Genomic DNA, 57,671 nt, shown 5'->3' on the forward strand with positions numbered 1-57,671 from the left:
CGGGCCGTGCTGACGGCCACAAAAAAAAAAACCCGCTCTTTATCATACGGGGCCCCACGGCACTAGTCCGTGCGACCGATTCTGATCTCTATCAAAGGCAAAAATGATGACAAGAATGGATGATGTGGGACGCGGCGAACAGAGACTAACCGGCGGACACGAAACCGACATGCGTGACTATACGGGGAAAGTGCCACCCTTCCTGTTTTTGTCACTTGGCGTGCTCAGTATGGTGGCCCCATTCGCGTCAGACATGTACTTATCGGCGTTTCCCGAGATGGCGAGTGCTTTTAGGACAAGCCCGGGGTTGATTCAGCTCACGCTCGTGTCATTCATGGTGGGAGGGGCCGTGGGCCCCTTGATCATCGGTCCGCTTTCTGACCGCTATGGACGGCGCACCCCGCTCATTATCTTTGCTGCCATCGCGTTCCTGGCTTCCGTGGCTGCGGTATTGACCAACGATATTGTCATCCTCATTCTCCTACGCTTCATTCAGGGGTTCGCAGGCATTGCTGGTTCGGTGATTGGAAGAGCCGTTGTCGCAGATCTCGTTTCAGGCGCGGTCGCAGCCCGCGCATTCGGGATTCTCATGATGGTGCTAGGGATTGCTCCCGTGGTGGCACCCCTACTTGGCGGGCCGATTACCGAACACTTCGGGTGGCGAGCGACGCTAGGAGCCGTAGCGATCGTACAGGGGCTCATGCTGGTGTTCTCGTTTACCGTGCCTGAGACACTGCCTCGATCAGCGAGGAGTCGGGGGAGCGGTGTCGAAATGCTGCGCTCATTTGTCGTCTTAGCAAAAGATATCCGCTTCAGCTCGTATGTGCTCGCCGTTGGCGTGAGCTTCTCTTTGCTGTTTGTTTGGATCTCAGCATCCTCATTCATGCTGCAATCGCAATATGGGGTTTCACCGACCGAGTTCTCACTGCTGTTCGCGCTCAATGCGACCGGATTTCTTCTGGCCGGAACACTCAATTCGGTATTCGTCACAAAAATCGGTCCCGAGCGCATGCTCATGTCGATGTCCGCGACGGTCCTCGTACTGGTGAGTGCTCTCGCGATCCTAAGCGTCGCCGGGGTGCACAATCTGACTGTCGTGCTGACATTGGTATTCATCGCATCCGCGGCTACGGCACCAATCATGGCGAACGGCACGGCGTTGGCACTCGGTCGAGTGTCGAGCCGGCACGTTGGAGTAGCCTCTGCGCTCATCGGCTCGGTCGAGAATTTACTTGCCGCCGCCATTGCACCACTCCTGGCCCTCTGGGGTAGCGACTCTCGTGGCGGGATGGTGGCACTAATGGTGGTTACGGGCATCGTAACGTTCGTTCTCGCCGTGATTGGTCGCGGCAAGGTGCGTAAGACACACTGAACCAACAAAAGGAGAGTGCGTGATGTCCTGAATCTCTCAGGGCATCACGCACTCTCTGCTTCAATGGTGCTGATATGTGGTGGAGCTAGTAATGCAGCTCCTTCGGATAGTCGTCGGGCACCACACCGCCGATGATCTTGGAGAGATCGGATGCTGCGCACACAGCTCCGCGAGTTATCTCAGCAAACCGCTCTTGGGAGAGATCTGATCCCAAACCCGAAACGAACAGTTCCAGCATCGCATTACCGTCAGGCCCGAATACCGGGACCTGAATCGCATGGACATGCTTGTGAATTACGTCTGCCGCTGTCAGCGTGCGATAGTCATCGTTGATTGATGACCACAGGCGCGAGTAGTCCTCTAGCTTTGATTCGGGATTGCTGACGATGGCATCAAACGGCACCTCGATAGCCTCCCCGATAGACACCGCATAGCCACGAAGCCGGACCCGTTCCAGCAATTCGGCTAAGAACGGTCGATCGATGACTCCTAATAAGTGTCGTGCTGACTCTTCCCATACTTTGAGTCGTTCCGGAGTCGACCAGGCGGCCAGTACCGAGGCCATAGGAGCAGCAAATGGGAACGCTTGCCCTACGAGCTCATGCTCGGGATCTTCGTTCGAGGAAGCGAGCACCATAACGGAATCTTTGGCGACGGTCGCGACATAGCAGGTGACGTCCAAAGTTTCCGCCAGAGCTTCGACTGACGCTCGGATCTGATTGACCGTACGAACATTGGCACCGAGCCCCTGCGGGTTGAACTCAAGAGTCGGCACTGAGAACGACCCATAGCCGCCCTTTAGGAATAGCAGCGGCAGGCCCGCATTGCCATTTCCGACACCGAAATCTCGCACATCACCGAGCACCAAAGTGTGATCACCAAGTGGAACCACATTGCTAATGTCCGCTTCAAACCACGAGACAGCGTCTTCCAGCCTCAGGATGCCACCGTCCGTCGCCGTCCATTCCCCCTCGGTGAAACGAGTCTCATGGTTCTTGGCAAATGACCGCGATAGCGCCTCGTGCCCGGCAGCAAGGACCGACACACAGAAACGGCCACTCTCGATGATTCGCTTGGCGGTGTAGGAGCCTGTTGCGGGCATGAACCCCACAACAGGTGGATCCTCGGACACAGCACTGAACGTGCCGACTATCATGCCAATAGGCTGCTTGGTCTCGGGGTCAACGCTGGAAATGATGCACACACCTGTCGGATACTCACCGAGTACGGCACGCCACCAAGACGACTTATTCGTTTTGGCATCGAGTGCGTTCACCGGGTCCTTCCCTGTTGAGCCAGTCACGGTCCCTAAATTGGGATTCGATGACATAGAAAACCTCCTTTGGTTCGGTTTCGACGCTATGTGAACCGCCACGGAAAGCGGACGGTTCGAAGCACTGAACTTCGTGGCGCTACCGTGCGTGGCGCACAATGCACTAGTGGCTGAGCGACTCGCTCGGAACGGTGGACCGAACCGGAGGGAGGGCGGACACTGACCCGGGATTGTGTAGCTTCGGGTCTTTGAAACCGTTGAGGTCGTAGCTGTCGAGGAACGACTGCGTGTAGTCACGGATGTCATTAAGTGATCCGGTTGTCTGGTGGTGCGTGAGGATATCGAGGTAGGTCTTCTCCGGCTGCCCCCAGTAATTGAGCTCATACAGCTCGTGCCGCGCTCCGAATTCACTGCCGATTGAATCCCACAGCGCCTTCATCACCTTTGATCGGTCGAGTGCGGTCAGGCCGTTCGAGCCGCGAAGGTATCGGTCAAGATCGCGTTTGATTTCCGGGTTTTGGAAGTCTCGAACGTTTGAGTTCAGGTAGATCAAACCGGAGGCAATAATGGTCTCGATGATCTGTCGCATACGGCTGTAATAGCCCGGTGCCATTGCCGCGTAGCTGAATGCAGTGTGCGAATTCGGAAGCAAGCTGTCTCCGAATCCTGTGGTAGCGCCTTCAATCATTCCGTCGCGCAGTCCCGTGACGAGCCCCTTGAACGCGAGCAGTTCGCCCAGTTGTGCTTGGACTCCACGGAACTGGCCAGCACCGGTGACATCGAGGGCATGGGATACGAGGCCGATGATGAACTCGAGTTTCGCTTCCATGCGAGTGGACGCCTGGAACGCGGCGCGAGGTCCCCAACTAAAGTCGCCATTCGTGAACTCAAAGACGGTTTCTGGGTCGTAAGCGATGACGTTTTCCCAGGGGATAAGCGCGTTGTCGAAAACGAGGATTGAATCGTTCTCGTCGAAACGGCTCGAGAGCGGATAATCGAAGGGGCTTGCGGCTGCCGCCGCAGCAAATTCGTAGGATTGGCGTGAATAGAGCTTCACACCCGGAGCGTTAACCGGTGCCATGAAGATGAGCGCGAACTCTTTCGATGCTCGCGGGCCAATGTGCGATACGTAGACATACTGCGTGAGTGGGGACCCGGTCGCGACTACCTTTGCACCGCTAATGATCAGGCCATTGTCTGTCTCTTTCTCGACGTGAACGAAGACGTCCCGAGCATCCTCCATACCTTTGGCGCGGTCTACCGGTGGGTGAACGATCGCGTGCCCGACATGGAGCACTTCTTCTTGAATACGGCGGTACCAATAGGATGCGTTTGAAGCGTACTCCCCGAAAAATGACGGATCGGCGCCAAACATCGCGGTGAGCGAAGCCTTGTAATCGGGTGTCCGTCCCATCCAGCCATAAACCTGCCGCTGCCAATCCTTGATCGCCAACTTTGACGCGACTAGGTCTTCACGGGTACGTGGTGCTTTGAAAAACGCGTGCGTGTGACCACCGTTACCGGTGTCAGTGGGAGACGCCGCCGGTGAATTTGGATCTTGGATTGAGTCAAAAAGCGCCGCGACTGATTGTGCGGAGTTTCGGTAAGCGGGATGTTCGGTGACATCTGCAATGCGCTCACCGTAGATGTACACTTCTCGATCGTCTTTGAGGCTCTCAAGATATTCCGCTCCGGTCTGGGGTCGGTTGGAAGCGCCGGAAACTAGTGGTTGGCTCTGGTCCGCCATGGCCTGTCCTTTCGTCGTTGAACGCAGGTGAGATGAGCGCTCGGCACTGAGCTGCTGAATTGCTGAGCTGCTGAGCTCTGCGAACGATATGTACGGTAGTACATATCCGTTTGCGGCGAAATGGATCGGTTCATGCCCTTGAAAAGACTGTCCTAAGGGACGAAAGCGAGCGAGAAATGCGCTCGAACACGTGTACGTATGGTGCAGCATGCACAGTCGCGTGCTCGTGACCGTGGGCTATCCGGTCCGAATGATTACTTGGGCTCCGTTGCGGGTGAACCGCGCAATATGAGCGCAATCTGCGGCTCGATGTCGTCTGCGAAGAACAGTAAGTCAAGCAGCGCGGACTGCATACCGACTCCGTCGAATAGGTAGCCGAGGGCTGAAGCTGTGGTTGCGTCGGTGTAATTCGAGATGAGATCGACGAAGTCTTGCGACCATGTGAGACTTTCCTCACGGAGGTCAGGCTTGTGCAAAGAGAAGAAATATAGTTCATGCTCAAGCACGAGGAGACGGTGTCTGCGGACCGTAAGGTTTTCGATTAATTGGGCAAGTCCGCGACTGAGTCCAACTTCCGACACTGCTTTTTCGAGAGCTTCCCTCGCGTAATTGCGACTCCGGATCCGGGTTGTGCGCAGCATTTCTTGGACAAGTTCGATCTTATCGGTGAAGTGATACGTGGTTGAGCCGAGGGGGACATTCGCCTTTTCGGCGACGGCGCGGAATGTCAGTCCATCCATGCCTCGATCTTCAACCACGAGTAGCGCGGCTTCGATGAGTCGCTCTCGACGTCCCGGGTCAAACCGCCGTGTCGACTTACCCTTTCCTGTATCCGCCATGCGAATACTGTACGTCGGTACGCATTGAAACGAGCGAGTGGGTTGAGCTGTGCCGGGGCTCTGTCTCAGAGTTCGCGGGAATCATAACGCCGCGCCGCCTCCGCACCCGCCTCTTCAAGCCACCGCCCTGTGCCCTTCATCGCTTCCTTGGCGCCTCCCGCAAGATCAGCCAGCGCGAGCGAGTCTGAAGGGCCATATTTCACGTCGCGGCCCTTGAACTCTTCCGCCACGCGCCCCGCAATAATGACCACAGGAACGTCACTTTCACTCGCGAAGTTGAGCACCGCCGAGGGCACTTTGCCCGCGAGCGACTGCGTGTCGAAGCTACCTTCGCCCGTAATAGCGAGGTCGGCGGCTGCAATTTTTTCGGGCAGGGCAATGGCATCCGCAATGGTCAACGCGCCTGCTTGCACGGTCGCGCCGATGGCAAGCAAACCGTAGGCAGTGCCGCCCGCGGCGCCGGCGCCGGGAACCGAACCATCCACACCGAGCAACTGCGCAACGTGTGCGAGACCCGCCTCGAGCTCGACCACATCCGCATCCGATGCACCCTTCTGCGGGCCGAATACCGCAGCCGCACCCTCCGGCCCGAGAAGTGGATTCGTGACGTCGGTGAGCGCAACAATCCCCTCGGGCGGCAGCGCGGGGATCACCGCGAGGTCAATGGTGGCCACCGCGTGGAGTCCGCGATTGCCGAGCTCAATGTCCTGACCCTCAGCATCCTGAAACTTCGCGCCGAGCGCCATCAGCGCCCCGACACCGGCATCGGTGGATGCGCTGCTTCCGAGACCGGCGAGCACGCGCCTCGCACCTTGCTCGGTTGCATGGCGGATCGCTTCGCCGAGCCCGTAGGAGGTCGCGAGGCGGGCAGTGTCGGGGGAGACCGCATCCAACAGTGCGATGCCGCTGGTCTCGGCGAGCTCGACCACCCAAGTCCCGTCACTGAGGGCCAAGAGGTCTGCCTCGGTGGGCTCGCCAAGTGGTCCGTGCACGGTGTGCGTGACGCGAGTCGAGCCCGGATCGGATGACTCGAGCGCATCCATAGTGCCCTCGCCGCCGTCTGCCATGGGCAGCAGATCCAGTAGATCCTCGGGGCGAACTGAATGCCACCCTTTCGCGATCGCTTTGGCGACCTCGGTTGCGGTGGCGGTGCCTTTGAATGAGTCTGGTGCGATAACGATGCGGCGCTGCATAACGACAACCTATCCTGTCTGTCTCTCTTGGGAAAGCCGTTTCCCGATAGGATCAATGTGGACGCAACGAAGCGTAAACCAGATATTTGGGAAGGAGCCAGCGATGGGTTCGAAGAGTCAGCCAGTCACACTCGGCGAAGTGGCGAAGGCTGCTGGAGTGTCAATCGCCACGGCCTCGCGCGCGATTAATGGCAGCACCAGGCGCGTGAGCGAGGACATCCGGCAGCGGGTGCAGGAGACCGCAGACAGGCTTGGCTACCTCCCGAATCTCTCCGCACAGGCGGTCGCAAAGGGTGCATCCTCGACCGTTGCGGTCGTGGTGAGCGATATCGCCGACCCCTATTTCAGCGCGATTGCCGCTGGAATCATGCGGGGCGCAAACGAGGCGAACCTGGTCGTCAATCTCGCCGCTGCGGAGCATTCACCACAAAACGAACTCGATATTGTCCGCACGTTCCGCGGCCAGCGTCCCCGTGCAATCATCCTGAGCGGTTCAAGAACGGACGGCGACCCGAACCAAGCACTACTCGATGAGCAACTCGAAGCCTTTGCCTCGACCGGTGGCAAAGTGGTGCTGATCTCGCAATCTCCCTCCCCGTTCGATGTCGTTGAATTAGCGAACTACGACGGCGCGAAGGAGCTTGCGAGGGTGCTCGCGAATCGGGGCGGGGCCCGCTTCGGCGTGATAACCGGACCACAGCGACTCCTCACCAACCGAGATCGAGTCGCGGGGTTCCGCGATGGGCTTATTGAATCGGGCAAGACCCTCGATCCGGATGCGGTGGTCGAGACAGAATTTACCCGTGACGGGGGATATTCGGGGTTGCGGACCTTGCTGTCGCGAGTTCCTGAAGTGGACACAATTTTCGCGACGAGCGATGTCATGGCTATCGGCGCGATGACGGCCATGCGTGACCTTGGGAAAACTCCCGGAAAAGATATTTCCATCGCGGGCTTTGATGACATCGAGACCGTGCGGGATGTCACACCCACGCTGACTACCGTCGTGGCGCCGCTGAATGACATGGGGTATCGCGCATTGAAGCTCGCAATCGAGCCCAACAAAACGCGTGATCCCTTGGTTCTCAAGGTGAATACATCGGTGATTGTTCGAGAGAGTGCTCCGGTTCGGGAGCCTGCCATCGCGTAGCTGAGTGTCAAAGATTGCCCTCGAAAGGATCGCTTCGAGGGCAATTTTTTATTCCCACTTGCCTTGGTAAGCGCTTTCCCATAGTGTGGCAGCAACCTCAACGATGAGAAGCCTGACGAAGGGACGGACATGGCCAAGGAAACACTCGGAATCATCGTCAACGGAGCAACCGGACGAATGGGCTACCGCCAGCACCTCGTTCGCTCGCTGCTTGCACTGCGTGACGAAGGCGGCGTGCCACTCTCAGACGGTTCGCGCCAGCCAATCGAGCTCTATCTCGTAGCTCGAAACGAAGAAAAACTTCGCGAACTTGCCACAAAACACGGCATTGAGAAGTACACCACTGACCTCGACGAAGCCCTTGCGGCTCCCGGTTTCCCCGTCTACTTTGACGCGCTCGTCACCAAACTGCGCGTGCCCGCAATCCGCAAGGCCATCGCCGCCGGAAAGTCGATCTACACCGAGAAGCCCACCGCCGAAAGCTATGCGGAAGCCGTCGCGCTCGCCGATGAAGCTGAGGCAGCAGGCGTCAAGAACGGGGTCGTGCACGACAAGCTCTACCTGCCGGGGCTCCTGAAGCTCAAGCGACTGATCGACAGCGGCTTCTTCGGCGAAATCCTTTCGGTCCGTGGCGAGTTCGGCTACTGGGTCTTCGAAGGTGACTGGCAGGATGCGCAGCGTCCCAGCTGGAACTATCGCTCGGAAGACGGCGGCGGCATTGTCGTCGACATGTTCCCGCACTGGAACTACGTGATCGAGAACCTCTTCGGCAAGATCGCCTCCGTCTACACCGAAACCCGCACGCACATCCCGCAGCGAGTCGACGAGCGAGGTGACACCTACAAGGCCACCGCTGACGACGCCGCCTACGCGATCTTCGATCTCGAGAACGGCCCCATCGTGCAGTTCAACTCGAGCTGGACAGTGCGTGTCAACCGCGACGAGCTCGTCGAACTTCACGTTGACGGTACCCAAGGCAGCGCAGTGGTGGGTCTGTTCGGCGCGAAGATTCAGCCGCGAAACGCCACACCGAAGCCCACGTGGAACCCCGACCTCCTCGACAGCCACGACTACCAGCAGGACTGGATCGAGGTGCCGCAGAACGATCCCACCGAAAATGGCTTCAAGCTGCAGTGGATCGAATTCCTCCGCTACGTGCTCGACGACGGGCAGCACAACTACGACTTCCGTTCGGGAGCCGACGGCATGCTGCTCGCCGAAGCGGCACTCGCTTCGCAGGAAGAGGGTCGCCGCATCCAACTCGCCGACCGCGCGATCGCACAGGGCTCGCAGCCCGAGCCAGCAGCATCCAACAGCGAGGCAAGCCTCGCGGAACCGGCAGGTGCACGATGACGGCCACACACGCCACCGCGAACGTCGCCACCGCAGGCACGCTCGACGCCTACGACCGCAGCGAACTAGGCACGCAACTGCAGCTCCTTGGCGGTGACGGTAGCCGTCACCGCGCGGCACTCCTCAGCGCACCCGCATTCGCACGCCCCACCGGTCCACTGCAGTCACGCGAACTATTTGCCGCTGCCCACGTCATCCCCAAAGTGACTAGTGAGACAGTGCCGGGTGCCCCAGCCGACATCGATTGGGATGCGACGCTGAACTATCGTCGTCAGCTTTGGTCCTGGGGGCTCGGGGTCGCGGATGCGATGGACACCGCGCAGCGCAATATGGGTCTTGATGCGGCAGCGACTCGAGAACTCATTGCGCGGACCGCCGAGGCCGCACGTGAAGACGGTGGCCGGGTCGCGGTCGGTGTCAACACCGATGGACGCACCGAAGACACGCTCTCACTTGACGAGATTGAAGCGGCCTTCCTCGACCAGCTGCATTTCGCCGAAGAGCAGGGCGTCACCCCGGTGATCATGTCGAGCCGACACCTCGCTCGCGCCGCTCAGTCGCCTGCCGACTATTTGCGCGTGTACGATCGCGTGCTCGGCGAGGTCTCCACGAAGGCCGTTATTCACTGGCTCGGTACCGCGTTCGATCCGATCCTTGAGGGGTATTTCGGTGACTCACGGTGGCAAACGGCAGCAGACACGCTCATCGAGATCGTCACGAAGCACGCCGATCGCGTCCGCGGCATCAAGATGAGCTTGCTGGATGCAGATGCGGAGCGAGCCGTGCGCGCGCGGCTTCCCGAGGACGTCACGATGTATACCGGCGACGACTTCAACTACGTCGAACTCATCCGTGAGGATACGGACGGCAGCTACTCGGATGCCCTCCTTGGGGCGTTCAGCGTGCTGGCTCCCAATGCTTCCGCAGCGGTGCAGGCCCTCGACCGAGGGGACGAAGCCGAGTTTTCGCGCATCCTGACTCCGACTCAGGAGCTGTCGCGACAGGTCTTCGCCGCACCGACGTTCTATTACAAAACCGGGGTCGCTTTTATGAGTTGGCTCAACGGTCACCAGGATGCATTCCGGATGGTCGGTGGGCTGCACTCGGCGCGGAGTCTGCCGCACCTTTCGCGAATTGTAGAGCTCGCGAACGCATCCGGTGCGCTCGAGCAGCCAGAGCTTGCGCTCGAACGCTGGCACGGGATGCTCCGACTCGACGGACTACTCGAAGGGGGACAGGCATGAGCGCACACTCGCGACTCTCGCTGAATCAGGGGACGATCAAATACGCATCGCTCGCGGAAGCACTGGAGGTCAGTCAGCGCCAGGGCCTGCAGAGTATTGGCCTGTGGCGTGAGCCTGTCGCGGAGGTTGGCCTCGAGCGTGCGGCGCAAATGCTCCGCGATTCTGGCCTGCGATTCTCGAGTCACTGTCGTGCGGGCTTCCTCACGGAACCGGGCGAAACCGCTCGCCGGCAGGCGCTCGAGGAGAACCGTCGCGCGATCGAAGAGACGCGCGTGCTCGCCGAAGCGGGTGCGCCAGGATCTTCAGCAACGCTGGTAATGGTTGCCGGTGGCATCCCCGAAGGCGGCACGATTGAGGATGCGCGGGCCAGGTTCGAGGAAGGCATCGCCACGCTTGCGCCCGAGGCAGAAGCCGCTGGCGTGACGCTCGCGCTTGAGCCACTGCATCCTATGTATGCCTCGGACCGTGCGGTGCTCTCGACGCTTGGCCAAGCGCTCGACATTGCTGATCGGGTCGGTAGCCCTGCGGTGGGTGCAGTTGTGGATGCATTCCACGTCTGGTGGGATCCGGATGTGGCTGCCCAGGTCGAACGTGCGGGCCGCGACGGCCGCATTGCCTCGTATCAGGTGTGCGACTGGAAGACTCCGCTGCCAGCGGATGTGCTGCTGTCACGACACCTTCCGGGTGATGGTGTCGTTGACTTCGCACACCTGACCGCGCTCGTCAACGAAGCGGGCTATCAGGGCGACGTGGAGGTCGAGGTCTTCAACGCCGACCTGTGGGCGAAGTCTTATGACGATGCCGTCGCTGAAATGGTGACAAAGTTCGGCGCCAGCGTCGGTGTGCATCTTGCGGAGTTCGCGATTGCATAATCCCTTCTCAGCTGATCAAAATGCCCGCCTCTTCGGAGGCGGGCATTTTGTGTTGGTCAAGGTAAACTCGCCATCTATGCCCTCCTATCAACGTTAGGCAACTTGGTCCGGAACTTGCTGTCCTGAGAGGATTGAGCGGACGCGCGCCACGGCCCCAGTTTGTAACGCCGCCAACGATGAACGTGATTTCCATGCTGAGTGGGGTGTGAGGATTACATTGGGCGCGTTCCTAAGCTCACTGTTTAGCGCCAATGGCTCCGCTGTAAATACGTCCAGTCCTGCTCCCCCCAACTTCTCACGACGTAAAGCGTCCGCGAGGGCAGTCTCATCGATGAGACCACCACGAGACACGTTGATGAGCAGCGCGCGATCACGCATCGCGTCAATGACGGACGCCGAAATCATATTCTGCGTTCTGTCGTTGAGGGGCACGTGTAGAGAGATCAGGTCGGAACCCGTGATGAGTTCATCAAGTTCGCAGGAAGCCACTTCTGTGAATTCAACAATTGGGTCGAATGCTCGAACGCGCGCACCCACCGCTGACCATAAATTTGCGACCATCCTTCCAATTCTGCCCATGCCGACAATGCCGACTTCGAGATCGCTCAGTTTTGGCAAATCAGCAGGCACACTGGATGCCCATTGACCTGCCTCGACAGCAACTTGCCCAGCTGGAATCCTCCGCGATAGTGCGAGCCCGAGAGCAAAAGCATGGGACGCAACCTCTTCAGTGGACGCATCGGGAACGATCGACACCGGAATTCTAGCTCTTGCCGCGGCATCCACATCAATATTGTCGTACCCGATGCCGTAGCGCACAATGCCTTGGCACCGCCCCATCGCCCCGATCATGGTTTCGGTCACTTTGCCGTACGGGCTTACCAAGACGAACGCTGCCGAATTTGACAACTCCGCGAACTCTTCTTGATCGTTAGCAACATGGATAGTCATTCCGTATTCGGAAGCGAGCGCATTCTCGCGATCGAGATCGGCAAATTGATGAGGTGAAATTAGAATCATTGCAATCGCTTTCAGAATTATGGATCGTATTGAGGTGGACGGGTGGAGCTAGACAGAACGTCAGTCCAGACTTCAACTGTCTAGTCGATAGCGCGCCCAATTCGTTGATAGGCAGGCGAGCCCCTACGTTTCAAAGCCAGTGCATATATGAATCCACCGACGACGAACGCCCACACTAATAGAATCAGGGTTATTAGTAGCCAAGTGGGAACCTCCATAAGAAGATGCATATTCATTGTTGCTACCACCAATGCAAATCCGATACCGAGAAGTGCGATTAATGGAAAGACAAATGTCTTCACTCTAGAAGTAGATTTTTCGGGATTGCGTCGGAAATAAACGATTACCGAGACGCCCGTGAGGAATAGCAAGAGAATCATCCCGTAGAAAGCGACACCTCCGGCGGCGGCATAGGGGGGATCCCCGGCCCCAGCCGTGATGCTCAATACCGCGAGAACCGCAATAAGAACAACAGCAACGAAGGTTGCCGAGCGATGTGGCGAACCGTGGACTTTATGAACCTTGGCTAGTCCGCGCGGGAAGATCCCGTCGACCGCCAAAGAATGTGTGTAGCGAGTGATGATGTTCTGCAGTGCAAGGATCGACGCGAAAAAGCTCGTAACCGTAAGAATCGCGCCAAGCTGGCTCATGAAGAGCGGTAGATGCTCTAACACGATCGCGGGCATCATCGCGTCAGGACCCTCACTTGCTGCCTGAACAGCGCTAGAAACACCGTGGCCAGTGATAAGCGTAAATGCAGTGATTGCATAGAAAATACCTAAGAATGCAATTGCCAGGTATGTCGCTCGCGGAATTGTTTTCGACGGTTCCTTTACCTCATCTCGATAGATGGCAGTCGCCTCAAAGCCGTTGAATACACCAATTGAGAAGAGCAACACGACACCGAGTGCAGGGGTGAATATGTTCGCTGGATTCCATGGTTCGGGCGACAAGCCCTCAGGCCCACCGTTGCTAAGCACAACAATATCGACAATCACGACGAACAACACTTCGACAACGAGTACTATCGATAACACCTTAGCCGAAAGCTCTACATTGAAATAACTCAAGACACCGGTGGCAACCATGACGACCGCGCTATAAACCCACCAAGGCAGTACGCTTTCAAAACCGAAAGACATTTCCAAGCTCTTTACTGAGATGCCAACAACTAGCATTGCCGATGTGACATTGAAGCCGTAGGTCCCGAGTGCCAAGAAAGATGCTCCGAGGCCCAATGGGCGGCCAAGGCCTTCACGAATGTACGTGTAGAACGCTCCCGGGCGGGGCACTGCGCGCGACATGGCCATAAATCCCACGGCAAATAGCATCATCAGTATCGCAACGAGCACATAAATTAATGGTGCTCCAATTCCGAACGAAATATTGACAGGTGTAAAGCCGTACACGACGCCCATGGGTGCCGTAAATGCGAGAACCGTGAACAAAAGCCCGACAGTTCCCATCCGTCCTCGAAGTGCATATCTACCGGTTTCTTGTGAAGCAGACTCTTCCACCGCGGTAGATTGCTTGTTATTTGTCATCCCTATCTCCATTGATTAGACATACTGATAATTGGCTCCCATCCAATCGGCAGCCTGACGCACTGGGGTGATATGCGGGTCAGGTCCTTCGAGGTGGATGGAGGTTTGATTGATTCTGCTATCTGCTGGGTCCCCCTTAATGTGCCATTTTGAACCAGCAGGTAGTCGTCGATTAATTCAGCTCCAGGTTGAACCCACGGCCTTCGTACGCTTCAATTTTGCGATAGAGCGTCGACCGGCCGATACCGAGAAGTGCTGCGGCGCGGGCACGATTGCCTTCTACTTCAACGAGTGCAGACCGGATTTGGTGCAGCTCGGCTTCTTCGAGACGCGTGAGTCGAGCTGTGGTCAAAGCACGCAGGTGAATCTCCGGCAAATCAGAGAGGCGTACTTCCCCAACTACCGAGTCGCTCTGGACCGAGGACATAACGTCTCGGAGTTGAGCGAGATTTCCAGGCCAATCTGCTGCGACTAGAGTGTCGCGCAGTTTTGCGGAGAGCATCGATGTAGTTCCGAGTGCCTCCCGCAGAAAACTCACTGCGAGATCCGGAATATCTTCCCGTCGAGACCGCAGCGGCGGCATCGACACTTCGATTCCGCGTAACGCCGCAAGCAGCGGCAATAGTTCATCAGTAACCGCAGTTGTAGTCACGATGAGTTGCGGTTGTTCGAGAATGTTAAGCAAGGACGCGAGCTCGTCCCTGCACTCCGCCGTCGCGTGCTCGATCCGATGCAGCAGTACCGATCCACCTTCTGCAAGGAACTTGTCGACCCGTTCTACAAGGCAGGAATCAGACTTCGTGCGTGAACAGTCAAAGAAGAGTGTGTCTGAAGCCAGCATTGACGCCATTGCACGAGCGAGTCTACGTTTACCGGTCCCCGGCTCGCCGACTATATAGGCAGGCATCTTTCGGCTTACGGCTGTGGACGCAGCGTTGAGAGCTCGTTGAAGTGTCCAGCTTGAACCGACAAAGTCACTAAATTTCACGCCTCGTTCACGACTAAGACTAATGCCTCCAGTCATAGCAGGATGCGAGGGGACATTCACACGCATGACCGTCGCGTGAGCCGAATCAAGCGCGGTGAGGTTCATTGGACGCGCATGGACCAAAACCTCCTGGCCAGTGCTCACGCTGATCCGTCGCTGCAAGGCCCATTGTTCCTTTTCTGCCTCTTTCGCAATTGCGGCCAATACCGAAAAATCACTTTGATCAAGGATGCTGAGTGCACGACGGCTAGCGATCGTTGTTCGCTCGTCCATCGCGACTACTGCATCAGCACCGCGCTTTCGCACTTCACGCATATATTCAGACATAAGAGCCTGTTCACGAGCAGCAAGCCGCTCCGCGAGCCGCCGAGTGATGTCCGCGGCTGCGCCTGTCACGGTCAACATGATCGATCTGGGGTCGACGTCTTTAGCGACTCGTTCCGGAAGCATCACTCCAAGGACGCCACGGATAGAGCGCCGAATCGGGTCGCGAATCGGCACCGAAGTGCAGTAGCCGTCCTGAAGGCCTTCATTGAAATGTTCAGCGCCCCAGACTTGGATCGCTTCGCCTTCTTCGATGGCAGTTCCATCGGAATTCGTGCCGATGAGTTCTTCACTCATTTGCGCCCCGACTAGCGGGTATAAGAGTTCTGCGCGCTTTCGCGCGACAGTATCCCCACGGAACACCGCAAGGGTGCCATCCGCATCGGTTAATACGACCGCACCGCCGACGTCGAGGCAGAGTCGCTCAAGATCTGTAAGGACAGGCTCAGCGGCCAGTAGAAGCTGTTCATCCGTCCGTGGGTCGGAAGACCGCAGAAATAGCCTGTCCGAATTCACATTGCCAGCGAGGCTGCGCTGCCAGGAACGCGCAATCACTGGGCGGAGTGCGCTGAGATCCGTTTCTTCCGGCGCGGCCAAAAACTCTTCACGCAATGCGAGGATCGAAGAGTTCGACAGTTCCCCAATGCGCGCAGGGGGGCGCTCATGCCGTTCTGGAAAAGTCATTGACACGATGCGCCTCCCTCCGTGCGGCGTTTACTAGTGTGTCAGTAGATTATTGAAGTGAGATGGTACGGTTCGCGCCTGTTGACGGCCGAATTGCGCCGCGTACCACTTGCCGAGCGTGTGCTTTCCTGTACTGCCGCTGCCCTTCCAGCCGCCGAATGTCTGGGGTCCAGGCCACCAACCCGTCGTAGCATGTCCAGGTACGTTTACGTCAGCGCAACCAGCTTCGATCCGGTCAAGAAACTCTTCGGCAATGCGCACGTCACCCGTGTAAATACCAGCCGTGAGACCCATGTCAGTCGCGTTGGCAACGGTGATGGCCTCCTCGAAGTCTTCAACCTTGCTGATCGTAAGGAATGGGAGGAAATGCTCAATCGTAGCCAAGTCGTGGGTAAAGGGGACATCCGAGACAACGGTTGCGGGAACCGCATAGCCGCCTTCCGCCGCCCTACCTTGAGCAACGCGGAATCCATCAGCATCCACTACCTTCATGAGTGCGTGGTAGCGCTCCACCGCTTCCGTCGAAACAACCGGGCCCGCGTACGAAGCCCCATCGATCGGATCCCCGAGGAATAATTTGCGTACCTTGTTTTCCACGAGGTCGACGAGTTGATCGTGGACGCCGGGCATGACTAGGACGCGAGACAACGCGCTGCATTTCTGTCCGGTGAGGTCAAAGGCAGAGAACACGATGCCGTCGGCAGCTTGGTCGAGATCGGCGTCGTCTGTCACGATGACGGGGTTCTTGCCACCCATTTCCGCGATGACCGGACGTGGGTACGCGCCCGAACCGAACTGTGTCATAATCGACCGGCCAACTTCAACGGAGCCGGTGAAGCTGACGCCGTCAATGTCCGACGCTGCGAGCGCCCTGCCACCACCGTGAACGATATTCACGAGGCCTTCGGGCAGGTCCATCGCTGCGCAGAATTCGTACACAGCCTGGCCCGACCAGGGCGCGTGCTGGGATGTCTTCACCACGACACCATTGCCCGCAATCAGCGCGCCAATGGCTGGACCCGCGCCCTGAACGATCGGGTAATTGAACGGAACGATCACACCGAAAACCCCGTATGGCTTCAGCACGGAATCATTATTCATCCCAGAGGGATCCGCTGCACGCTCATCCTTGAAAGCGCCTGGAACTTCGGCGTACTCAAGCAAATGCTTGAGCATGTCGTAAATCTCTGCACCTTCGCCGCGTGCACCCTCGTAGGGCTTGCCGATTTCAAGAGCGACACGCACTGCCCACTCTTCGGTATTGCTTTCAATAGAGGCAAGTGCAGGGCGCATGCGCTCCAATCGTTCAGCGAGAGGAACCTTTGCCCAAATACGCTGTGCCTTACGGCTAGCGGCCACGGCTTCGTTGACGGCTTCATCAGTCGCATCGTGCGATGCACTAACCACAATGTCAGGGTAACTGGGATCCACTCGTTCGCGACGGGGGCCGTCAAACCGTTCTTTGCCACCAATAATGTGCGGCACGACTGGAGGCGTCGCTGCTCGCTGTGCTTTCACTGCTGCTGCAAATGCTTGTTTTGCGTTAGTGGCCATTTCCTGTGGCTCTCCTTCATTATTTCTTGTATCGCTTGCGCATCAAATTTTTGGACGCTCAGGATTGGATAACCGTCCAGAAAGCGTAGGAGCGCAGTGCGCCCCCGACTGTCCCAAATTGGGAAACGTCGCCTCACCCTTCGGCGGCGACAGTGTTCTTCAGCACCCCTACCTGTTCAACCTCGACTTCAACTACGTCACCTGCCGTCAACCAAACCGGCGGATTGCGCTTCGCGCCGATCCCCTCGGGGGTACCAGTCGCAATGATGTCGCCGGGTGCCAGCGTGATGGTCCTGCTGAGATAGGTGATGATTTCTGCAACGGGGAAGATCATGTGCCGGGTGTTCGAGTGTTGCATTTCGACCCCGTTCACCCTCGTGGAAATCTCAAGCTGCTGAATATCGGAAATCTCGTCGAGGGTTACAAGGTCACGTCCGGTAGGGGTCGAGTCATCAACCGACTTGCCAATGAGCCACTGGGTTCCTCGATACTGTAGATCGCGGGCGGTAATGTCATTCAGCACCATGAGCCCGGCGACGACGTCCAGCGCATCCTCTTGTTGTACATTTCTGCATTCCTGAGAAATCACCACGGCGAGTTCGCCCTCAAAGTCGAGATTGTCCGTGATCGCAAGACCACGAATCTCATCCTGTGGCCCAATCAGAGACCTACTGAATTTTGAGAATATATCTGGGTACCTAGGAAGTGCGCGGCCCGTTTCAGCGACATGATCCTTGTAATTCAGCCCGACGCAAAGCACTTTTTCCGGCTCGCGGATGGGCGCCCCGAGTTGGAGCGAATCCACCGCACCCTTGGAAGTCCCCAATTTCCTTCCGTGCACCTCAACTGCAACCGAAACTTCATTAAGGCTCTCGCCATATTGCTTCACTAATTGCAGTACGGTCGCCTCCCGCTCCAAACTGTGTTTTCCCGCGGATAGAAGTGCCTCTTCCACATCAATGACTTGACCATGGATGACGGCACCAGCACGCCAATTGCCGTCACTTTGATACGAGACTAGGCGCATTATTCTGCTCCTTCGGCGGTTTTGATGACTGCGCCAACGAGTCGATCCGTGAAGTCATGAACGACCTGTTCGCCCATCGGCGTGGATAAGGCGGCAAGATTCGCGGAAGAGAGGACGACGCCGTTCTCGTATGCGGCCCACCACAGTCGACGCTGTGTTTCCCCATCGAGCTGGCGCGCATCCAGCGGGAATGGTCGGAGCAGCGATCCCAAACCGCGCATCTCCCAGCCATGCGCATTGAGAACGGCATTTGCCTCGGCGCGCGCGTTGTCGCCGAGAGAATTCAACCGCTCGATCTCGGCTGGCGTTAGTAACTGCAGCGCGACAACCCCTGCTGCCATGCTGACTGGATTCCCCGAGAATGTGCCAGAGTGCGAAATACTTTCTGGTGACCACGGGTCGAGGATCGACATGTATTCCTGACGGCCCGCGATAGCGCCAATTGCAAAGCCACCACCGATTACTTTCCCCGCCGTCAACAGGTCTGGAAGGACACCCATCCTGCCACCTAAACCGTTTGGTCCCAGACGAAAGCTGACCACCTCGTCGAAGATCAACAGAGCGCCATGTGCTGTGGCAAGGGCCCGGGCCTCTTCCACAAACTCCTTACTCAGCGGAAGCAAGCCCGCTTTGTTAGGAAGTAGGTCGAGGATAATTGCGGCGTATTTGGTGGGGTTGTTTTGAAACACTTCGCGCAATTCGTCAATATCACCCAGCGGCACGAGCGTCACGTCACTTTCGGCAGACCTCGCCACGCCCTTCGTAGGCCCACTTGCGAGAAGGGCGAAATCCGACGTGCCGTGAAAGCCATCTTTCGTCATGACGATTCCGTCACGTCCAGTGACTGCACGGGCAATCCGGAATGCTGACATGACAGCTTCGGTTCCGGAGTTCGCAAACCTGATCTGGTCAAGTCCGGGCAGCCTGTCCAGCATCGTCTCGGCGAGGTCCCACTCACTCAAGTTTGGAATGCCCCAGGAAGCACCTGTTCGAATTGCTTGTTCAGCGGCTTCGACGATTTCCGGGTGGGCATTGCCGTGAATCAGAGTCGTGAAATTGCCGTTTGCGTCAATGAGCTCCCGACCATTGTCGTCCCACATCCGCCATCCCTCTCCGTGTACGGCGTAGGGTGGTTCCTTGCCGACGTGGTAGGCGGACCGACCGTAACCACCAGGCAGCAAGGGCATGCCCTTGCGGTTTCGACGTAAGTGGGGATCCCGTATGTTGTCGGGTGAAGGCATCATCGTTGAAATCATGAAAGTGAATTTAGAGACGTAGAGCACTCACAAATGTCCCAGAATGGAACATGCTCTAGAGTGCGGTATACCCACCGTCCACAACGACAGATGTACCCGTCATTTTTCTCGAGTCCTCGGACACCAGGAATACTGCGACGCTTGCCACTTCCTCCGGACTTATAAGCCCTAGTGGTTGATATTGACGCTGCGCCTCTTCGCTCGCCAAGAGTTCATCATCAAAGAACTTCTCTACCATTGGTGTCTTCACACCACCGGGGCACAAGCAATTCGCACGAATATTGTCTTTTGCGTACTCAATGGCCACGGATTTGGTAAGCATCAATACGGCCCCCTTCGTCGCTGAGTACACTGAAATATCCGGCTCAGCCACGGTTGAGTTAATCGATCCCCAATTGACGATCGACCCTCCCCCTGCCCGTTGGAGTGCGGGAATCGCATACTTGCAGCCGTAGAAGACACCCTTCAAGTTAATATCGACAATCCGATTTAGCATTTCTTCCGTGGTGTCGACCACCGATGCTGCACGGAGGTAACCCGCACAGTTGAGCATGGCGTGCACCGCTCCAAATCGTGCTTCTGCCGCCTCTACGAGCGCCTCAACATCGGCAGAATTGCTGACATCGCACGTTTGTGTCGCAACGGCAGCACTCTCTTCCTGCAGACGAGACAGGCCATCATCATCGATATCGGCCGCCATCACTTGCGCTCCATGGCTCACCAGTGCCCTCACTGTAGCCAGTCCCTGGCCTGACGCAGCTCCCGTCACAATCGCAGTCTTTCCCTGCAAACGAATACTCATTTCCTTCACGTTCTCCTTTGGACACAGTGACGATTTCCTTTGCTTGCCACTATCCCGGCATGTCGTGTCCCGAACTGTCCCTGTCTGACACAGTGCCGCACGCAGCGGGCGTCTAGCATTGCGCATCCAGGCACAATGTCCGTGTCTGCAGATCGACACACATAGGAGAAGGACCATGGGTCGCGTTCAAGACAAGGTGACAATCATCACGGGCGGCGCTCGAGGTCAGGGGGAGTCACACGCAAGATTGCTCGCCAGTGAAGGAGCAGCAGTACTCATTACTGATGTACTCGACGAGCTGGGCGAAGCACTGGCTACAGAGCTCCGTGACGTTGGCGCTGACGTGCATTACATGCACCTCAACGTTTCTTCCGAAGACGAGTGGAACGCGGTCATTGAAGCTGCGGAACAGCGTTGGGGTCGCGTAGACGTGCTCGTCAACAATGCCGGCATCGTGGGATCCATGAAATCAGTTGCTGACGAAGAACTCGATGCGTGGGCGAAAATGACTGCGATCAACCAACAGGGCGTCTTCCTCGGGCTAAAGCATGGTGCACCAGCAATTGAGCGTAGCGGTGGTGGCGCTATCGTGAACACCTGCTCAATCAACGGGACTGTTGGCAACCCTGGCGGATTCTCCTACCAGGCTTCGAAGGGCTCAGTGAAAATGATGACTCGAGCCGCAGCTATGGAATATGCAAACCGTGGCGTACGAGTGAATTCCGTCTCCCCCGGGCTTGTGATGACCGCAATGGCCGACGCAGAAGGCGAAGAGTCCAATAAGGAATTCAGTGAGGCCACGCCAATGAAACGAGCCGCTCAGCCGATCGAAGTAAGCTACGGCGTTCTATTCCTCGCTAGTGACGAGGCGAGCTACGTCACTGGTACCGATCTCTTTATTGATGGCGGATACACCGCTCAGTAGTCGCATAATCGCCGAGTACAGCGGTGTCTCAAAGTGGTACGGTGCGAAACCTTGACGGAGACGATGCTGGAAGTCGTTCGCCGGAAGAATAATGGTTTTCTTTGCTGGCGACGACTTTCAAATTCGCAAGTCCGAAGGAATTCGTCCCATGACTGACACCGCTGTACAGCACCAATCAGGCACGCAGAGCCGCGTACCAGATGACACCATCACGTTCGATGCCTGGCTAGAGGCACTCAAATCAGCAATTGCTGCAAACGATTTGCATGGCGCATCCGGACTCTTCCAGGCTGATGCCGTAGTTCGAGACCTGCTGGCACTCTCTTGGGATTTTCGAAACGGTGTGAACCGCGAGGAAGCTGCAGAACTGCTAACTAAAGGCACGACTACCCCGCCTACCCGCCTCTCAATCAAGGACAGTCGTGTTCCTACACGGGGCGAAGAATCAGGACACGCAACCCTTGAAACGTTTATCGAGTTCGAGAACGAAAAGGGAACCGGCGTTGGTTTCGCCAAACTAGTAGAGGAAACCGACGGTGTCTGGCGAGCCGCGGCGCTCGCGCTCGCGCTCGACGAACTCAAGAGCCACCCAAAGAACCATGGTCCTGCTCGCCCGATGGGACGGGTCAAGGGCCCGGTCGCGGACAGAGTTTCTTGGGCCGAAGACTGCGATCGCGAGTTCGAGAAAGAAGATCCGACTGTCGTAATTCTGGGTGCAGGTCACAACGGCCTGATGCTCGCTGTTCGCTTGCAGGTCATGGGGATCCCCACTCTGATTATTGAGAAGAATGAACGAGTGGGCGACACCTGGCGCAAGCGCTACAACTCGCTCGCGCTCCACACTCCTCTCACGTCGGATAGCTTGCCCTATCTGCCGTTCCCAGAAACTTGGACTCAGTTCACGCCGAAAGACAAATTGGCCGATTTCCTCGAGGCATACTCCACGATCATGGACCTGCGCGTATGGACGGGATCTGAAGCGAAGAACGTCGAATACGACGACCAGGTCAAGGAATGGAACCTTGATGTAATCCGCAAGGACGGCACGGTACGTTCGCTGAAGCCCAAGCACCTAGTTTTCGCGACTGGACTCCTCGCTGAACCCTTGCGTCCACAGTTTTCTGGCCAGGACAAGTTCCACGGGGAGGTGATGCACACGGCTGATTACCGCGGGTTTGACGAGTGGGTTGGCAAGCGAGCTGTTGTCGTTGGGTCCGGCGTAAGCGGGCACGACATTGCTCAAGACCTCGCCGAACACGGTGTCAACGTCACCATGATCCAGCGGTCAGAAACTGTTGTCTTGAACACGTCGACTTTCCATAGTGTGATGCACACGAATCACACCAGTGGCGCCTACGCCATCGATGAGGCCGACCTCGTGAATGCTGCGACACCGTTCGGGGAACTCCCCCGCTATGGTGCCGCACAGCTCGCCAAGGCCAACGAACTCGACCGCGGGCTCCTCAAGGGGCTCTCAGATGCAGGCTTCAAGCTCGGCTCGGGCCCGGACGGTACTGGCGTACTTGGGCTCATTTACGCCAAGAACACGACAGGTTACTACTACAACGCCGGTGCTTCTGAACTCATCGCCGACGGAACCATCAAACTGGCTCACGGCAATGTGGTCGGTTTCACTGAGTCGGAGATCTGCCTCGAAGACGGATCGACTCTCGAGGCAGACCTAGTTGTCTTTGCCACTGGCTACCGAGGACCGGAATGGGTCGTTGAGAAGGTACTTGGGGAAGAGGTAGCCGAACGCTTGAGCAATTTTGCAGAAGTTGGCCCCGATCGCGAGTACGGGCGTCTCTGGCGACAGTCGGGAATTGACAAGCTGTGGTTTATGATCGCTCTGGCAATCGGAGACGGCCGATTCTACTCAAACTTGCTCGCGCTGCAAATTGCCGACAGTGAAGCAGAAACGGCTTCTATCGACTGACAACCCGCCAGGTCAGGTGCACAAGTGGGCCACGCTCGCGCTTGAGCCACTGCATCCTATGTATGCCTCGGATCGTGCCGTGCTCTCCACGCTTGGTCAAGCGCTCGATATTGCGGATCGGGTCGGTGGCCCTGCGGTGGGTGCAGTTGTGGATGCATTCCACGTCTGGTGGGATCCGGATGTGGCTGCCCAGGTCGAACGTGCGGGCCGCGACGGCCGCATTGCCTCGTATCAGGTGTGCGACTGGAAGACTCCGCTGCCAGCGGATGTGCTGCTGTCACGACACCTGCCCGGTGACGGCGTCGTTGATTTTGCGCACCTGACCGCGCTGGTGAATGACGCGGGCTATCAGGGCGACGTTGAGGTCGAGGTCTTTAATGCCGACCTGTGGGCGAAGTCTTACGACGATGCCGTCGCTGAAATGGTGACGAAATTCGGCGCCAGCGTTGGTGTGCACCTTGCGGAGTTCGCGATTGCATAAGACCTTTTCTAGCTGATCGAAATGCCCGCCTCTTCGGATGTGGGCATTTTGTGTTGGTTAAGGTAAACGGCTCGGTTTGACCACGACGTTGAACAGGAAGGCCAGCAATGTGTCTGTGGTCGGGCCTGGACTACGACAAGAAAGTGCACTAAAAGATGTACCAGTATTAGGTCAATATCATGTACGCTATCAGTATGTCATTCCCCGAAATCCTGCCAAGTAGTGCTGCCCGTGCCGAACTTCCTAAGGCACTCAAGCGTTTTCGTGCTGAGGGCGCGAGTGCTGAACCGCTAGTCTTCGGCTCTCACAGGCGGGCCGAAGGTGTCGTAATTCCGTTTGATCTCTATTGGCAACTTCTCCCCGCAATCGAGGAGCTAGAAATTGCCCAGATTGTGCGCGAAAGGTCAGAAGCAGGCGAACCCAGCCCCTTGAGCGAGATCGCGGAATCCATCGGTCTGGACCCTGACAACTACCGCTGATGGCACAATCAAAGCTTGCGCTGACAGCACTCCCGGGCGTCCAAGAGGACTTCGACAAACTGCCGAGTATGGCGGTTAAGAAAATGGCCCTCGATATGTTGGTGCTCATCCGTGACGGCGAGGTATCGGGCGAGCAACTTGGCCAGCATGTCGATACGGGCGATCTGTCGGATTGCTACAAGTTCTATTTCGATCCTGACGGCCGTAATAAGCCTCGGTTTCGCATCGTCTACCGTTACACGCCGAACGAGTTGCAGGCCGTTGCTGTTGAGGCCGTCGCGGTGGGGCGACGCCGTGAGAACGAGGTGTACCTCTCCGCCGCTCGGCGACTTCGACGCACATGAAGACGCTGCGGCAATAGCGGGGACAAGATTGTGGCCCGGTTCCCAAACAGGAACCGGGCCACAATTGACTTTCCGTGAGTTACTGGGTGATTAGTCCCCACCCATCGGGCTGCCGAGTAGCTCGCGCACGCGGCCGGCGACCGTGTGGAAGCGCGGGTCTTCCAGCGTGGGCTCGTACTCTCGCTCGTGCGGCAGGTCGACGTCGAACTCTTCGACCACGCGACCGGGACGCGGGCCCATCACAACGACTCGGCTTGCCAGGTAAACCGCCTCCGGTACCGAGTGCGTCACGAGCAGAATCGTCTTATTCGTCTGCGCCCAAACACGCTGCAGCTCAACGTTGAGGTGCTCGCGAGTCAGCGCATCCAGGGCACCGAATGGTTCGTCCATGAGCAGGACATCGGGGTCGTGCAGCAGTGCGCGACACAGCGAAACACGCTGCTGCATCCCGCCGGAGAGCTCATGTGGCAATGCCTTCGTGAAGTCCGTGAGACTTGTGAGCTCAAGCAACTCATCGCAGCGCCGCGTCGCCTGCTTCTTGTCGAGCCCGCGCATTTCCGCTTGCAGCATGATATTGCCGCGAACGTCTCGCCAGGGCAGCAGCGCCGGACGCTGGAAGACGAAGCCCACATCCTGTCGCGGTGCCGTAACCTCTGATCCGCGCAGCTGGATGCTGCCGGAAGTTGGGAGCGTCAAACCAGCGACTGCGCGCAGCAGCGTCGACTTACCGCATCCAGACGGGCCAACGATCGAGATGAACTCACCCTGCTGAACGGTGAGGTCAACGTGCTCGAGTGCCTGGACGCTGCGGCGCTTCGTTTCGAACTTGATTCCAACATCGTCGACGTCGAGCAGGAGCTTTTTGCCGTTGGAATCCATCTGGGTGCCTACTTTGTCGTCTGCGATTATGGTGCTCATTCTGCGCCGCCTGCAGGTGCGAAGTCAGCGTTGAAGTATGTGTCCACCGAGTTTTCGCCCTCAATGAGGCCGGCTTCGGCAAGCACCGAAATGGTTGCCTCCCAGTCTTCAGTCGAGTTCGTTCCGGGCACTACTTCGCCACTCGTGGGGGAGTCGAGGAGGATGATCGTCTCGGTCCACTGCTCGAGAAGGACTTCCGCGACGGGCATCTGCGGGTCCTTGCCATCCATCGCGGCGACCGCGGCTTCAGGGTCGGCCTTAGCAGCTTCGAAGGATTCCGAGGTTGCGTCAACCATGGCCTGAACGAGTTCCGGGTTGTCCGAGATCATCGAGTTGCTTGCGATGAGGCCGTTGCTGAAGAAGTTGAGGCCAACCTCCGAGTACTTCAGGTAGATGACGTCCCTACCGCTTTCATTAGCGATGGTTGGGCCCTGGTCGTGGGCGAAGCCAATGAGCCCGTCGACCTGTCCATTCATCATTGCGGCCATCTTGCCGGCGGCATCGAGATTCTGCTGCGTGACGTCAGCCGGGTCAATGCCGGCAGCCTCGAGGTACATCGGGAACGTCGTGGTGGGAGCGTCACCCGCGGAAGTCGCGATCGTCGCGCCGACGAGATCCTCAGGAGTGGTGATGCCAGAGTCGGCAAACACCTGCACCGCAGACGGCGTGGTCTGCAGGAAGACGCCAACGCTCTGTACACCCACACCCTTGTCAATATTCGACATCACCGCCGGAGTGTCAGCCCAACCGAAGTCGACCTGATCCTGTCCGGTTGCTTGGACCGTCTTGGTTGAACCCTGACCAGCCTGGATCGTGAGGTTGATGCCGTGCTCTTCGAAGATGCCCTGTTCGACGCCGTAGTAGAACGGTGCGTGTTCGCCATAGGGGTACCAGTTGAGCATGATGGTGACATCGGTCATGCCTCCCTCTTCGCCTTCGGCAGTCGGGCCATCGCCGCCCGCACCTGCGCCGGCGCACGAGGTCAGCAGGAGTGCTGAGGCTGCCGCCGCGGCGACGAGAGTGGAGCGAAGTGTCTTCTTTGACATTGGGTTGCCTCTCAATTGATTGATATTTGGTTTATAAGTCGGATGCGGGCAGTCGTTACTGCTCGAGGTTGCGTCGCGAGGAGTGCCAAGGCACCAGGATGCGCTCTGCGATAAGGATGAGGGCGAAGAGCAGGATGCCGAGGACTGACATGATGATCAGTGCGGCGAAGAGCATCGCGGTGTCGACATTGCCATTGGCCTGCAGGATTACGTAGCCGAGGCCCTCGTTCGCGCCCACGAACTCACCAACCACCGCACCGGTAACCGCGAGGGTTGCTGCGATCTTCATGCCGGAGAGCAGTTCGGGTAGGGCCGCGGGGAAACGAACCTTCATGAAGGTCTTCCACCGCGAGGCGCCCATGGTGCTGGTGAGTTCGAGGATCTCGGGGTCGATCGTGCGTAGACCGCTAATACCTGCGATCACGATCGGGAAGAACGCCATCAAGACTGCGACGAGGATCTTCGGTTCGGGACCAAAGCCCATCCACACGATGAACAGCGGCGCGATCGCAATCTTGGGGATCACCTGCGCGAAGAGGATGAGCGGGTAGAAGGTTCGTTCCAGAGTCCGGGAGTACACCATCACGATGGCGACGGCGATACCGACCACGACTGAGATCACGAAACCGAGGAGGGTCTCCCAAGTGGTGACAAGCGTGTGGCCCCAGAGGTACGCGACGTTGTCGGTAAAGGCAGCAAGTGTGTCTGCCGGTGATGGCAGGATGTACGCTGCCATGAGGCCTGCTTCGGTGACAATCCACCACGCAACGAAGGCGATGGCGACAAAAATCGTCGGATAGAGGTATCCACTCATTGACTGTAGCCATGAGCCGCTCTTCTTCTTTGGTGCGCGGCGGTTGTTCTGCGGTGAATCAATCACCGGGGTTGCTGTTGTCGCACTGGTCATGCGGAGGTCTCCTTACGTCCTTGTAAGTGGTCAAGTGGGTAACCGCTTTCCCAATGTGGCAAATATAGCGGATGGCGGTGCTGGCAAGCAACTATTTACCAGGACGAATGTGTGAGCGCACGTTCTGCCTGTGCTGTAGAAGCGTTTTTCCAGAATTTTCCCATGGTGGTGAATCCGCACGCGGGGAACACTTGCACCTTTACCTAAAAGGCATATCCTGTGCACTGGCACCTACAAGGTAAGCCGATAGGGTCACAAGCAAAGCCGAGAAGGTTCGATGAGTCAACGAGCGTCAATGCAATGGTTTCTCCCCACGACGGGAGACTCGCGAAGCAGTCTCCTCACCGGGAGCGCGACCTACAACCTTGCGGACGCGGTGTCCTCGAACGAACGCGACGCGAGCCTCGACTACCTCGTCCAAATTGCTCGCGCCGCCGAGCAAATGGAGTTCGACTCCCTTCTCATTCCGACCGGCAGTTGGTGCCTCGACGCCTGGACGGTGGCGACGGCCGTGGCGACCCAAACATCCACGATCGACATGCTCGTGGCGATGCGTCCGGGGCTCATCTCGCCGACCGTGCAGTCGCAGATGATCCGTTCCTTCGAGCGGCTCGTCGGCGACCGACTGCGGCTCAATGTCGTCGCTGGCGGCGAGAACGCAGAACAGCGACGGTTCGGCGATCGCGTTGACCACGACCAGCGCTACGCCCGGGCCGCCGAATACGTGTCAATCATGCGCGAGCTCGCGACGGGCAAGTCGGTCGACTTCACCGGCAACCACTTCGACATCGAGGATGCGTTCCTCCCCACCGCCTCGAAGATGCCTCCCGTATACCTCGGCGGCTCCTCCAACGCGGCGATCGAAATGGCAGCCGAGCACGCGGATGTGTTCCTCTCATGGGGAGAGCCGCTCGAGCAAGCTGCGCAAAAGCGAGAGCGCGTGGTCGAAGCCGCGGCCAAACACCACCGCGAACTCGACTACGGCATCCGCTTTCACGTCATCACCCGGCCCACGTCAGAGGCAGCCTGGCAGGTCGCCGACGATCTCGTGGCGAGCATCCCGAAACAGCAGATCGACGAAGCGACGAAGGAGTTTGCGAATAGCGGCTCCGAAGGTCAGCGCCGCATGGCCGCGCTTCGTCCCGAGACCTATGACCGCGAGGCACTCACACTCGAACCGAACCTGTGGGCGGGGCTCGGTCTCGTGCGCGGTGGCGCCGGAACGGCACTGGTCGGCAGCCACGTCGAAGTGGCGGATGCGATCGAGCGCTATCTCGACCGCGGCTACAGCCAATTCATCCTTTCGGGCACGCCGCACCTCGAAGAGGCCTATTGGTTCGGCGAAGGCGTGACTCCGATCCTGAAGCAACGTGGAGTACTCAGCTGAGCCCGCGCATCCGTACCCAGCCCGGACCCGCGAATCGCTGACCCGACACGATGCTTCGAAACCGCTTCACAAAACTCCGCCGTGTCGCAATCGCCGCGAGTGTCGCCCTGCTGGTCGGCACACTCGCCGGCTGCGCACCGAACTCCGGCCAGCTCACCGAACTCAATATTGACTACGCGACCTACAGCGTGCTCAGTCTCGTGATCAAAGACCAGGGGTGGCTCGAGGAAGAACTCGCGGCGGAGAACGTCGAGGTGAACTGGGTATTCTCCTCCGGCTCGAATAAGGCAAATGAGTATCTGCGCTCGCACACGGTGGATATTGCCACGACCGGAGGCGCTCCCGCGGTGCAGTCCCGGGCGAATGGCACGCCCATCAAGACGATCCTGCTCACGCACGCCACGGAGGGGTTCGCGTTTGCGGTCGACGAGGACTCTTCGATCGAGTCGGTGTCGGAGCTTGCTGGTCAGACGATCGCGGCCACGCGCGGCACCGACGCCTACTACTTCGCCCTGCAGGCGCTCGAGTTGCACGGTCTTTCGCCCGAGGACCTCACTTTCGAGAACCTGCAGCACGCCGAGGGGCGCAGCTTGCTCGAAACCGGAGTGATCGACGCCTGGGCCGGGATCGACCCGATCCTCGCTGCTGCGGAGCTCAGCGGCGCGCAACTCATTTACGAGAATCCAAATCTGATCAGCCCTATCTTCCTCAATGCGAACGAGTCATTCATTGAGGCGCATCCCGAGACCGTGCAGCTCGTCGTCGATACCTATGAGCGCGCTCGCGAATGGACGCTTGAGCATCCCGTGGAAGCGACGGCGATCTACGCTGAGGCCTCGGGGATCGAGATGGATGTGGCCGAGCTCGCCTTCGAGCGACTCCAGTTCGACATCGATCCTGCGCCGAACGCTGCCGAACTCGAGCCGGTGCTCGCGACCATCGGCGGCTACATGGTCGACAGTGGCGATGTCATTAATCAGGAGTCCTATGACGAAGCGCTCGCCACCATGTACGACCTGCAATTCGTGCAGGCAGCGACTGCGGAGTAGCGGCTTCCGCTCTCGTGGACACCGATCCTCCTTGAATTCCCCGACAGGTGTTGTACGGTTCGCCATACGGGCCGGGTTTTGGCCGGGCTCGTGCGTCAACGATGACGTGATTTCTGCGCTGAGGCAGGTTCAACGAGGACGCAGCCGGAACAACGACGAAACAACAGCAGGCCAGTGCGCCAACGACGGCGCGGCCCGAACGGAGCGAAGCCATGGACCAAGATTTACTCTACGAAGCGTATCGGCGGATGTCGCGCATCCGTCAGTTTGAAGAAACCACGAAGGGCCTTCTGCTCAACGGAGAGCTGTACGGCGCTTTCCATACCTCGACCGGCCAGGAGGCCTCGATCGTAGGTTCGTGCCTCGCTCTCGAAGAGAGCGACTACATGGTCGGCACGCACCGATCGCACGGCCACCCGATCGGCAAGAACGCTAACATCCGGGGCCTCATGGCCGAGCTCATGGGGCGCAAGGATGGCGTGAACCAGGGCAAAGGCGGGTCGATGCACCTCTCCGACTTCTCGGTTGGATCGCTCGGCGAGACATCCATTGTCGGCTCAGGGCTGCCGGTCGCAACCGGCGCCGGGCTGGGCTCGAAAATGCAGCAAAACGGGAAGGTGACGCTGTGCTTCTTCGGTGACGGCGCATCCAATGAGGGAACCTTCCACGAGTCGCTCAATATCGCCTCGATCTGGGACCTCCCGGTGGTCTACCTCTGCGAGAACAACGGCTACGGCGAGCTCACCGAGTGGCGGAAGGTCGTCGCATCCGACTCGATCGCGGGCCGCGCGGTCGCCTACAACATGCCGGGCGAAATCGTGGACGGTCAGGACTTTGTCGCAGTGTACGAGGCAGTCACCAGGGCGGTCCAGCGGGCGAGAGCCGGCGAAGGACCATCCCTCGTCGAGACGCGCACGTATCGCTACGAAAACCACGCGGTCGGGCTCCTCAACGAGTCCTATCGCGAAGCATCCGAGATTGCCGACTGGCGCGAAAACAAAGACCCGCTTAACCTCTTCCGCGCTCGAGCCGGAGAACTCGGGCTCGACACGAGCATCCTCGACACGATCGACGCCGAAATCGCGGCAGAAGTGGAGTCCGCAGTCGAATACGGGCGGCAGTCGCCCGAGCCGGACCCAGAAGAGTCCTTCACCCACGTATTCACCGAGCCCGTCGAGATCCGACGCTAAGAGAGGCAACCCCATGCGCAAATTGACCTATCTCGACGCGATCGTCGAGGCACAACGCGAAGAAATGGTGCGCGACGACAAGACCTTCATCATGGGTCTCGACGTCAGCTGGAACATGCTCGGCACGACCGGCAACAAAGACGGGATGCTCGCGGAGCAATTCGGCCAGGAGCGAGTCCGCGATGCCCCAATTTCGGAGAACGGCTACGTCGGCACCGGCGCGGGTGCCGCGATGGTGGGGATGCGTCCGATCATCGAAATCGAAATCGCCCCGTTCCTTTACGTGGCGATGGACCAACTCACCTCGATCATCGCGAAATCCACCTACCTCTACGGCGGCCAAGCGAGCCTACCGATCACGATTCGGCTGCCAATGATGTACGCGGTCGCGAATGCGGCGCAGCACTCCGACCGCCCCTACAGCACAATGGCCACGATTCCGGGGTTTAAGATCGTCGCGCCATCCACGCCACGGGATGCGTATGGGCTCCTCAAAACGGCGATTCAGACGAACGATCCGGTGCTCGTGTTCGAGGACTTCACGCAGGCGGGCGTGAAGGGTGAGGTTCCGGATGCCGCGGAGGACTTCTCGATCCCGCTCGGGCAGGCCGATATCAAACGTGAGGGCACCGACGTCACGGTGGTGAGTATCGCCGGCGGCATTGCCCCGGCGCTGCAGGCGGCCGAGTCCCTCGCTAAAGACGGTATTTCGGTGGAGGTGCTCGATCCACGGTCGATCTTCCCGCTCGATCTGGATGCGATTCTCGCGTCGGTTGCGAAGACCGGGCACCTCGTGATCGTTGATCCGGCGCACGATTTCGGGTCGATCGCATCCCATATCTCGGCGCTTGTTGCCGAAGATGCGTTTTGGGATCTCGAGGCGCCGATCAAGCGCGTCGTCACGCCGCACACGCACATTCCGTACAACTCCAAGATGGAGATGTCGCTGTACCCGAACGCCGCGAAGGTCGAACAGGCCGTGCGCGCGGTGCTGGACTAAGGGGGAATCGATGAGTACGAGTGTCAAACTGCCCCAGTGGGGCATGGCGATGTCCGAGGGCACGATCGCGAAGTGGTTCGTGGCCGAGGGCGATGCGGTGGTTGAAGGCCAAGAACTCGTGGAGGTCGAGGCCGCGAAGGTGACAAATACGGTGACCGCGCCTGCCGCGGGAGTGATCGGCCCGCTGCTGGTTCCGGAAGACGAGACCGTCGAAGTCAATACCGTCCTGGTCGAGATTCTCGCTGAGGCGGAAGCGTCTGGGGCGGCTGCTGGCGAGGATGCGCTAGAGGCAGCTGTCGAGACGGCTGGAACGGATGTGCCGCTGGCGGTCGGGGAGGTGGCCGAAGTGCGGCCCACCGAAGTCGCACCGGATGGTGGCGTGGATGTTTCCGGCGCGGATGTTGCCGACGCGGATGCTGTTGGCGCGGATGCTGAGGCCGGCGGTGTCGCAGCGGTCCGGCGGGATGCGGCGGCCGCGCGGGAGGCATCAGGTCGGGTCACCGGCGTGGTTCCCCTCGCGCGCAAGCTCGCGAAAGAAAAGGGCGTCGACCTGCACGGTGTGACTGGAACTGGCACCGGCGGGCGCATTGTCGTGGCGGATGTTGAGGCGGCGATTGCGAGCGCATCCGCACCGAAGCCGCCGAAGCCGATGGCTGCCGGGGCTGGCGCCGGGACTGGAGCCGTTGCATCCGAGGCGAAGCCTGCCGTCGACCACGAGACGAGGACCGCGACCGGTACCAAACCATCCACAATGCGACGCGTCATTGCCGAGCGCATGACCGAGTCGCTGCGCAGCACCGCGCAGTTGACCCTTACGAGCACGGCGGATGTCACCGACTTCGCCCAGTTACGGGAGACGATTGGCGGTGGCGCGCCGAAGCCCGGGTATGTGGATGCGGTGATCCGGGCCTGCGCGCTCGCGTTGCGCGAGCATCCCGTGGTGCGAACGCAGCTCGTCGACGACCAACTTGTGGAGGCAGACGCAGTCAATGTCGGGATGGCTGTCGCGCTCGATGACGGGCTCGTGGTGCCGGTGATTCGGGATGCGGATCAGCTCGGTCTCGCAGAGATCGGCGCGCGCGTTCGAGAGCTGGCTGGCGCGGCGCGTTCGGGTGAGTTATCGCCCGATGATTATGCGGGCGGCACTTTCACCGTCACGAGTCTCGGTGGGCAGGGGATCGACGCGTTCACGCCGATCTTGAATCCGCCGCAGGCCGCGATTCTCGGCGTCGGGCGCTCGCGGGAGGTGCCGGTGCGCTTCGGCAGCGGCTTCGCCTGGCGGCAGGAGATGACGCTGAGCCTGACGATCGATCACCGCGTGATCGACGGCTACCCGGGTGCGCTGTTCCTGCAGGATGTGGTGCGCCGGCTCGAGCGTCCGCGGGATCTGTTGTAGTCGAGATACAACGGCTGAGGGCGTCGCAGGCACTGTGTCAGTGTCTGCGACGCCCTCAGTTGTAGGTGCTCCTAAGCGGAGACCTCCGCATTCTTGTCTTCCTTCCAACGACGCGCGTTGATGAAGGAGCGGACACCGAGCACGATGTACACGATGAGCAGCACGAATGTGATGAGGCTGGTGATGACCGCCATAGGGCGTTCGGCTTCACCGGCGAGCAGCGCGCCGATCTGCATCACGTTCATCCCGGTACCGATGAGGCCCAGGAGTGCTAAGACGAGCGCAATGTGGATTCCAATCTTCGGGCTCTTCAGCCCGATGAGACCGGAGATCAGGATGAGCGCGCCAAGGATTGCTGGAATCAGCGCGGTCCAGCTCGTCATGCCTGTCGCAAAGTACGCGACAGCGCCAACAACGATGAGGACGATTCCAAGTCCAATGGTGATTCGGGGCACAGTTCTCCTCTGTTCAACCATGTCACTAGGTTCGCGCTCCGAGGCCCGATGCGAGCTTGAATGAATGTCCTGAACGTGGTTCGGCGTCAGGCAGAGACACGAGTGATTCCGTTCATCCTACAAGCTGGTGTTGGGGCGGTACTTGCGTCGTTATACTCGAGGCCTGCTAAAGGTAGCGTAGAGGTGCTGCTAACGGTAGCGTTTGGCTTCCCACTCGCGCCTAGTGCGTAATCGACCCACCATCGATCACAAGCTCTTCACCCGTCACGAACTTCGACTCATCCGAGGCGAGGTAGAGCATCCCGTAGCCGATGTCCTCGGGGTCGCCGACGTGCGGTGGGATGGGTGTTCCCGCGCCGTAGACCTCGCCCATTTGTTCCTTGGTGATGCCGGTTGCTTTCGCGAGGCCCGTGTAGATCGGTCCGGGGTGGATCGTGTTCACGCGGATGTTGTCGCCCGCGAACGCTTGCGCGGCGTGCTTGCTGACCGAGCGCACGGCGCCCTTCGACGCGGAGTAGGCCATGCCGCCACCGTCTGATTGCAGTCCGCCGAGGAACGCGGCAATCGACGAGACGTTGACGATCGAACCGCCGCCAGCCTTCTGGAGGTGCGGAATCACTGCCTTCATGCCGAGCCAGACGCCCTTCGCGTTGATGTTCATCACGAAGTTCCAGTCGTCCTCGGTGGTGTCGAGCACACCGAGCGGCTTGTGGACGCCCGCGTTGTTCACGAGGATGTCGATTTTGCCGAACTCTGCGACCGTCTTCTCGACGACTTCGGTCCAGTTCTGATCGTCGGCGACGTCGAGTCGGAGCGCAAGAACGGATGCACCGGTCTCCTTGAGTGCGGCCGATTCCCGCTCGAGCGCATCTTCGGTGACATCGGTCATGACGACTTTTGCACCTTCTTTTGCAAAGATCTGTGCACCTGCGAGACCCATGCCACTGGCGGCTCCGGTGATGATGGCAACTTTGTCGGTTAGACGACCCATTTCGACTTCCTTTCGAGTGCGTTATTGCCCGAAAAAGTTCCGATCAGCACGAGCTTTTTCAGACATCTGTAGGTCAAATAAGGATCCCATTTTTGGCTGAGAAGCCACTCGCAGAAATGACGGCTCCTGAATGCTGAAACTCGCCAAAAACTTGCGATGAATAGGTGCGCTGAGCTCTGAACTGGGGGAGCCTGGAAGGTATGGAATTCCCACCGCTTGCGTCCTCGTTCGAAATCGCGCTTCCAGATTGGATTGCGGATGAACTCGCTGAAGTTCCGGATGTGTTGCCCGACCGACAGGATCGTGTCGCGCTCGTGAATCGGCTGGCTGCGCGCAACTGGCGCGAAGGAAACGGCGGGCCGTTTGCCGCGGTGGTCGCGGAGGCGGACACCGGTCGCATCGTTTCGGTCGGCGTGAATGTCGTGCTGTCGAGCGGCGTCACGTCAGCGCACGCGGAAGTCACAGCACTTGGGCTGGCGCAGGCTCGTCTCGGGAAGTGGAATCTTGGCGGTGAGCGACTGCCGGCGCATGAGCTCGTCGTGAACTGGCGCCCGTGCGTGCAGTGTTATGGCGCAGCGATGTGGTCGGGAATCACGACACTCGCGCTCGCGGGGTCAGGGCCGGAAGTTGAGGAACTCACGACGTTCGACGAGGGCCCAATGATTGACAATTGGGCAGAAGAGTTCGAACGGCGGGGGATCCGCGTGCTCGATGGTCTCGCTCGAGAGGATGCGCTCGCGGTCTTCCGTGAGTATCGCGAGGCGCTGGATGCGGGGGAGATTACGGTTTACAACGCGCGGTGAATTGTGGTCAGGATTTTTGGACGGGTGGTTCGTCATTGAAAAGCTTCCGGCGCTAACGAAGGACGACACACCTGCGAGCAAAGAATGCGCAGAATGGACGTGACTGCAGGCGCATGGGCGGTACCTTGTTAATCTGACCTTCGTCTTCAGGCCGCCTTCGCTTTACCGGTGCCCGTGTTTGTGCAGAAGTTAGATCCCAAGTAATGCGAGTGGAATAACTGCCACGCCGTCTCGCCGACGATACGCATGGGTGCCAGTTGTGATGATGACCAGATTACTTACTCGCTCGCCGAGTTGATCACGTAGCCAGAGCAGGTGACGCACGTCGTCATCGCCCGCGGACGCAGTCAGCTTCACTTCTATTCCAAGCACCTGTCCATCTGTGCCTTCAACGATTAGGTCAATTTCGTGATTGCCGCTGCTGGTTCTCAAATGTCCTACTCTTGCCCCTTCCACTTGTGCCGAGGCTCGCACGGAGAGCGTTGCGAGTGACTCGAATAGCGGGCCAGTCATATGCGCTCCGCGCGGAGTCAAGAAGCTCGATTCCGTGAGCCCCAAAAGGCGGGCAGCTAGTGCCGGGTCAGCGAGTTGATGCTTAGGGGATCGACCAAGCTTCCCAAGTTCGTTGCCTAGAGGCTCCCATCCCGGTACTTCGTCGAGCAACCAGAGCTGCGTGAGGTGGTCGCGATAGCCGATGGTAGTGGTTTTTGCGGGCTGTTCTCCGTCCCCACCGGTGGTCGCTGTCATGATCTTTGTGTAACTCGTTGTCGTTGAAGAAGCGGCGGCATAAGATGCGAGCCATCGGCGTAGTGTCTCTGGGCGACGAACCGTAAATCCGAGGTCTGGCAAATCGCGGTCGATTACGCGCTGAATGTAAGAATCTAATTGAGGCATACGTATGCGTGGCGGGAGCGCCATCATCCCGGGGAAGCCACTGGCAGCGATTGCCTCGAGGTAGTTGTTGAGCTTCCAATCCGTGGTGCCGCTAATCGTCGTAGCCTCGCCCCGGATTAAGGCAGCGAGGCTTGTGGTCGGCAAGGTGCTACCTCGCTCCGCTAATGACATAGGGCGCATACGTAATGACAGGATGCGCCCGGCGCCGCTATGCGTTCCTCTCGCGCTTTTCGGTGTTGCGCTTCCAGTCAGTAGGAATCGTCCTGGCGGTGCGCCACGATCCACATGGCGGCGGACCCTGTCCCAAACTTCGGGCAATTCCTGCCATTCGTCCAAGAGCACGGTTCCGGCAGGGAGGTTGGTCAGAGAAGGGTCGGCCTCTATGAGGCGTCTCTCCTCAGAAGAGTCCAGATGTATGTGTGTGTTAGATCGACGGCTCGCCGTGCGAGTTTTTCCGACGCCCTTCGGCCCATCGATTGCGATTGCTGGAGCGAGTGGTAGTAGTTCATCTAGCTCTGCATCAATTGCCCGCTCTAGGTAATCCATGCCGTTACGCTACCAATTTCACGCTCCCTACGCTACCAATTTCACGCTCCCTACGCTACCAATTTCCATGTGTGAGAACTTGGCTAACTCAGGCCAGGCCGAGCCATTCCCCCTTACCGCACGGATTCATACTTGGTGAGCGGCAGTTTTGTCGCCTCGAAGACCCAGCCCAAGCCTGTCCCTCGCCAGCCCCATCGCGGTTGTCCTAAACCCAAATAGGTCAGGGAACGCAATTGGGCGAAGGAATGTCCGGTCGTTGGGATGGGCAGGATGGCGGTTCGGTTGTCGACGGCGCCGACTCCGCCAATTGGGCCCGATCCAAGGCTTGCCATCCCGAAGAAAACCAGCGGTGCCGGTGCAGTGCGGCAGAGTCGGGTAACTGGATGATGCAGGGATCATCCCCGCTCACGCAGGGAGCACCGCTCGCAGACAACAAAGACCGTGTCCTCCAGCGGATCATCCCCGCTCACGCAGGGAGCACATTTACGATCTGCGAGAGCAGGTATCGGCCCACGGATCATCCCCGCTCACGCGGGGAGCACACCCACCAATCAACATGCTGCCGTACGTCGACAGGATCATCCCCGCTGACGCAGGGAGCACGCCCTTCCTTCATCAGTGACACGCCATGACGAGGGATCATCCCGGCTCACGCAGGGAGCACAGCGCGGTCTCGTCAAGTATCGCGAGCGTCTCGGGATCATCCCGGCTCACGCAGGGAGCACTCGCCGTCAACCATCCGTCGAGGCCCTCATCAGGGATCATCCCGGCTCACGCAGGGAGCACGGTATCGCCTCGGACGCCGCGGACGACGCGCTCGGATCATCCCGGCTCACGCAGGGAGCACGTGGTTTCCACAAACCAGAACCGGCCCACCCGCGGATCATCCCGGCTCACGCAGGGAGCACCGATTTCCTCGTGGTACTCGCTGAATGTCTCGGGGATCATCCCGGCTCACGCAGGGAGCACGGCGCAAAAGTCCTATACAAAGGATGGTGGTGGGGATCATCCCGGCTCACGCAGGGAGCACACTTTCTGATCAGGCGTTCTTCGGGACTCGGCCGAAGAATACGGTCACTTGCGTCCCCGTCACTTCTTCTTCCCTCGCCGATGCCGCGATGCCGCAGACCACCCCTTCCGCATGGAACTACTGCGTTTGCCATTCGGGCGGACCATCAAAGTGACTCCCTCGATGTCTTGCGGCTCCCAGTCGTGCCCGTGAGACAAGAACCCGAATCCCTGTTCGGTCTTACGGTCGGGATAGATCATGAGCGCGCGCCCATGGACTTCTTCTTGCACCAACTCCCATACGTGCTTGCGCAGTTTCGGGTTGAGCTTGCCGACGAATACCCCAGCGCTGACTTCGTAGAGCCAGCGAGTTAGGTGCCCGCGCAGACCCTGTGGGCAGGCGCTCAGCACTAATACGATCATGTCGCCGGCTCATCCTCGTAATTGGTTCCACCGGACACGGACCCGCGAACATCCCAAAGCTGATTCTCGCCGTCCGCTTCGCTCGAGCTGTCACCTTCTCCAGATTCGTCTTCAGTGAGGAGTTTTTTCAAATCCGTGACGATTTGCTCCACAAGTTTGAGTTCGACAAAGCGATCACGCATCCTTCGACGGACAATAGTTCCGAGTTCGACAGGATCGATCAGCCCTTCAGGCCCCGCTTCTGCACGCATCAACGCCACGGACTGAAACGCGACCGGGATCGCAGTTTCCGCCTTGTAGAGATCGGCGATGTCGTACACAAAGCTGCGATCGTGACCGGTATGGACAACGCCCAATCCTGCGGAGCATCCGAGCGCAACGACCGCGGCGTGCACGACACCGTAGAGGCAAGAGTTCGCCGCCGACAACGCCTGGTTCACATCGTCGCTCGCGTCGAAATCTTCGACATCATAATCACGTCGAGACCATTCGACCGCCGTTTGCTTCGACCAGTCTCGATAGAGTGAACGAACTCGAGCACCCTCGCGACCGCGCAGTTGCTGCATTGTGAGGCCGCTGGTGTCCTCATCGGGGAAACGCATGTCGTACATCTTGCGGGCGACGGCCATCCGCCGTCGCGTGTTGGAAACGATCGCCGCCTGCCGGTCCAGCAGCCGCGTAGAACGCGCGAGTGGCCGCCCGCCAGCGTAGTAGCGGACGCCTTGCTCGCCGACCCAGACCAAGGCTGCACCGCTGTCGGCCAAGACCGTCATCGCTTGATGAGTGACGTTTGTGCCTGGGCCGAGCAGCAGCACGAGCAGCCCGGCACTCGGCAAGTGGATGATGCCATCCTCGGTCGTGGCCGTCAGAGCATTGGCGTCACGGGCGATGATCGCATGTTCGAGGTAGACGAAACTGATGCGATCTTCGACTCTGCCCAGCTCAGATGGGGTTGACGGCTTGGCCCCAGGGATGTTCGCCATGGCTAGGTCTCGGCTCCGGACCGCAAGGGTGCCAGCGTCATGAGACCGCACCCGTACGCCTTGGCCTTTCCGATTCCCTGGACGAGAGTGTTTCGGAGCTGATCAACATCGTGCACTTCGATCCCGCCTTCGAACCGTGCCTGAGCCAGTGTTACTTGCTGGCTGCCGCGACGGAATTTGAGCGTCTTCCGTTCGCTGATACGCACACCAGGCAAAGGCAGCGGATGCGTGTCGTCCGGGCTTGGGAACGCTTGCGGTTCGCCGACCTCATCCAAGAAGCGCACACCGATGAGGTCGGCACGCTCCCCAAGCCATCCGAGCTGGTGCGGCGCCGAGACATGCGCGAGCCGTCGTTTCTTGCCGTCTTCACCGGTCACGGTATGGACGGGATTCGCTGCCAGACGGAAGGCGTAACGCTGCCCCTTCATGAGCCGAGCGAGCAACTGACCGTAATCTCGTGACTCCCAAGTCTGCTCATTCTGCCAACCCGCCTGCTCTTGCAAGTGCTCGAGCGAAGGCACTCGGGAACTGAGAATGAGCAGCGTTGTCTCATGTCCGTCGACGTCGAGACGCCACAGCGTCCTGGCCTCATCCTCACCTGGCGGGAACGCGGAAGCGACCGCGGCGTGCAGCGCCTGCGGGTCTCGCTGGAACCGCATCGTTTGCCGGCGACGCGGGTTGAGATGCATCCGGGTGAGCTGCATCAGCTCTCACCTCCGAGTAGTTCGAGCGCATCATGTGCGCTGGGTTTGCGGCCATCCTTGTTCTCGACCGAAGTCCAGCCGTGCACGACGTCCCGCAGGCCATAGTCACGATGGCGGGGGTCGAAGCTCTTGGGGAGGTCTCGGACGGACTCGTCATGGCGTTCCCCGGGGGCAGCATCCCGAGACCATAGGAGGGAGACGTGTCGGCTCTGCTTCTTGCGATACCAGTCGGATGCGCGCCAGGGCTGCGTCTCCAGAACGCTCTCGAGCGACCCATCCTCGATGCCGCGAACAAGTCGGCCGGCGGGCGGGCACGAGCGGCGCCCTAAGTAGAGGGGAAAGACCGGTGAACTTATTGCCTCGCCGAGCCCCTGGAGCAGGGACTTGTCGGCCTCGAGGAAGACGAGGTAGCGAGCATCCGCCACGAAGTACCGCTGGGAAAGTGGATGTGCTTTCCGGGTCCGCCAGTCAACGGCCGTTTGGAAATCGCGCAACAGAGAGCCCTGCTGCTCTTGACGGACGCCGAAGCGGATCGAGACCAGATCTTCGACCGAATCGGTGCGACGGCGCCCTTCGGCGGCAGCGATCATCCCGATGACACCGCTCTTGGTCGGGAACATACTGGTCTCGCGCCGAAAGAAACGACTCTCGCTGCCCCAAGCCTGCAGAGGACCGGCGAATTCGAGTACTAGGGTCGCCATTACTCGCCCTTCAGGCGTTCCCGCAGCGTCTCCGCGGTCATCGACACGAGCTCGTTGAGTGTGGACTCCTGTGCCCGCTCGAGGATCGGTGTGACCTGTTCTTTGGCTGCGGGATCGGCAACGAGGATTGCGCTGCGCACGGGAGCGGTGTCGAATTCGCGGTCTTCGTGGAGGGCGTGGTTGACCAAGCGTCCTGCTGCGAGGGGAAGCGCTCCGCCGTCGGCGCGAACCGGATTCTCGAAGGCTGCAGCGAGGTTGACCGGCTGATCCTCGCGGACCTCGACGAGCACGACCCCGGGGCGCGTGCGGTTGGCGAAGGTGTTCTGCTTGCCGGTGGGCATACTCACGAGGAAGCCGCGCACGAAGGCCTCGACTGCTCGGATCGCGGCTTCCTTCGAGCCGAGATTCTCGACGAGTCGCTCGGCGTCAATGGTGGCGTAGCGGTAGAGCGTCGAAGAGACGAACTCGACGGTGCCGATCATGCCGGCGCCAGCAATGTCTTCGGGCGCGTTGTCGTCGACCGCTGTGAAGTAGTCGAACTCGGATGCGGCAGCATGGACGGAAATGGCGTGGCTGACTTGGCAGGATGCATCGACGTTGAGATCCGGTGCGTCAGCGATCATCCGGCCGAAGAGTGCCACGGCGATCGAGTTGCTGTCGTTGAACGCACGCTTGGCCTCGGCCTTGTTGATTTTCTCGCCCTGAATCGCACCGAGTCCGAGTTCGGCGAGCGAATTGATCTGCGCGCGCGAGAGGAAGATGAGATAGCCGGTGTGCCGTGTTTCGCTGGCCTCTTGGCCTTCCGTTGCCTTCTTCTTCTCGATCTTGACGTTGATTCCGGTGGCCTTGAGCACCTCGGTCGCGGTCTCGGTAGCCTGTGCTTCATCGATCGATTCGTCCAATGCGCGAATCTGCTGCGCGATTCGTTCCACCACGCGCACCGTGCGCTCGCCTATTTCGGAGTCGTCGAGGTGCCGCTTGAATTCATCGCGAGTTGCCTTCTTCCAGGCCTGGCTCGAAACTCGCGCCCTGGTCACACCGCCGAAGGTTGCGGTCTTCGGGGAACCGGTGTCGTCACGGTTGATGCACGAAGGGGGAACGGTTTGCAAGACATGGATGTCAATGAAAGTGCGCGCGGTGGCGGTCATGGGTTATCTCCTTAGATACGAGCGAGGCAGAAGGTTGGCGAAGAAGTGAGTGTTGGAGTTGGCCAGCGGTGAGGTCAGGCGAGTTGTGAGGCCCGACAGGTTTCGGGCCGGGCGTGTTTCGAGCCTGGAAAGTATCGAGACTTGGTGCGTGTCGGGTCTCGCTAGTTGCTGGTCTCAGCCGCGGCGGGTTCATCCTCGGCTTTACTCTTGCGGGCGAGATCTCGAGCCCAGGCAAGCCGCACCCGAGTGCGAGTTTCCGGGTTTAAGAGGAAGTAGAGGTCGGTCGTGAGCTTCGCGTAGTCGAGCGGGATCTTGGAACTCCGAAACTGTGAGACGAGCCCACGAAGGTGATGCATGATTTCGGAGTATTCCGTCGCTGTGCTGAGTGCGTGGTAGCGACGCATCACCGGTTTTTCCCGGCTCTCGGAGTCGCTGGGGTTCGCCAGCGCGCGAATAGCGGTGCCGAGCCCACGTCCGAGTTCGTGCATCGGGACGGCGAGGGACTGCTGGTGCACCGCGTACAGGTGCAGTCCCGAAACGACAACTCGCTCAGCTTTGGTAGGCGCATCCCCTCGGCCCACGAGCTCCACGGGAGCGTCGTCGAAAGATGCTTCCCAAGCCATGACGAGGCGGTCGTCCTTGGTCGGGTCGATGCTTCGGAGCGTCGCAAGGTCGGCTTTGGCGGTCGCGGTGCGTTGGAGATAGGTCTGCTGCAGGCGGTGCAGCCTTTTGACCATGTAGGAATTGATGAGTGCGGATGTGGTGCGGGGCTTTCCGGCGTCGGCCTCCGTGGCCGGTGCGGCGGGCACTGTGTCGGATTCTGTGACAGGCTCTGTTGCGGTCTGTGTCTCGGCAGTCATCGCGCGATCTCCGTTTCAATAGTCTGGTCGCTGTTCGAGTCGATTGTTTCGGTCGTGGCCTCGTTGATGGTGCGGACCGGGGGCGCGCCGAGCGCGCGGTAGATCGCACTGTCGAACCAACGCATCGCCGTGGCGATCGAGATTTCCGTACCGTTGTCGCTTCTGCCGATCCACGCCGTGTTCGGGGCCGACTCGACGAGCTGCTCCGCCCGCATCCGAATCGTACGGCGAACCGACTCGGTCCAATCCTGGAGCAGACGAGCGCCGTCAGCCTCGGGGAGGACCTGGATCAACCACTGCCTGAATTCCAGGTTCATCGCAGAGTAGGCATCCGCAACGGTATCGGCATATGCGCCATCCCCGTTGCCTCCGGCTGCCCGGTCGATATTGCTCGCGAGCTGCCCCAGTGCCCGAATCGCACTGTCAGTGCGGCTCACTGCACTCTCGGCAATCCGCAATAAGCCCGGATGCTTGTTGAGATCTGCGAGGGCCGCGGCGATGGCGAGTCGGTCCGAAACGACCTCCGCGAAACTGGCGTTCTGAGTGCCGTAGTCCATACTGACCGCGCTGACCTCGACGATCTTGTCCACGGGGAGGACTTTTTCCCTGACGAGTTCTCCCAACCAGTCCAGGAGCTGCGCGGGCTCAGCGCTTTGAGCGATCTTCCATTTATTGGCAACCGCCGGAGACGGTTTAGCGCTATCAGCTGTCGGAAGGAGCGTGGAGAGCCCGCGCCAGAGTGTCCTACCGGGCTCCAACTTCCTTGGCATGAACCGCGTCGACTTCGCCTTGACGCTCTGAGGTTCGCTGAAGCGCCAGCTCGACATCGGTTCGTCCGTCTGCCGAATCGTGTATTCGACCGGATCACCGTTCGTGACGAGCACACCGTTGACTCGATCGTCCTCGACACGGAGTCGAATGCGGCGTTGCGACCAGGTCATCAGGCTCAACGGCCCGATCGGCCCGATCTCATCATTCGTGCGGATGCCTGGCCCGATCGTCGGATGTTCCCAGATCGGGAGATCGCTCTTCTGTGTGGCAGTGCGATTTCGGATGAAGTTGAGCAAGAGCGTCTCCCGCAAGTCTGTGCCGACGAGAGAAACACCGCCGAGCCATCCCGCCCAGCCAAGGCCCATCGGGTATCCCTTGCCGCCTTTGACACGATCGTCGCCGACCGCTCCCGACTTGATTCCGGAATAGTCATAGGCATGAGCGTGCACCAGCCAGCGGGTGGCTTCGGCGAAGCCGATCGACTGCAGCTCACTGCGCATCGTGAACAGTGCGCGGTCTGGATCCGAATCGGCGACGATGAGCGAAACAGGCTTCCATTCATCCTTGGCCGTTCGGAGCGTGGGGGTCTGCATGAACGGATCTGCGGCATCCAAGAGATCGAATCGATGGTGCCATTCGGAGAAGTACTGCTCGAAGGGCTCTACCGGGAGCGTCGGCTGATTCCACAGCTCCCCCCAGCTCTCCGCGGCATACCGCGTTGGCTTCTGATCGAGGGCGCGATACACGATCGCGAGCAGTATTCGTAGGACGGAGAATCGAACTGTCGGCAGTTCTCCCCCGAGGTCGCGAAAATGCTGCGCCTTGAGAATCGCATCCCGAATCGATACTTCGAGCTCGAACCCGTCTTTATCGACGACCGGAACCCAGGGCTCGTCGAGCAAATTGAATGTGAGTGGATTGGTCACGAATTCCTCATCCTCAGTTGGTCGCACCGCGTCATCATTTCGCATCGCTCTTTTCAATCATGAGACCGAGCCCCTGGTCGTATAGGAGTCGATGTCCGTTTATCTCGGTTCGAAAATCTTCATCGAGGATGAGCGGCAGCATCCCTTTGAGCCACCGGGACTGCTGCCACGCCTCAATCCCGTTGTTCTCGAGATCGTCCAGCACCCCGTCCAACCCCTTTCCTTGGGTCATCCATGAAGGGAGTGACACAGTGCAGGTCGCAACGGCTTCGGCGAGGTCCTCTTCGATTCCATAAATGAGATCAACCGGTTGACTTGCATGCTGTTCTGGTAGCCATGGCAGTGAGTAAACCGATCCATTCATTTCCTGAACAATCACGACTTCGATCGAGAGTTCGGCATCGCGTACTTGTGCGCCTCCGCGAGCTTCTTCGGAGGCTTCCGTGAGTGAACGCTTGCTCCATCCGTCGATCTGGCCCTCTCCCGGCGGATCGATGACAAACTGTCGCGATTCTTCTTTCTGACGGTGGATCTTCTGTGCGCGCTCTTCGTCGGCGCTGGTCAGTCGGTCTTCCCAGCCTGGAATTGGGACGAGATCCGGCTGATAGGTGGTACGAATGAGTCCCGGAACGTCTTCGGGAATATTGATCTTCTGATCCCCCGAACGCTCATTCCGCAGCCGGAGGGCAATGAGCGTTCGTAGTAGCAGGGAATCTCCGTATACCCGAAGCACCCCCGAGTTGAATTCGGGCGGCTCGGTGCCTGTCAACATGCCGATGCCGCCAGATAAGACGACGCGTGGTTGTTGCATGGTTGTGGGCCGCTCAGCGAGTGGACGAGCATGTCGGTGAACTCGACCGATGCGCTGAATAAGGGCATCGATCGGTGCGATATCAGTGAACATCATGTCGAAATCAACGTCTAGTGAGGACTCCACGACCTGGGTCGCCACGATGATCATCGACTTCGGGCGTTCTGCAGAATTTGGGCCTAACCGTTCGACCAGTTCCTGTTCGCGGTGGTTTCTTGATTCGACCGTGAACCGCGAGTGAAAGAGTGCGATCTCGCCGTCGTATTGTTCGGCGAGCAGATCGAATACCTTTTGGGCTCTGTCGACGGTGTCCAGCACTACAGCGATGCAGCCGCCGGCATCCGCTTCACTCAGGACGGCGCTCACGATCGATTCAACTGAGGCATCGGCAGTTTCTTCGAGACCAAAGCTGGAACTTCTGCTCGACCGTGCGGGTGATATCTGATGACTCGTTTCAGCACCCACCGCAGTGACGAGTGGATAAGTAGGTTCATTCGCAAATGCGATAATTTCTGGGTCGACGTCGTCGTCATCGGTAATGATAATGTCTGCATCCCAATCAAGGCCTTGGCGAGCCCCTTGCCGATAGGCGTGGAGCAGTTCTTCACGTTGCTCCGGCGGCAACGTCGCTGACAGCGCGATGACGGGAACTCCATAGGCACCGAGCCATTGCAGCGCTCGCAGCAAATAAGTGCGCATGAAATCGTCCGCTGCATGCACCTCGTCGATGATGATTACTTTGCCGCTATATCCGAGATGCCTGAGTGAGAGATGCTTCGCCCTCAACGTCATGAAGAGTAGCTGGTCGATTGTGGCGACGACAAAATCGGCGAATGCGTTTCGTTTCCGAGCGAGGAACCATTGATTGGCGTTAATCGCGTGTTGGTTGTCTCGACGATAATCATCATCGTAAGTTTCATTCGCGCCGTCGCGATCGAAAAGAGCCTGGAACCGTTCGTTGAAGAGTGCTTTCGAATGCGATAGCGAAACTGAAACCGCACTATTCCCAGCCATACTGGCCTGGAGCCAATTCAACACGCGGTTGAACATCGCGTTGGATGTTGCACGCGTGGGAAGCGCGACCATCGCACCCTGCAGTCCGAAATTCGCGGCGAACACTTCTGCGCACGCAAATGCCATCTCTGTTTTGCCCTCTCCTGTCGGTGCCTCAATGAGCATGAGGGAGGGTTCGCTGAGTTTATTGGCAAGCTCAACCGCGTCCTGCTGTACAGGGCGCGGGGTAGAGATATTGAATCGTTCTTGAAAGTATCCGCCTGCATCTGTGATTGGACTTGGGTTCCAATGATCGCCGAAATTAAGAAAACGCAGCGCTTTCGAGGCGCGAGTACTCGCCGATGTTTTCCTGTCATACGGGAATAGTGTCTGGTTTGACGCGATCCAGTCACAGACGATAAGAAATCCGTTTAAGAGTGCCTGAACGGGTTCGTGGATGACCGAATCGAGGATTTGGGACCAGGAGTCTTCGTCAATACCTGCGATTTGATCGGCTCGTTCTAGGAGCTCTTTCCGGACTTCATGCCAGGACTTGTCTTCACCGAGTTCCTGGTCGAAATGAAAGGGAATTTTCGCGTTGGTGTCTGGAAAAGCGCCGTGATGGCCACCAACTATCTCGGCAATATGTAGGCTCGCGCGCTGTCTTCGGCCTCGGGTTGCCAAGGGCTCGAGGTGTCGAATTACAGCATGGTGGCCAGCGAGCCCATGGGGAAATGCGCGCTGTTCTTCCGCTGGTGGGGTGGGTTCTGGGAAAACATAACCCGCATCTCTCATTTGTGACTCCAGAGCAGGCGCTTTGATTGCGAATGCTGCTGTCGCTTTCCCCACATCGTGAGCGGCAGCTAGCCACACGGTGATCTTGTGTGCGGTTTCTTTCGTGCCGAAACACTCTGCGAGAAGTTTAATTTGTGAAAACGAGAACCACTGGTCAAATAATTGGGAGGCCACTGCCGCGGTGTCTTGGAGGTGAGCATATAGCGGGAAGGAAGGGTCCGCAAAAAATGCAGTTCGATCGAACTTTGCCCAAGCTTTGCTGGCGATCCGGCTTACCGGCGCTAATTCACGATCTAGCACGCGCAGTGGCTTCCACGAAACCTGTGGCTGCAGCAGTGCTGTTTCTGAATCATCATCGAAATATTTTGCAGCCTCTTATGCTGATCTGGCAAGGTGACCCTGGATTATATAAAAGTTTCGATCATCATTGCAGAAACAAGTATCGCTGAACCTGAGTGGTGGATTCGTTGGTTGTATGAGTTCTCCGTTCTCCGATATCGGCGATTGCGGAAAGCATGCTGCCTGGAGTAGTCGGCCACTGTTCCCCAAGTCGACGAGATGGTCATTTTCGGACTATTCCCGGCTGAACCGGGAGCGCCTGGTCTTGAGTGAACCCGAGTCAAGTTCGGGAGAATCGTCCCCACCTATGCGGGGAGCACGCAACGTTACTTCACGCGGTGCTCGAAGCGGCCGTGCGGGGAGCCCTGGCTTCGTCGAGAACGTGTCGAAGATCGCGCCGGATCATCCCCGCCTGCGCGGGGAGCACGCCCACACTTCGGCGGCGAGCTGCGCGTCGGTCGGATCATCCCCGCCTGCGCGGGGAGCACTCGAGGGCCTTGTGCGCGGCCTCGCGACGCTCCGGATCATCCCCGCCTGCGCGGGGAGCACCGTATGCGTTCATTTCTGTTTCCTCATTTCGAGGGATCATCCCCGCCTGCGCGGGGAGCACAGCCCGTGCTTCGCGAGCAACGGCAGCACGACCGGATCATCCCCGCCTGCGCGGGGAGCACTTGATGTGCCGCTGGATTCGCCGGATGGAAATAGGATCATCCCCGCCTGCGCGGGGAGCACTCGCCTCGGCAGTGGGCGCGGCGGGCGCAGGAGGGATCATCCCCGCCTGCGCGGGGAGCACGCCGAGAACCTGGACTTTGATCTGATCGGAACGGGATCATCCCCGCCTGCGCGGGGAGCACGACCGCGCCTGGAACATATCGGCCACCGCGAAAGGATCATCCCCGCCTGCGCGGGGAGCACCGGCCAATAAACCCCGAGACTGGGAGTATCACGGGATCATCCCCGCCTGCGCGGGGAGCACCAAAGTGGCGTTCGGCAGATGTGATCGACAACCGGATCATCCCCGCCTGCGCGGGGAGCACGGGTCTGAGAAAGTCACCCCGTGGTCGCGCATCGGATCATCCCCGCCTGCGCGGGGAGCACCCCGTGATGATTCCCTTTCTCGAGTGACGCCACGGATCATCCCCGCCTGCGCGGGGAGCACGTCCTCTTCGGTGAGGTCAAAGTGAGTCCACACGGATCATCCCCGCCTGCGCGGGGAGCACGCTTTCTTTCGGTACGGCTTTCGGCGTGAACAGGGATCATCCCCGCCTGCGCGGGGAGCACATTTTCTGAATGCCGTTTATTTCACGGTAGTCGGGATCATCCCCGCCTGCGCGGGGAGCACGGGGTAGCGGCATGAGTCGTGCAACGGGAATTAGGATCATCCCCGCCTGCGCGGGGAGCACAAAACGACACAAACATGCGCGTTGCTGACAACAGGATCATCCCCGCCTGCGCGGGGAGCACGACTCGGCTGCATACTCGCGGGACTCTCTGCCCGGATCATCCCCGCCTGCGCGGGGAGCACCGCCTTCCCGCTCTGTCGCTGCTCAGGGGATACGGATCATCCCCGCCTGCGCGGGGAGCACTTCCCGGCCGCCTTGAACTGCTCACGAAGGCCCGGATCATCCCCGCCTGCGCGGGGAGCACGTGACCTTCGCCTTCCAATACTTCACACGACTCGGATCATCCCCGCCTGCGCGGGGAGCACGTGATGAGGTCGTAGGTGTCCATGGTGGTGGTCGGATCATCCCCGCCTGCGCGGGGAGCACTGGCGACCTCGAACGCCTCCTGACCATGGTGTAGGATCATCCCCGCCTGCGCGGGGAGCACTCGCCTCGGCAGTGGGCGCGGCGGGCGCAGGAGGGATCATCCCCGCCTGCGCGGGGAGCACGGCGGGCGCTTGAGGACCCGATTGCGCAGTGGAGGATCATCCCCGCCTGCGCGGGGAGCACAAGTCGAAGTGGGCCGTAAAGCGCAGATGCGGAGGATCATCCCCGCCTGCGCGGGGAGCACGCCCCGATCTGGTTCGAGGATCGCGAGCACGACGGATCATCCCCGCCTGCGCGGGGAGCACTGTCGCTCAGACCTCAACCAGCACGTGACTTACGGATCATCCCCGCCTGCGCGGGGAGCACATAACGGGCGCGACTGTTGATGCGCTGGAGCGGGGATCATCCCCGCCTGCGCGGGGAGCACGTGGTCGCTGCAGGTGTGGAGCCTGGCGAAGACGGATCATCCCCGCCTGCGCGGGGAGCACGCTTCCTGATCAGGGATTATATCGGTGAAACGTGCGGATTTCATTCACTTTCACGATATGGTCACTGATTCTTAGAATTGCGACGGATTCACGTTGTACGTTCATCCACTTCGACAGGTCAATCTGTAGACGCGGTCTGCTGGATCGATTCGACACATATCCGAGAGCCGCAATTAGCTCCTGTGCAAACTACTCCGAAACCCGCTCCCCAAACCGCGAAGGCAAGGTAGCCTCCCGCACCGCCGCAATCTCGCTCACCGGCACCGTGAACTGCCCCTGCACCTCAAGCTGCGCATCCTCACCAACACCGTCGGAAACACCAATCCGCAGCACCGGGAACCCACGTGCCTCGCACATGAAGCCAAACTTCACGTCGTCCTCGCGCGGCACCGACACGAGCACACGACCCGTCGACTCCGAGAACAACGCCGTGGTCGCATCCACGCCGTCACGCTGCAAAAGCTCGTCCAAAACGATGCGCGCACCAACGCCCCAGCGAGTCACGCACTCAGCAAGTGCCAGCGCGAGGCCACCTTCCGCGAGGTCGTGTGCCGAGTCGAGCAGCCCCTGCTTCGAAGCGCCCTGCAGCAGGTCGGCGAGGTCTGCCTCCACGGCGAAGTCGACCTGCGGCGGCAGACCGCCGAGGTGACCGTGCACCGCATCCGCCCAGATCGAGCCCGAAAGCTCTTCGCGGGTGACGCCGAGCAGGTAGATATTGTTGCCCTCTTCTTGCCATGCAGTCGTGACGCGGCGGTTGACATCGTCGAACTTGCCGAGCACGGCCACGGTCGGGGTCGGGAAGATCGGGTCGTCGCCGGTCTGGTTGTAGAGCGAGACGTTGCCGCCGGTCACCGGAATCGACAGCTCGAGGCAACCATCCGCGAGACCCTCAACGGCCTCCTTGAACTGCCACATCACCTCTGGGTTCTCGGGCGAACCGAAGTTGAGGCAGTCCGACACGGCCATTGGCTCCGCACCGGTTGCAGCCACGTTTCGGTAGGCCTCGGCAAGCGCCAGGCGCGCGCCGGTCCGCGGGTCGAGGTACGCGTAGCGACCATTCGCATCCATCGCCAAAGCCACACCCATGCCGGTCTTCTCGTCAACCCGTACCACACCGGCGTTCTCGGGGTACGCGAACGCGGTGTTGCCGAGCACGTAGCGGTCGTACTGGTCGGTGATCCAGGCCGGGTCGGCCGCGTTCGGGTCACCAACGAGCGTCATGAACTGCTCGCGCAGCTCCTCGCCGGTGGATGCGCGGGGCAGGTCTTCAGCACGGTTCGCCTGGAGTGCGTCGAGGTAGCTCGGGCGGGACACCGGGCGGTCGTATTCCGGGGTGTCTTCGGCGACGGTGATGGGGTCGACGTCGACGATGCGGACGCCCTTCCAGTCGATCGTGAGGCGGCCCGAGTCGTTGACCTCGCCGAGGACGGACGCCTCAACTTCCCACTTGCCAGTGATCTCGAGGAAGGCGTCGAGCTTCTCGGGGCGCACGATCGCCATCATGCGCTCCTGCGATTCCGACATCAGAATCTCTTCGGCGGTGAGGGTCGGGTCGCGCAACAGAACGTCGTCGAGCGAGATGTGCATCCCGCCGTCACCCGCTGCCGCGAGCTCACTCGTCGCGCAGGAAATTCCGGCGGCACCGAGGTCCTGAATACCCTCGACCACGTCGTTTGCGAACAGCTCGAGGCAGCACTCGATGAGCACCTTCTCAGCGAAGGGGTCACCCACCTGCACTGCGGGGCGCTTCGTCGGGCCACCTTCGGTGAAGCTCGCGGAGCTGAGCACCGACGCACCGCCGATGCCGTCGCCACCGGTCCGGGCACCGAAGAGTACGACCTTGTTACCGGCACCGCGCGCGTTCGCGAGGTGCAGGTCTTCGTGCTTGAGCACGCCCACGGCGAGGGCGTTCACGAGCGGGTTCCCCTGGTAAATCGGGTCGAACCAGGTTTCACCGCCGATATTCGGCAGGCCGAGGCAGTTGCCGTAGAAGGAGATGCCGCCGGTCACACCGTGCATCACGCGCTGGGTGTCGGGGTGATCAATTTCGCCGAAGCGCAGGCCATCCATTACCGCAACCGGGCGCGCACCCATGGAAATAATGTCGCGCACGATCCCGCCGACGCCGGTCGCCGCGCCCTGGAACGGCTCGATATAGCTGGGGGAGTTGTGCGACTCGACCTTGAAGGTCACCGCCCAGTCGTCACCGAGGTCGATCACGCCGGCGTTCTCGCCCATCCCGACCATGAGGTGCTCGCGCATCTTCTCGTTGGTCTTCGAACCGAACTGGCGCAGGTACTTCTTCGAGGACTTGTAGGAGCAGTGTTCCGCCCACATCACCGAGTACATTGCGAGCTCACCCGAAGTGGGCCGGCGGCCGAGGATCTTCTTGATCTCTTCGTACTCGTTCTCCTTGAGCCCGAGGGACTCATAGGGCTGCTCGAGTTCGGGGGTTGCCTTCGCGTTTTCGACGGTGTCGGGAACGTGCTGGGTGCTCAACAGACGGCTCCTAGATGTACTAATGCACAGGGTGCGGATGCGTGGGCAAGTCGACTGCGGACCGCGCTAAAGCGGGTGCGCAGCATCGCCTCCGGTTGAGTCTAGTCGTGCTGAGCGCACCCGTGCGCGCCCGAGGACCGCAACACTAGTGCGTCCCCGTTATCCCCACATACACCGCCTCGCCACCGGTCACGTCGTAGAGCAACCTGATGCCCTCGGTGGTGTTGGTCTCGCCAGCAGCCTCGCACTCGCTGCCAGAGCACACGGCGCTATCCACATCCATCACGATCGGTTGCACTTCAATGTATTGACCGTCGCCGAGCTCGGAAATCACGTCTTCCCAAGCCAGCCACGAGTCGCTCTCGGGCGTCACATGCTCGAGGTCAAGCGCTTCACCCTCGTAGACCCGGAACTGGTAGAGACTCTCGCCATCCGTCATCGCATCCCAATCTGCCGCCGCGAACTGATCTTGCTCGGGCGAAATGCACCAGTCTTCGCACATGATGGTGAGGTCATTGACCTCGAGGATGACGAGGTCTTCCCAATCATCGGGCAGCTCGCCTTCTGCTTCGCCACCGCCGGGGCTCCCGTATTCGGGTTCTTCCGCATCCTCGGATGGGGCCGCACCGTCTGGAGCTGACTCAGTAGTCTCTACGGTCGCCGCGTCGGTGATCGCGGTGTCGGGTTCTGTCTCGTCGGTCGTCGCCGGTTCAGTGTCGCTCGCGCAGCCGGTCAGCACGAGCGCGGCGGTGCCGAGCAAAGCCAGCGAGAGGGTTCGGATTTTATTCATGGTGAGATCACCTGTCTTGTCCGTTCCGGGCAACATTGCCCATGACCTTCCACGATCCTCTTCTCGCAGGGCTCGGTCAATGACAGCAACGCGATTTACCACCGACGACCTAAGCCGCTAGTGCGACAACGTCCTTACATATTCCCGCGCACCGCCACGAGGTCGAGCTCGCCCGTATCCTCGGCCGCAAAATAAAGGAACTTGTAGAGAAATTCGACCTCATCCTGACGAATCGGATATTGCGAATCGCTGGACTCCGCGCATCCGGAATTATCACAGACTGCAACCGAATACTCGATCACCAGCGGCTGCAGCTCAACAAATAACTCGGTATCGGACTCGAGGTAGCTCGAGAGCTGGTCGTAGTCGTCTTCCCAGTCCGACAGGTCATTGTCGCGATTCGGCTTGAGCAGCGTATAGGTCGGTTCGGTTTCGGGCAGGATGCGGAAGATCCCGGTATCTTCGGTCATCGTCTCGAAGTCGGCGGTTTCGAAGTAGTTTGGTCCCGGCTCAACGCACCAGTCCGCGCACATTGAGTAGAGTTCGTCGATCTGGCTCTCGATTCGCTCGGTACCCGCTTCCGACAGCCCAAGTTCAACGTTGTCCATCCCGGTTTTGAGTCGGTGATAGGCCTGACTGAGATCGCCCGGATACACGGGGAAGGTCCACTCGCCACTGTCGGTGGATTCGATGAGGTCGCTCCGGCCACCAATATTGGCGGTGTGTAGTCCGGGGAGCAGCTGCACGACCGTGCCCTCGAAATCCTCCGGCGCTGCGTTGGCCGACAGCTCGTACTCGAGAGTATCGCGCTCTTCAGGATCAAATCGCACTTCCTCCGGAATTACCACGGCGTGCGTCGTCACCGTGGGCAGCCGCAGATTCTCCACCCCATTCACGATCTCCCAACGACCATCCCCGCCCTCATACTCGACGAAGCGCATCAGCGCCGACCAGTCACGCTCCGATCCGTCCACCTCGAGTCCGATCTCCACAGTGACGTACTTATCCTCGCCGGGGAACGGATTCTCGATACCGTCCGCGGTGTGGAACTCCAATGCCGGTGCTGTGTCGGGGATCCACACCGATGCGATATCGACGTGCTGACCGAGGATATTACCGAGTGTCTCGCGATCCTCATTCGCGATGGCGTCGAAATAGGATGCGATGGTTTCGGCCGCGGTGGGGCCCTCTGGCCTCGTCGGGGTCTCGTCCGCCTCCGCACTGCAGCCAACGAGGATGAGCAGCAGCACAAGTGCGATCACGATTCCGACGGGGCGAGTGTGCGAGCGAGCAATGCGCATGGTTTATTCCGCCTCGATGGTTTCGAAGGTGAGCGTGAGGCGCTCCTCAAGAGTCTCGACAAACGGTCGCAACTGGAGCCGGTCATCCCCAACCTCACCATCCTGGTGGTAGGTCATCACGAGCGCGTTCTGGCTCTCGGCGAATGCCCGCAGCGCCACAAAGGTCACTCCCTCGGCATCGTCGACGCGGTACACCGCGAATTGCACGGTTTCGGTGGTTTCGGATGCGGTGGTCACCTCGATCTCGATCGGATCCAGCCTCGAGACGGCTGCGTCAGGTCCGGTGGTGAGTCCGAAGACGGAGGACGCGGCATCTTCGGTGGCCGCCTCATCGCTGGCGTGACTGCCACCGGGCTCGTCGAGTTGGGCACCCGTTGCGAATGTTGATTCGGCAAAGTACCCGTCGGTCAGGCTGCCAAAATCAACCGCAAATTCGCGGAACGGGTCGCTCGAAGTGGTCCAGATGACCTCGTTCCCGGTACCGGGCGCGCTCGTGGTCCACGGCGAAGACTCGTCGAACGTGAACTCCACATTGGCGACCCCGGTGCTCGACTGCAAGTGAAACTGCGGCAGTGAATTGAAGTACTGATTCGTCGCGAAGAGCGCGCCGCCCGCGAGCAGCACCACGAGCACCACCGAACCGAGAATCCAGAACAGGGGGCGGCGGCGTTGTCTTGCCGGGCGCTCATTCGAGCGCTCGTGGCCGTCACTGCGACGGTGGTCCGGCGTTGCGGTGGTGGCTGCGCTCGCCGTAGTCTCCGTTTCGGGTGCGCCGAACTGCCCTGCCGAATCCCGTAGGTAGTCGCTGTCGCCGCCGAATACGTACTGACCCGGATACTGTGGCGGCGCTAAATCCCAGCCCTGCGCATCCTGACCCTGCGCATCGGGAAGCTGCGGTAGTGGTGGGAGGTCCTGCTTCCACGGCTGGTTCGTCGATTGCCACGGCAGCTCGGGACCGTTCGCGGCCTCGCCATTCCCCGCATCCGGGTTCCCGCCGGCTGGTTCGCCATTGGAGTGTATGCCGTCGGGTTTTGGTCCTTGCGGATTCTCCCGATCAGGCATGATTGCTCCGTACTGTGCGAGGTGGGCAGTTGCGGTGTACGTCCGGTCAGTATATGGATCAGGATGGGCGTGGCCGTGAACCACGGGAGGAATACATCTGGAGGGTTAAGGCGCATCCACCAGGGTGAGGGCGCTCAACTCTCATCGTGTCCTCATCCGGTTTGAATGACTTCTCATTTGTGCCTCATCACCGACTAGGAAACTAGAGGCATGAAAGAACGAATCACCTCTTCGCCGTGGCGCCTCGGCGGCTTCATCGCCGCGGCGCTGGCGGTGATTGTTCTCGTGATAGCGCTCGGGACGAGCCTGTCTTCCGCGTCCTCCGACTCGGTCAACCTCGGCCCGCTCGTGACTCCGGAGGAATCTGCCGGAGATCCGCGGAACAATCCAGAAAGCAACGAAACCCCATCCACACCCATCCCGACCACGTCGAATACTCCGACCCCCACCGCCACTCCGAGCGAGGATCCTGCCGATCAGGCTGACGGCGCCGGGGATGCGCAGGGCAGCGACACCTCCACCCGCGATTCTGTCGATGGTGGCGGCACCGGTGTGCAAGTTCCAGCGCCGAAACCGGAACCGCAGAATCCCAGCGGTGGTAGCGGGGGCGGCGGTTCCGGGTCTGGCGGCTCAGGTTCCGGCGGCTCCGGCTCAGGCGGCGGCTCCTACGATTACGACGACGATGATGATGATGACGATGACGACGATGATGATGACGACTGGGATGACGACGACGATGATGATGACGATGACGACGACTGAGATTGATCGGTGAGTCAAGCGTCCCTTGCGGGACCGCGAGCAAAGAACCGGCAGTTTCGCTGGAATCGGCTCGCGGTCCGCACTCGTATTGTGATCACCCTCGTGGTGCTCACGCTGCTCGCCGTCCTCGCGTCGGGACTCGTGTCCTACCTGCTGCAACGCTCCGCGATCCAGAATCGAATCGACGACTCCCTCGCGAGCTCGATCGAGGAGGTACGCATCCTCGCCGCCGAAGGCGTCGACCCCGAAACCGGAGAACCCTTCGTCGAATCGGACAACCTCGTCTTCACCGCGATGACCCGCCACTGGCCCGACACCCACGAATCGATGCTCGGGCTCAACAGCAGCGGCATCACCTACCGCGCGAACGAGATTGTGCCGCTGCGGCTCGAGGACGACGCGCAGCTCGTCGAAGAGCTCATGTCGCACGCCGACCCCGACAAGTTCCAACAGGATGTGCTGCTCGAGACGATCTCCACGGATCAGGCCACCTATCGTGCCGCGATCATCCCCGTCTACTTCGCCGATGACCCCGAACCGAGCCTGCTCGTCTTCGCGACTGACTATTCCGCATCCCTTGCCGAATTGGATGCGATCTTCGTCACCTACACGCTGATCGGCATCGCGGTGATCGCGATCGTCGCGCTCATTGGTTCGGTGACCGTCGGGCGACAGCTCTCGCCGCTGCGGAAGCTCCAGGCCACCGCGGCGGAAATCTCCGATGAGGATCTGGACCGGCGCGTGCCCGTCACGAGCGAAGACGACATTGCTGATCTGTCCCGCACCTTCAACGAGATGCTCGACCGCATCCAGAGCGCGTTCCGCTCCCAACGGCAGCTGCTCGACGACGTCGGTCACGAGCTGCGCACACCCATCACGATTGTGCAGGGCAATCTTGAGCTCATGAATTCGCGGGATGTGGTGGATGTGGAGCAGGTGCGGGAGATCTCGCTCGACGAGCTCGACCGCGTGGGACGGCTTGTCGAGGACCTGATGACGCTCGCGAAAGCCGATCGGCCCGACTTTGTTTCGCTCGAAGCGATCGATATTGAGGCGTTCACGCGGGAGGTCTTGGAGAAGGCCTCGCGGCTCGGCGATCGCGAGTGGTCGGTGGATGCGGCGACCCAGATCGTCCACGACTTCGACAATCAGCGCATCACGCAGGCCTGGTTGCAGCTGGCCAATAACGCGGTGAAATATTCGGACGACGGCACCGAGATTGCGCTTGGATCGAAGGTTCGCGTTGATCGGGAGGAAGGCACGATGCTCGATCTTTGGGTGCGTGACAATGGCATTGGTATTGCCGAAACCGACACCGCGCGGATCTTCGAGCGCTTCGGCCGCGGCGGAAACTCCACCCGCGCCGAAGGATCCGGCCTCGGCCTCAACATCGTCACCGAAATCGTGCGCGCACACGGCGGAACTGTGTCCGTGCGCTCCACCCTCGGTTACGGTTCGACCTTTACCATGAGCTTTCCGCTCCGCAATGACTGACCCCCGGCATCCCCTCGCGAGTAAGGAACACAGTGGCACAGATTCTGATCATTGA

Annotated in this window: 48 protein-coding genes and 2 CRISPR repeat arrays (1 of these 50 running past the window's edge); of the genes, 19 read left to right on the forward strand and 29 right to left on the reverse strand. The window is 59.6% G+C overall.

The window, feature by feature from the left end:
* The first annotated feature begins 169 nt into the window (after nt 1-169).
* The gene (locus ACTHXA_RS03120; RefSeq protein WP_441669246.1) at nt 170-1,372 is read left to right on the forward strand and encodes a multidrug effflux MFS transporter; all 1,203 of its coding nucleotides are present in this window, start codon (nt 170-172) and stop codon (nt 1,370-1,372) included.
* Between the two features lie 85 nt (nt 1,373-1,457).
* Here the strand turns inward: ACTHXA_RS03120 and ACTHXA_RS03125 are convergent, their stop codons facing one another.
* From ACTHXA_RS03125 to ACTHXA_RS03140, 4 genes are all read right to left on the reverse strand, one after another.
* Nucleotides 1,458-2,702, reverse strand: a complete 1,245-nt coding sequence (locus ACTHXA_RS03125; protein ID WP_441669248.1) for a flavin reductase — start codon at nt 2,700-2,702, stop codon at nt 1,458-1,460.
* A gap of 106 nt (nt 2,703-2,808) precedes the next feature.
* Nucleotides 2,809-4,392 (reverse strand): 4-hydroxyphenylacetate 3-hydroxylase N-terminal domain-containing protein, encoded by a 1,584-nt coding sequence (locus ACTHXA_RS03130; RefSeq protein ID WP_441669250.1) that lies wholly within the window; start codon nt 4,390-4,392, stop codon nt 2,809-2,811.
* 254 nt (nt 4,393-4,646) lie between these two features.
* Nucleotides 4,647-5,231, reverse strand: coding sequence for a TetR/AcrR family transcriptional regulator (locus ACTHXA_RS03135; protein WP_441669252.1), 585 nt, complete (start codon nt 5,229-5,231; stop codon nt 4,647-4,649).
* 65 nt (nt 5,232-5,296) lie between these two features.
* A complete protein-coding gene (locus tag ACTHXA_RS03140) occupies nt 5,297-6,424 on the reverse strand; it encodes a glycerate kinase (RefSeq protein ID WP_441669254.1) in 1,128 nt (375 codons plus the stop codon).
* A 103-nt stretch (nt 6,425-6,527) separates the two neighbouring features.
* On the opposite strand from ACTHXA_RS03140, the gene ACTHXA_RS03145 reads away from it, so the two are divergent.
* The 4 genes from ACTHXA_RS03145 to ACTHXA_RS03160 all read left to right on the forward strand — a co-directional run bounded on the left by ACTHXA_RS03145 (nt 6,528) and on the right by ACTHXA_RS03160 (nt 11,043).
* Nucleotides 6,528-7,574 carry a LacI family DNA-binding transcriptional regulator gene (locus tag ACTHXA_RS03145; RefSeq protein WP_441669256.1) on the forward strand — a complete coding sequence of 349 codons (1,047 nt, stop codon included), beginning with the start codon at nt 6,528-6,530 and terminating at the stop codon, nt 7,572-7,574.
* Nucleotides 7,575-7,703: 129 nt separating this feature from the next.
* Nucleotides 7,704-8,927 (forward strand): Gfo/Idh/MocA family protein, encoded by a 1,224-nt coding sequence (locus ACTHXA_RS03150; RefSeq protein ID WP_441669258.1) that lies wholly within the window; start codon nt 7,704-7,706, stop codon nt 8,925-8,927.
* On the forward strand, nt 8,924-10,171 hold the full coding sequence (locus ACTHXA_RS03155) for a DUF993 family protein (protein WP_441669260.1): 1,248 nt from the start codon (nt 8,924-8,926) through the stop codon (nt 10,169-10,171). Before ACTHXA_RS03150 ends, ACTHXA_RS03155 begins: the two co-directional genes overlap by 4 nt.
* On the forward strand, nt 10,168-11,043 hold the full coding sequence (locus ACTHXA_RS03160; RefSeq protein ID WP_441669262.1) for a sugar phosphate isomerase/epimerase family protein: 876 nt from the start codon (nt 10,168-10,170) through the stop codon (nt 11,041-11,043). The genes ACTHXA_RS03155 and ACTHXA_RS03160 overlap by 4 nt, the downstream gene beginning before the upstream one ends.
* A 93-nt stretch (nt 11,044-11,136) precedes the next feature.
* Here ACTHXA_RS03160 and ACTHXA_RS03165 read toward each other — a convergent pair whose 3' ends face one another.
* From ACTHXA_RS03165 to ACTHXA_RS03195, 7 genes are all read right to left on the reverse strand, one after another.
* Nucleotides 11,137-12,063 (reverse strand): C-terminal binding protein, encoded by a 927-nt coding sequence (locus ACTHXA_RS03165; protein ID WP_441669264.1) that lies wholly within the window; start codon nt 12,061-12,063, stop codon nt 11,137-11,139.
* A gap of 80 nt (nt 12,064-12,143) precedes the next feature.
* The gene (locus ACTHXA_RS03170) at nt 12,144-13,607 is read right to left on the reverse strand and encodes an APC family permease (RefSeq protein WP_441669266.1); all 1,464 of its coding nucleotides are present in this window, start codon (nt 13,605-13,607) and stop codon (nt 12,144-12,146) included.
* 172 nt (nt 13,608-13,779) lie between these two features.
* Nucleotides 13,780-15,603: a sigma-54-dependent Fis family transcriptional regulator gene (locus tag ACTHXA_RS03175; protein ID WP_441669268.1), complete on the reverse strand. Its 1,824-nt coding sequence runs from the start codon at nt 15,601-15,603 to the stop codon at nt 13,780-13,782.
* Nucleotides 15,604-15,636: 33 nt separating this feature from the next.
* On the reverse strand, nt 15,637-17,157 hold the full coding sequence (locus ACTHXA_RS03180; protein ID WP_441669270.1) for an aldehyde dehydrogenase family protein: 1,521 nt from the start codon (nt 17,155-17,157) through the stop codon (nt 15,637-15,639).
* Between the two features lie 133 nt (nt 17,158-17,290).
* On the reverse strand, nt 17,291-18,184 hold the full coding sequence (locus tag ACTHXA_RS03185; RefSeq protein WP_441669272.1) for a fumarylacetoacetate hydrolase family protein: 894 nt from the start codon (nt 18,182-18,184) through the stop codon (nt 17,291-17,293).
* The gene (locus tag ACTHXA_RS03190; protein WP_441669274.1) at nt 18,184-19,440 is read right to left on the reverse strand and encodes an aspartate aminotransferase family protein; all 1,257 of its coding nucleotides are present in this window, start codon (nt 19,438-19,440) and stop codon (nt 18,184-18,186) included. The genes ACTHXA_RS03185 and ACTHXA_RS03190 overlap by 1 nt, the downstream gene beginning before the upstream one ends.
* Before the next feature lie 55 nt (nt 19,441-19,495).
* Nucleotides 19,496-20,242: an SDR family NAD(P)-dependent oxidoreductase gene (locus tag ACTHXA_RS03195; RefSeq protein ID WP_441669352.1), complete on the reverse strand. Its 747-nt coding sequence runs from the start codon at nt 20,240-20,242 to the stop codon at nt 19,496-19,498.
* A 175-nt stretch (nt 20,243-20,417) separates the two neighbouring features.
* Between ACTHXA_RS03195 and ACTHXA_RS03200 the strand changes: the two genes are divergently transcribed.
* From ACTHXA_RS03200 to ACTHXA_RS03220, 5 genes are all read left to right on the forward strand, one after another.
* Complete coding sequence (locus ACTHXA_RS03200; protein ID WP_441669276.1) at nt 20,418-21,167, forward strand: SDR family NAD(P)-dependent oxidoreductase; 750 nt, start codon at nt 20,418-20,420, stop codon at nt 21,165-21,167.
* A 148-nt stretch (nt 21,168-21,315) separates the two neighbouring features.
* Nucleotides 21,316-23,103 carry a flavin-containing monooxygenase gene (locus ACTHXA_RS03205; protein ID WP_441669278.1) on the forward strand — a complete coding sequence of 596 codons (1,788 nt, stop codon included), beginning with the start codon at nt 21,316-21,318 and terminating at the stop codon, nt 23,101-23,103.
* On the forward strand, nt 23,075-23,584 hold the full coding sequence (locus tag ACTHXA_RS03210; RefSeq protein ID WP_441669280.1) for a TIM barrel protein: 510 nt from the start codon (nt 23,075-23,077) through the stop codon (nt 23,582-23,584). The genes ACTHXA_RS03205 and ACTHXA_RS03210 overlap by 29 nt, the downstream gene beginning before the upstream one ends.
* Nucleotides 23,585-23,778: 194 nt before the next feature.
* Nucleotides 23,779-24,063 carry a hypothetical protein gene (locus ACTHXA_RS03215; protein ID WP_441669282.1) on the forward strand — a complete coding sequence of 95 codons (285 nt, stop codon included), beginning with the start codon at nt 23,779-23,781 and terminating at the stop codon, nt 24,061-24,063.
* Nucleotides 24,063-24,407, forward strand: coding sequence for a hypothetical protein (locus ACTHXA_RS03220; protein ID WP_441669284.1), 345 nt, complete (start codon nt 24,063-24,065; stop codon nt 24,405-24,407). The genes ACTHXA_RS03215 and ACTHXA_RS03220 overlap by 1 nt, the downstream gene beginning before the upstream one ends.
* Before the next feature lie 90 nt (nt 24,408-24,497).
* Here the strand turns inward: ACTHXA_RS03220 and ACTHXA_RS03225 are convergent, their stop codons facing one another.
* The 3 genes from ACTHXA_RS03225 to ACTHXA_RS03235 are packed head-to-tail and all read right to left on the reverse strand — an operon-like array spanning nt 24,498 to nt 27,278.
* On the reverse strand, nt 24,498-25,325 hold the full coding sequence (locus tag ACTHXA_RS03225; protein WP_441669286.1) for an ABC transporter ATP-binding protein: 828 nt from the start codon (nt 25,323-25,325) through the stop codon (nt 24,498-24,500).
* Nucleotides 25,322-26,371 carry an ABC transporter substrate-binding protein gene (locus ACTHXA_RS03230; RefSeq protein ID WP_441669288.1) on the reverse strand — a complete coding sequence of 350 codons (1,050 nt, stop codon included), beginning with the start codon at nt 26,369-26,371 and terminating at the stop codon, nt 25,322-25,324. Before ACTHXA_RS03230 ends, ACTHXA_RS03225 begins: the two co-directional genes overlap by 4 nt.
* A gap of 55 nt (nt 26,372-26,426) precedes the next feature.
* Nucleotides 26,427-27,278 (reverse strand): ABC transporter permease, encoded by an 852-nt coding sequence (locus ACTHXA_RS03235; RefSeq protein WP_441669290.1) that lies wholly within the window; start codon nt 27,276-27,278, stop codon nt 26,427-26,429.
* Between the two features lie 295 nt (nt 27,279-27,573).
* On the opposite strand from ACTHXA_RS03235, the gene ACTHXA_RS03240 reads away from it, so the two are divergent.
* The 5 genes from ACTHXA_RS03240 to ACTHXA_RS03260 all read left to right on the forward strand — a co-directional run bounded on the left by ACTHXA_RS03240 (nt 27,574) and on the right by ACTHXA_RS03260 (nt 33,300).
* Nucleotides 27,574-28,665 carry an LLM class flavin-dependent oxidoreductase gene (locus ACTHXA_RS03240; protein ID WP_441669292.1) on the forward strand — a complete coding sequence of 364 codons (1,092 nt, stop codon included), beginning with the start codon at nt 27,574-27,576 and terminating at the stop codon, nt 28,663-28,665.
* A gap of 50 nt (nt 28,666-28,715) precedes the next feature.
* Nucleotides 28,716-29,714: an aliphatic sulfonate ABC transporter substrate-binding protein gene (locus tag ACTHXA_RS03245; protein WP_441669294.1), complete on the forward strand. Its 999-nt coding sequence runs from the start codon at nt 28,716-28,718 to the stop codon at nt 29,712-29,714.
* 212 nt (nt 29,715-29,926) lie between these two features.
* The gene (locus ACTHXA_RS03250; RefSeq protein WP_441669295.1) at nt 29,927-30,904 is read left to right on the forward strand and encodes a thiamine pyrophosphate-dependent dehydrogenase E1 component subunit alpha; all 978 of its coding nucleotides are present in this window, start codon (nt 29,927-29,929) and stop codon (nt 30,902-30,904) included.
* Nucleotides 30,905-30,917: 13 nt separating this feature from the next.
* Entirely contained in the window at nt 30,918-31,904 is a 987-nt protein-coding gene (locus ACTHXA_RS03255) for an alpha-ketoacid dehydrogenase subunit beta (protein ID WP_441669297.1), read from the forward strand.
* Nucleotides 31,905-31,914: 10 nt separating this feature from the next.
* Nucleotides 31,915-33,300, forward strand: coding sequence for a dihydrolipoamide acetyltransferase family protein (locus ACTHXA_RS03260; RefSeq protein WP_441669299.1), 1,386 nt, complete (start codon nt 31,915-31,917; stop codon nt 33,298-33,300).
* Between the two features lie 71 nt (nt 33,301-33,371).
* Here ACTHXA_RS03260 and ACTHXA_RS03265 read toward each other — a convergent pair whose 3' ends face one another.
* Nucleotides 33,372-33,755, reverse strand: a complete 384-nt coding sequence (locus ACTHXA_RS03265; protein ID WP_441669301.1) for a hypothetical protein — start codon at nt 33,753-33,755, stop codon at nt 33,372-33,374.
* A gap of 220 nt (nt 33,756-33,975) precedes the next feature.
* A complete protein-coding gene (locus tag ACTHXA_RS03270; protein ID WP_441669303.1) occupies nt 33,976-34,746 on the reverse strand; it encodes an SDR family NAD(P)-dependent oxidoreductase in 771 nt (256 codons plus the stop codon).
* Between the two features lie 200 nt (nt 34,747-34,946).
* Between ACTHXA_RS03270 and ACTHXA_RS03275 the strand changes: the two genes are divergently transcribed.
* The gene (locus ACTHXA_RS03275) at nt 34,947-35,549 is read left to right on the forward strand and encodes a hypothetical protein (RefSeq protein WP_441669305.1); all 603 of its coding nucleotides are present in this window, start codon (nt 34,947-34,949) and stop codon (nt 35,547-35,549) included.
* A 189-nt stretch (nt 35,550-35,738) separates the two neighbouring features.
* Here ACTHXA_RS03275 and ACTHXA_RS03280 read toward each other — a convergent pair whose 3' ends face one another.
* The 13 genes from ACTHXA_RS03280 to ACTHXA_RS03340 form a co-directional block, all read right to left on the reverse strand.
* A complete protein-coding gene (locus ACTHXA_RS03280; protein WP_441669307.1) occupies nt 35,739-36,989 on the reverse strand; it encodes an ATP-binding protein in 1,251 nt (416 codons plus the stop codon).
* Nucleotides 36,990-37,380: 391 nt separating this feature from the next.
* Nucleotides 37,381-38,019: a CRISPR direct-repeat array (repeat unit 29 nt; unit sequence GGGATCATCCCGGCTCACGCAGGGAGCAC).
* A gap of 59 nt (nt 38,020-38,078) precedes the next feature.
* The gene (gene cas2e / locus ACTHXA_RS03285) at nt 38,079-38,420 is read right to left on the reverse strand and encodes a type I-E CRISPR-associated endoribonuclease Cas2e (RefSeq protein WP_441669309.1); all 342 of its coding nucleotides are present in this window, start codon (nt 38,418-38,420) and stop codon (nt 38,079-38,081) included.
* On the reverse strand, nt 38,417-39,403 hold the full coding sequence (gene cas1e / locus ACTHXA_RS03290; RefSeq protein WP_441669311.1) for a type I-E CRISPR-associated endonuclease Cas1e: 987 nt from the start codon (nt 39,401-39,403) through the stop codon (nt 38,417-38,419). Before cas1e ends, cas2e begins: the two co-directional genes overlap by 4 nt.
* A 2-nt stretch (nt 39,404-39,405) precedes the next feature.
* Nucleotides 39,406-40,107, reverse strand: coding sequence for a type I-E CRISPR-associated protein Cas6/Cse3/CasE (cas6e, locus tag ACTHXA_RS03295; protein ID WP_441669313.1), 702 nt, complete (start codon nt 40,105-40,107; stop codon nt 39,406-39,408).
* Nucleotides 40,107-40,808 carry a type I-E CRISPR-associated protein Cas5/CasD gene (gene cas5e, locus ACTHXA_RS03300; RefSeq protein WP_441669315.1) on the reverse strand — a complete coding sequence of 234 codons (702 nt, stop codon included), beginning with the start codon at nt 40,806-40,808 and terminating at the stop codon, nt 40,107-40,109. The genes cas6e and cas5e overlap by 1 nt, the downstream gene beginning before the upstream one ends.
* Nucleotides 40,808-41,956 (reverse strand): type I-E CRISPR-associated protein Cas7/Cse4/CasC, encoded by a 1,149-nt coding sequence (gene cas7e, locus ACTHXA_RS03305; protein ID WP_441669317.1) that lies wholly within the window; start codon nt 41,954-41,956, stop codon nt 40,808-40,810. The genes cas5e and cas7e overlap by 1 nt, the downstream gene beginning before the upstream one ends.
* Nucleotides 41,957-42,117: 161 nt before the next feature.
* A complete protein-coding gene (gene casB, locus ACTHXA_RS03310) occupies nt 42,118-42,816 on the reverse strand; it encodes a type I-E CRISPR-associated protein Cse2/CasB (RefSeq protein ID WP_441669319.1) in 699 nt (232 codons plus the stop codon).
* Entirely contained in the window at nt 42,813-44,513 is a 1,701-nt protein-coding gene (gene casA, locus ACTHXA_RS03315) for a type I-E CRISPR-associated protein Cse1/CasA (protein WP_441669321.1), read from the reverse strand. Before casA ends, casB begins: the two co-directional genes overlap by 4 nt.
* A 34-nt stretch (nt 44,514-44,547) precedes the next feature.
* Entirely contained in the window at nt 44,548-47,412 is a 2,865-nt protein-coding gene (gene cas3 / locus ACTHXA_RS03320) for a CRISPR-associated helicase Cas3' (protein WP_441669323.1), read from the reverse strand.
* 438 nt (nt 47,413-47,850) lie between these two features.
* Nucleotides 47,851-49,708: a CRISPR direct-repeat array (repeat unit 28 nt; unit sequence GGATCATCCCCGCCTGCGCGGGGAGCAC).
* Nucleotides 49,709-49,897: 189 nt separating this feature from the next.
* Complete coding sequence (purL, locus tag ACTHXA_RS03325; protein ID WP_441669325.1) at nt 49,898-52,207, reverse strand: phosphoribosylformylglycinamidine synthase subunit PurL; 2,310 nt, start codon at nt 52,205-52,207, stop codon at nt 49,898-49,900.
* Between the two features lie 145 nt (nt 52,208-52,352).
* Nucleotides 52,353-52,997, reverse strand: a complete 645-nt coding sequence (locus ACTHXA_RS03330; protein WP_441669327.1) for a hypothetical protein — start codon at nt 52,995-52,997, stop codon at nt 52,353-52,355.
* Nucleotides 52,998-53,131: 134 nt separating this feature from the next.
* Nucleotides 53,132-54,298, reverse strand: coding sequence for a hypothetical protein (locus ACTHXA_RS03335; protein ID WP_441669329.1), 1,167 nt, complete (start codon nt 54,296-54,298; stop codon nt 53,132-53,134).
* Between the two features lie 3 nt (nt 54,299-54,301).
* The gene (locus tag ACTHXA_RS03340) at nt 54,302-55,360 is read right to left on the reverse strand and encodes a hypothetical protein (protein WP_441669331.1); all 1,059 of its coding nucleotides are present in this window, start codon (nt 55,358-55,360) and stop codon (nt 54,302-54,304) included.
* Between the two features lie 210 nt (nt 55,361-55,570).
* On the opposite strand from ACTHXA_RS03340, the gene ACTHXA_RS03345 reads away from it, so the two are divergent.
* The 3 genes in view from ACTHXA_RS03345 to ACTHXA_RS03355 are tightly spaced (at most 32 nt apart) and all read left to right on the forward strand, a layout consistent with a single transcriptional unit that may run on beyond the window.
* Nucleotides 55,571-56,122 (forward strand): hypothetical protein, encoded by a 552-nt coding sequence (locus tag ACTHXA_RS03345; protein WP_441669333.1) that lies wholly within the window; start codon nt 55,571-55,573, stop codon nt 56,120-56,122.
* 9 nt (nt 56,123-56,131) lie between these two features.
* Complete coding sequence (locus ACTHXA_RS03350; RefSeq protein ID WP_441669335.1) at nt 56,132-57,616, forward strand: sensor histidine kinase; 1,485 nt, start codon at nt 56,132-56,134, stop codon at nt 57,614-57,616.
* Between the two features lie 32 nt (nt 57,617-57,648).
* Nucleotides 57,649-57,671: the start of a response regulator transcription factor gene (locus ACTHXA_RS03355; RefSeq protein WP_441669336.1), read on the forward strand. It continues 682 nt past the right edge of the window; only the first 23 of its 705 coding nucleotides appear in the window; it begins with the start codon at nt 57,649-57,651; its stop codon lies off the right edge, out of view.

The organism is Gulosibacter sp., assembly GCF_052090685.1.
Lineage (GTDB): Bacteria > Actinomycetota > Actinomycetes > Actinomycetales > Microbacteriaceae > Gulosibacter.

What these genes read in the sequence shown, in the direction of transcription:
- ACTHXA_RS03120 (WP_441669246.1), top strand. Translation starts at nt 170, where the DNA reads ATGCGTGACTATACGGGGAAAGTGCCACCCTTCCTGTTTTTGTCACTT.
- ACTHXA_RS03125 (WP_441669248.1), bottom strand. Translation starts at nt 2,702, where the DNA reads ATGTCATCGAATCCCAATTTAGGGACCGTGACTGGCTCAACAGGGAAG.
- ACTHXA_RS03130 (WP_441669250.1), bottom strand. Translation starts at nt 4,392, where the DNA reads ATGGCGGACCAGAGCCAACCACTAGTTTCCGGCGCTTCCAACCGACCC.
- ACTHXA_RS03135 (WP_441669252.1), bottom strand. Translation starts at nt 5,231, where the DNA reads ATGGCGGATACAGGAAAGGGTAAGTCGACACGGCGGTTTGACCCGGGA.
- ACTHXA_RS03140 (WP_441669254.1), bottom strand. Translation starts at nt 6,424, where the DNA reads ATGCAGCGCCGCATCGTTATCGCACCAGACTCATTCAAAGGCACCGCC.
- ACTHXA_RS03145 (WP_441669256.1), top strand. Translation starts at nt 6,528, where the DNA reads ATGGGTTCGAAGAGTCAGCCAGTCACACTCGGCGAAGTGGCGAAGGCT.
- ACTHXA_RS03150 (WP_441669258.1), top strand. Translation starts at nt 7,704, where the DNA reads ATGGCCAAGGAAACACTCGGAATCATCGTCAACGGAGCAACCGGACGA.
- ACTHXA_RS03155 (WP_441669260.1), top strand. Translation starts at nt 8,924, where the DNA reads ATGACGGCCACACACGCCACCGCGAACGTCGCCACCGCAGGCACGCTC.
- ACTHXA_RS03160 (WP_441669262.1), top strand. Translation starts at nt 10,168, where the DNA reads ATGAGCGCACACTCGCGACTCTCGCTGAATCAGGGGACGATCAAATAC.
- ACTHXA_RS03165 (WP_441669264.1), bottom strand. Translation starts at nt 12,063, where the DNA reads ATGATTCTAATTTCACCTCATCAATTTGCCGATCTCGATCGCGAGAAT.
- ACTHXA_RS03170 (WP_441669266.1), bottom strand. Translation starts at nt 13,607, where the DNA reads ATGACAAATAACAAGCAATCTACCGCGGTGGAAGAGTCTGCTTCACAA.
- ACTHXA_RS03175 (WP_441669268.1), bottom strand. Translation starts at nt 15,603, where the DNA reads ATGACTTTTCCAGAACGGCATGAGCGCCCCCCTGCGCGCATTGGGGAA.
- ACTHXA_RS03180 (WP_441669270.1), bottom strand. Translation starts at nt 17,157, where the DNA reads ATGGCCACTAACGCAAAACAAGCATTTGCAGCAGCAGTGAAAGCACAG.
- ACTHXA_RS03185 (WP_441669272.1), bottom strand. Translation starts at nt 18,184, where the DNA reads ATGCGCCTAGTCTCGTATCAAAGTGACGGCAATTGGCGTGCTGGTGCC.
- ACTHXA_RS03190 (WP_441669274.1), bottom strand. Translation starts at nt 19,440, where the DNA reads ATGATTTCAACGATGATGCCTTCACCCGACAACATACGGGATCCCCAC.
- ACTHXA_RS03195 (WP_441669352.1), bottom strand. Translation starts at nt 20,242, where the DNA reads ATGAGTATTCGTTTGCAGGGAAAGACTGCGATTGTGACGGGAGCTGCG.
- ACTHXA_RS03200 (WP_441669276.1), top strand. Translation starts at nt 20,418, where the DNA reads ATGGGTCGCGTTCAAGACAAGGTGACAATCATCACGGGCGGCGCTCGA.
- ACTHXA_RS03205 (WP_441669278.1), top strand. Translation starts at nt 21,316, where the DNA reads ATGACTGACACCGCTGTACAGCACCAATCAGGCACGCAGAGCCGCGTA.
- ACTHXA_RS03215 (WP_441669282.1), top strand. Translation starts at nt 23,779, where the DNA reads ATGTCATTCCCCGAAATCCTGCCAAGTAGTGCTGCCCGTGCCGAACTT.
- ACTHXA_RS03220 (WP_441669284.1), top strand. Translation starts at nt 24,063, where the DNA reads ATGGCACAATCAAAGCTTGCGCTGACAGCACTCCCGGGCGTCCAAGAG.
- ACTHXA_RS03225 (WP_441669286.1), bottom strand. Translation starts at nt 25,325, where the DNA reads ATGAGCACCATAATCGCAGACGACAAAGTAGGCACCCAGATGGATTCC.
- ACTHXA_RS03230 (WP_441669288.1), bottom strand. Translation starts at nt 26,371, where the DNA reads ATGTCAAAGAAGACACTTCGCTCCACTCTCGTCGCCGCGGCGGCAGCC.
- ACTHXA_RS03235 (WP_441669290.1), bottom strand. Translation starts at nt 27,278, where the DNA reads ATGACCAGTGCGACAACAGCAACCCCGGTGATTGATTCACCGCAGAAC.
- ACTHXA_RS03240 (WP_441669292.1), top strand. Translation starts at nt 27,574, where the DNA reads ATGCAATGGTTTCTCCCCACGACGGGAGACTCGCGAAGCAGTCTCCTC.
- ACTHXA_RS03245 (WP_441669294.1), top strand. Translation starts at nt 28,716, where the DNA reads ATGCTTCGAAACCGCTTCACAAAACTCCGCCGTGTCGCAATCGCCGCG.
- ACTHXA_RS03250 (WP_441669295.1), top strand. Translation starts at nt 29,927, where the DNA reads ATGGACCAAGATTTACTCTACGAAGCGTATCGGCGGATGTCGCGCATC.
- ACTHXA_RS03255 (WP_441669297.1), top strand. Translation starts at nt 30,918, where the DNA reads ATGCGCAAATTGACCTATCTCGACGCGATCGTCGAGGCACAACGCGAA.
- ACTHXA_RS03260 (WP_441669299.1), top strand. Translation starts at nt 31,915, where the DNA reads ATGAGTACGAGTGTCAAACTGCCCCAGTGGGGCATGGCGATGTCCGAG.
- ACTHXA_RS03270 (WP_441669303.1), bottom strand. Translation starts at nt 34,746, where the DNA reads ATGGGTCGTCTAACCGACAAAGTTGCCATCATCACCGGAGCCGCCAGT.
- ACTHXA_RS03275 (WP_441669305.1), top strand. Translation starts at nt 34,947, where the DNA reads ATGGAATTCCCACCGCTTGCGTCCTCGTTCGAAATCGCGCTTCCAGAT.
- ACTHXA_RS03280 (WP_441669307.1), bottom strand. Translation starts at nt 36,989, where the DNA reads ATGGATTACCTAGAGCGGGCAATTGATGCAGAGCTAGATGAACTACTA.
- cas2e (WP_441669309.1), bottom strand. Translation starts at nt 38,420, where the DNA reads ATGATCGTATTAGTGCTGAGCGCCTGCCCACAGGGTCTGCGCGGGCAC.
- cas1e (WP_441669311.1), bottom strand. Translation starts at nt 39,403, where the DNA reads ATGGCGAACATCCCTGGGGCCAAGCCGTCAACCCCATCTGAGCTGGGC.
- cas6e (WP_441669313.1), bottom strand. Translation starts at nt 40,107, where the DNA reads ATGCAGCTCACCCGGATGCATCTCAACCCGCGTCGCCGGCAAACGATG.
- cas5e (WP_441669315.1), bottom strand. Translation starts at nt 40,808, where the DNA reads ATGGCGACCCTAGTACTCGAATTCGCCGGTCCTCTGCAGGCTTGGGGC.
- cas7e (WP_441669317.1), bottom strand. Translation starts at nt 41,956, where the DNA reads ATGACCGCCACCGCGCGCACTTTCATTGACATCCATGTCTTGCAAACC.
- casB (WP_441669319.1), bottom strand. Translation starts at nt 42,816, where the DNA reads ATGACTGCCGAGACACAGACCGCAACAGAGCCTGTCACAGAATCCGAC.
- ACTHXA_RS03330 (WP_441669327.1), bottom strand. Translation starts at nt 52,997, where the DNA reads ATGAATAAAATCCGAACCCTCTCGCTGGCTTTGCTCGGCACCGCCGCG.
- ACTHXA_RS03335 (WP_441669329.1), bottom strand. Translation starts at nt 54,298, where the DNA reads ATGCGCATTGCTCGCTCGCACACTCGCCCCGTCGGAATCGTGATCGCA.
- ACTHXA_RS03340 (WP_441669331.1), bottom strand. Translation starts at nt 55,360, where the DNA reads ATGCCTGATCGGGAGAATCCGCAAGGACCAAAACCCGACGGCATACAC.
- ACTHXA_RS03345 (WP_441669333.1), top strand. Translation starts at nt 55,571, where the DNA reads ATGAAAGAACGAATCACCTCTTCGCCGTGGCGCCTCGGCGGCTTCATC.